Raw genomic sequence first — 48,204 nt, forward strand, 5'->3', positions numbered from 1 at the left:
GCCAAGTCCTGCCAGCCCTCTCCTATCGATCCGAACGGTGGAGGGCACGCGGCATGATCAAGTACAAGATCGACAACCGCACCCTGCAGTTGCTCAACGCCCAGGTCAACCTGACCGAAACCTTCAACCACGTCCTGCGAACAGCACCGAAACGTGAATGCCTGGCGTTTCGCCTCAAGGCTGAGCGCGGCACAGTGGAAAGCACTTTTGTCGTCGAACTGGGCAGCGAACGCCACACGCTGACCCTGCAGAACGACAAGAAGATGCACCTCAAACTCGCCGACTTCATCGAAGAGATTGCCAACGGTCCGTTCGACGCGAGCAACTCCAGCGACCTGGTGCATCGCCCGCATGCCGATCGTCAATACGGCCGTTTTGATGTCCAGGACAAGCAGCGCGTGTTCGAACTGGTGCACACCGGCGGCGTGCTGAGCCTCGACATGGGTTTTGAACTTCCTCTTCATGTGGCACTGCATCGCACCCAATCACGCCGGGGCGTCACCGCCATCTTGAGCATCGGCAACAAGAGCCCGCATACGCGTTGCTTCACCCTGTACGACCCCGATGCCGAGATCTACGCAAAGCTCATTGAGTCCATCAACCACCTTACTGCAGCGGCCACTCCTGCTGCGCATGCTGCTTGAGGAACCGTTTATGGAACGCACCCTAGCCCAAGCAGCCACTCAACTCGGCCTCACTCGCCCCAAACTGATCGCTCTCATGCGGGAGAAAGGTTTGCTCAAGGGAAACCTGCCGGCAGATCTAAAGCGCGACAAGGTGTACCTGCGGGTCAAGGACAGCCCCTGGTATGACGAGAAACACGGAATGCAGTACAGCCAGTCGACTCGGGTGAAGCAGGCCGGTATCCGTTGGCTGGCCGAGCAGTTGGACATCGATCTTCCTGCCATCCCGGCAGATCGCCGTGACGTGGCCTAGGGAGTACGCCCGCCAGATCATTGCCATGCGCACACGTGAGGAGCGCAACGCCGCGCTCCTCGAAGTGCCCGAACATCTGCGCGAGCTGACCAGACGCCACTGCCTGAACGCTTGGAACCACCCGGCACGACAACAACGCAAGGAGGCTCGACAAAGCCATGAGTAACGCTGCACAGAACCCGCTCCGCCTGCATCCGGCGCCCGAATCGGCCACCGTCGAACTTCTCTATCGAATCTTCGGTGACGTCCTGATCCCGCTGGAAAAAGTCCGCGAGCAGTACTTTCGCAATCTCAACGAGCAGTCGTTTGTGACGGAGATCAACAGCGGCCGGATCCAGCTTCCGATCACCACGCTGGACACCAGCCGCAAGGCGCTGAAGTACGCGCACATCCGCCACGTCGCCTCGCTGATCGACATCCGCGCCTACAAAGCGGATGAAGAAATGCAGCGACAGCACGACGGCCAACGCACTGTTGCCCCCGCACAACTGACGGCTGTCACCACCAGCCAACGACAATCCCAGGAGCACACCACATGATGACCCCAATACAAATCGGTGCACTCGTCACCCTGATAGTTCTGGCCGCCCTGCTGCTCTGGGGCGGTTACATCATGGGCCGCAGCGATGGCCTGGAGACAGGCCTGCACGAGGGTGAAGACATCCAGCGCGCCGCAAGCGCCAAAACCATCCGCGAACTCCAGGCCTCCCTGCAGTTCATCCGGGCCGATCACACGCGCTTGGTACACACCTGCAAACGATTTGAAGCAGGTCCGCTCTTCGGCCCGGCCGAGCACCAGACGCTGGTCGATATCGGCGAGCTGCTGCGGATCGCCGCCGAGACCTTCAGCGCCTTTCGTACCGGCAAGAAGCTCGAGCGTGATGCCCGATCGCTGCGCGAACAGGCGCTTGCAATGGCTGCGCAGCTGTACCCAGGAACCCAAGGCGGCAAGGCCGCAATGCAAGCGCATTCGAAGCGCTCTGCATTTCCTAGCAAGGAGCCAGCATGAGTATTCAATTTCTTAGCCATGAGCAAGTCTGCGAACTGACCGGAGCTAAAACTAAAGCCGGTCAGATTATGGTGCTGAAGCGCAATGGCATTCGCCATACCATCAAGCGCAACGGCTGGCCTTGCGTGATTGCGTCCGCATTGACAGGAGCAACTACCAACGCGGCAGAAACTCCAACGTGGCAGCCGCGCCTGGTGGGATGAATGGGACGAAGACCAACAAAGCCGGGGAGCATTCCTCGCCTGCGCGAGAGAAAACGCGGCAACACAACCTATTACCTTTACGACACTGGCGGGAAACCACGCAAGGAAATCCCGCTAGGTACGGATTACGGCCTGGCCATCTTAGAGTACGCAAAGCTCGAAAAAAGCCGCGTCTCTCAAGCCCTGACACAAACCGTACTTACCTTTGCTTACGTAGCCGAGCTTTATATGAATGAGGTGGTTCCCACAAAAGCCCACGCCACCCAAAAAGACAACGCGCGCGAACTCAAAAACCTTCTTCTTTTCTTCAACGACCCGCCCGCCCCTCTAGAAGCTATCGAACCGAAACATGTCAGCCAGTACCTTCGTCATCGTGGCAAGACAGCACCTATTCGCGCGAATCGGGAGAAGGCATTACTCAGCTCCATCTGGAACTTTGCTCGCGAGAATGGCTATACATCCTTGGCAAATCCTTGCTCAGGCGTGAAAGGCAATAAAGAAACCGGTCGCGACATATATGTTGAAGACGACGTACTTGCGAGAGCCTACCGACATGCCGATCAGCCATTGAGGGACGCTTTGGACCTGTTCTACCTAACAGGCCAGAGGATCGCAGACACATTGAAGATGGATGAGCGAGACATAAAAGACGGAAAGCTCTCCGTTCAGCAAGGCAAGACCGGGGCTAAACGAAGGATCGAGATCATTGGTGAGCTCAAAGTCGTAATCGATCGAATCATGACACGAAAGGCTGGACACAAAATCAGATCAACACGTCTGGTAGTAATCGACTCTGGGCAGCCAATGACGACCAGCATGCTCAGAAAGCGGTTTGATGACGCCAGGGAAGCAGCCGGAATTCCAAAAGCAGAATTTCAGATGCGCGACCTAAGAGCAAAAGCGGCGACGGATAAGGAGGAGTCAACAGGGAGCATCCGAGAAGCTAGGGACCAGCTAGGACATACAACCGTTGGGATGACAGAACAGTACATCCGAATGCGCAAGGGTATGAAGGTTACCCCTACGAAGTGACTGACGGTCACGAATTGCGGAAAAGATTTTTTGATTGCGGAAAAAAGAACTAAGGGCTTGCATGAGGTATGTCATGCAAGCCCTTGATATTCATGGTGCCCGAAGCCGGAATCGAACCGGCACGCCCTTACGAGCGGGGGATTTTAAGTCCCATGCGTCTACCAGTTTCGCCATTCGGGCGGTAGCGCGGTGTAGTGCTCAAAGCAGTCGATCAGCAAACCTGACAGCGTTAAGCCTTGTTAAGCAGAGCGGGAAATATATACATCACGTCCCGGTGAAGCAAGTTCACAGTGGTTGATTTCAAGACTAAATCTTGCAGCGCACTGGAAATAAAAAAGCTCCGTAAATCATGGATCTACGGAGCTTGTTTATAGTGGAGGCCGAGGTCGGAATCGAACCGGCGTAGGCGGATTTGCAATCCGCTGCATAACCATTTTGCTACTCGGCCTCAAACGATCGCTGTTTAGTAGCACCACAACAACCGCGTACAAACTTGGAGCGGGAAACGAGACTCGAACTCGCGACCCCGACCTTGGCAAGGTCGTGCTCTACCAACTGAGCTATTCCCGCTTGGTGTGGCGCATTCTATAGATTTCAGAAGCCCCGTCAACCCTTTGATTCAAAAAAGTTTTATTTCTTTTCAACGTCGGTTTTCAGATGCGGCCAGGCGGCCCGCAAGTATTGAACCATCGACCACAACGTCAGGCCTGCCGAGATCATCAACAAGGCATAACCCAGCAAGACCCAGAAACTGAAGTCTCTTGGATTGGCCAGCAGGATCACCAGCGCCAGCATCTGCGCTGCAGTTTTCCACTTGCCGAGATTGGACACCGCTACATGAGCGCGGGCACCGAGTTCTGCCATCCACTCACGCAAGGCCGAGACGACAATCTCACGGCCAATGATGACGGCTGCGGGAAGTGTCAGCCACAAATTGCCGTGTTCCTGAACCAGCAATACCAAAGCGACAGCCACCATCAGCTTGTCGGCAACCGGATCGAGAAAGGCTCCGAACGGCGTGCTTTGTTCCAGGCGACGAGCCAGATAGCCGTCGAGCCAGTCAGTGGCCGCCGCAAAGGCGAACACCGAGGCAGAGGCCATGTAGCTCCACTGATAAGGCAGGTAAAACAGCAAAATGAAGATCGGGATGAGCAGGACGCGTAGAACGGTAATCAGATTCGGGATATTCATCGGCACAACTGGCTACGAGGTGAGTTGGCATTCTACTCGCTATGCAGGTTTGCATAAATCGACTCTGCGAGCTTTTTACTGATCCCCGGTGCTTTGGCGATCTCTTCGATGCTTGCACGAGACAGCTCCTGCAATCCACCAAAATGTTTCAACAAGTCACGACGCCGGGTCGGCCCTACGCCTGCAACGCCTTCCAGCGTCGACGTGCGGCGGGTTTTGCCGCGTCGCGCACGGTGGCCGGTGATCGCGAAGCGGTGTGCCTCGTCACGAATCTGCTGGATCAGGTGCAGCGCGGGTGAGTCGCCACGCAAAGTGAACTCATGGGCGGCATCATTAAGATACAAAGTTTCGAACCCTGCCTTGCGGGTTGCGCCCTTGGCCACACCCAGCAGGATCAGATCCGGTACTGCCAATTCGTTGAGCACGTCGCGGGCCATCGACAATTGTCCCTTGCCGCCGTCCACCAGCAAAATATCCGGCAGCTTGCCCTCCCCGTCTTTCAGTTTGCTGAAGCGCCGGGTCAGGGCCTGGTGCATGGCCGCATAGTCATCGCCCGCTGTGACGCCCTCGATGTTGTAACGACGATAGTCGGATTTGATCGCACCTTCCGGACCGAACACGACACAAGAGGCGACAGTCGCCTCGCCACTGGAGTGGCTGATGTCATAGCATTCAAGGCGCTGCGGTGGTTCATCCAGGTTCAGTACTTCTGCCAGCGCGTCGAAGCGCGCAGCCGTATGTTGACGGTTGGCCAGGCGTGCGCCCAGCGCTTGCTCGGCATTGGTGACCGCCAACTGCTGCCAGCGCGCCCGCGTGCCACGCACCCGGTGGCTGATGCTCAGCTCGCGACCGCGCAACTCATGGATGGCGTCGATCAGGGCCGTGGCGTCTTCGGGCACCACGTTGACGATCAGTTCGCTCGGCAGGTCGCGCTCCGGGCTGCTGATATAGTACTGGCCGAGAAACGCCGCCATGACTTCGGCGACCTCCTCTTCAATACCCACCTGTGGAAAGAAGTTTTTGCTGCCCAGCACTCGCCCGCCACGCACGCTGATCAAATGAACGCACGCGCCGCCCGGGTTGACGAAGGCTGCGATGACATCGATGTCACCCGTACCGCCTTCCATGCTTTGCTGATCCTGGACCCGACGCAGCAAGGCAATCTGGTCACGCAACTCGGCGGCGCGTTCGAACTCGAGATTGATCGCCGCCTCTTCCATCGCCGTTGACAGCTCATTGGTCAGCGCGTGACTGCGCCCTTCAAGAAACATCACCGAGTGACGCACATCCTCGGCATAAACTTCCGGTTCAACCAGGCCGACACAAGGTGCCTTGCAGCGTTTGATCTGATATTGAAGACAAGGGCGCGTACGGTTCTTGTAGTAACTGTCCTCACACTGCCGGACGAAAAAGGTCTTTTGCAGCAGGCTGAGGCTTTCGCGAATGGCCCCGGCGCTCGGATATGGGCCGAAATACTTGCCCTTCGCCTTCTTCGCGCCACGATGGATGCTCAGCCGTGGGAACTGGCCGTCAGACAGAAATACATAGGGATAAGACTTATCGTCGCGCAACAGAATGTTGTACGGCGGCCGCCACTCCTTGATCAGCGTCTGTTCAAGCAGCAACGCCTCGGTTTCATTGGCGGTAATGGTCGTTTCGACCTGTGCGATGCGCCCCACCAGAGCAGCGGTCTTCGGCGCCAGCCCGGTCTTGCGGAAATAGCTGGCAAGTCGCTTCTTGAGGTTCTTGGCCTTGCCGACATACAGCAGGCGTGCCTCGCTGTCGAACATGCGATAGACGCCGGGACGCCCACTGACAGTCGCCAGGAAGGCGCCGGAATCGAATATTTCACTCATGATCAGGCGCTGGCATCAACCATGCCGTGGCGCACGGCCAACAACGTCAACTCGACATCGCTGCTGATCGACAGTTTTTCGAAGATCCGGTAGCGATAGGTATTAACGGTTTTCGGCGACAGACAGAGCTTGTCGGAGATGATCTGCACCTTCTGGCAGCCGACAATCATCAACGCGATCTGGATTTCCCGTTCGGACAAGGCATCGAACGGTGAGTCATTGGTCGGCTGGAACGATTTGATCGCCAGTTGCTGGGCAATCTGCGGACTGATGTAACGCTGGCCGGCAAACACCAGGCGGATGGCCTGAACCATCTCCGGCAGACCCGCGCCCTTGGTCAGGTAGCCGGCGGCACCGGCCTGCAACAGACGTGTAGGGAATGGATCCTCCTCACACACCGTGACAGCGACAACCTTGATGTCCGGATGACTGCGCAACAGCTTGCGCGTGGCCTCGAGACCACCGATACCGGGCATCTTGACGTCCATCAGGACCACATCGGGTTTCAACTCACGGGCCTTGATCAGGGATTCTTCCCCGGACTCGGCCTGTCCAACCACCTGCAAGCCATCGATATCGGCCAGCATCCGTGTAATGCCTGTACGAACGAGATCATGGTCATCGACCACTAGCACCCTAATCAAGCAGACACCTCGCGATATGGTCTTATTGGGATGCCGGACACCTTAGCAAAAAGTGCCAGACAGACCTAGCGGCAAGCGTCATTTAAAAAGTTTCAATTCATCATCGAAGGCTTGCTGGCCGTGGGTTTCAGAGCACAGGTGTACCGAAATCGAGCTGCATCCTCAGGAAACACTCGTCCTCGCCACACACATGCAAGCCTTTTCTCTTATACAGGCTTTGCGCAGGATTATTTTTGAATACGGTCAGACGCAGCGCCGGCAGTCCGTCAGCGCGGGCCATGGCGATAACCTGATCAATCGCCCAGGATCCAGCACCCTGCCTGCGAAACGCCTCGCCTATTTGCAGCTCGCGGAGATACAACGCCCGGCGATCCCGACTGAGGCTGAAAAATCCCACAGGAACTTCGCCAAGCATCATCAGCCAATTGTCCCGTCCATCCCAGGCAACCTCGAACGCTTGGTCCTGCCACAGCAGATCGTGGCCAATGTAATAGCGCAGCATGTTCTGGCACGTCAGCTCTCGGGCAAATACCCGATCAGCCAGTTCGGCGCGACGCAAATGGTAGGTCATTGCCCCGCCACCACCGGAACTACCCGCCCCTGCCATGCGCCGGCATCACGTCGCGCAACGACCAACAGTTCACCAGGCCCTGGCGCGGCGGCAACCAGCGTGCCGTCTTCAGACCAGACGGCACTGCGACCCGCCGATTGCCATCCACCCGTGAGCCCGGCGTGATTGGCCATCAGAACCGCCATCGAGTGCTTTTGTGCATAGCCCTGCAATATCGCGCTATCCACGCCATAACCTTTTTCGCCAATCAGCACGCCTGCTGCGTACAGGTCGGCGCCAGCAACGGCAGCCGCTGCCGCGTGGCTGGCGTGGGTAAAATCAGCGCAGACCGCCAGCGCGACGGTATCGCCGCCTATGCGCAAGGACGAACCACCAGCACCTGTGGCATAGAAAAGCTCTTCGCCACTGTGCAGATGTTGTTTGCTGTAAACCTCAAGAGAACCATCCCTGCCTAACGTCAGCGCGCCGATCAATACCTTCGAACTGTCCTTATGGCGAATCGGCATCCCGACCACCGCAATGAGACCCAGCTCGCGCGCGCAATCACGCAAGGGTTGCAGCACCGAATCCTGCGGATCGATTGCCATGTCTGCAGCCATCTGGCCTTCATAACCAGTCAGCGACAGCTCCGGAAACACCAGCAGTTCGACGCCCTGCTCCGCCGCCACGGCCATGAAGCGCAAATGACGGGCGATGTTCGCCGCCAGATCACCGGCAACGGAGAACGATTGAGCTGCAGCGATGGTGAACGTTGACATTATTCATCCTTGGGATTTTGCCAAATACGCAGTGTGTCACAACGCCTGCGGCACTCAAGCAATAGGAAATGTCATGTAAGCGCGATAGCAATTTCTGATTGCTCAGGCGCATGGGCCTCTAGTAAGCTCGGCGCACTTATTGGAGACAAACCATGTTCAACGCCCTCTCACAGCTTCGTTCCGCCAGCGCCTTGCGCTCGGTTGCGGCTGCCCGGGCGAATGACGCTTGTGCTCCTGCCAGCTTTTATTTTGGGTATTGGTTTAGCCACTGGCGCGCCTGATACCCAAACGGCGCCCATGAAAACGGGTCGCCTACCAGAGAATTCTCACCCCCGGTCGGCCTCCCGACCGGGGGTTTTGTTTTTTCAGGCCCCAACTTTTTCAGCAACACACCAGACACTTTGAGGAATCACGACATGAACTACGCCACTTATTACCGTTACGACACTTTTAGCGCCTGGCGATTTAGCAGCCTCCGCTCGGGACAGCCTGCCGCCTCCGATCGGTCACCCACAGGTGGCAAGCACACACACGCAGCCAATACGGCCAATTGTCGAACACCCCAGTAGGGCCGAGTGAGCGGGAAGCACCCGCCACCAGCCCAGGAATCCTGAATATGAACTCGTCTGTTTCTGCTCTGCCACTGTCCACCCTCGATTCTGCCAACGAAGCGCTGACCCTGCGTCTGCCCAGCTCGTTGCAACTCAAACAGCAATTGCCCCTGAGCAATGCCCTCGCCCAGCAAGTCGCAGCCCACCGCCAGGCGGTCCGCGCGATTCTCAATGGCGAAGACCATCGCCTGCTGGTCGTCGTCGGCCCTTGCTCGATTCATGACCCGCGCTCCGCACTCGAATACGCCGAAAAGCTTTCCCGCCTCGCACATCAAGTCAGCGACGAGATGCTGCTGGTGATGCGCGCCTACGTCGAAAAACCACGCACCACCGTCGGCTGGAAAGGTCTGGCCTACGACCCGCACCTGGATGGCAGCGACGACATGGCTGCCGGCCTGACCCTGTCGCGCGAATTGATGATCGAGATGATCCGCCTGGGCTTGCCTGTCGCTACCGAACTCCTGCAGCCCATGGCTGCCGGTTACTTCGACGACCTGCTCAGTTGGGTTGCCATCGGTGCACGCACCACCGAATCGCAGATCCACCGGGAAATGGCCAGTGGTCTGAACATGCCCGTCGGCTTCAAGAACGGCACTGACGGCGGCGTCTCTGTAGCCGTCGATGCCATGCGCTCAGCAGCCCACCCGCATCGACACTTTGGTGTCGACAGCCAGGGGCACCCGGCGATCATTCAGACCCCGGGCAATCCCGACACGCATATGGTGCTGCGTGGTGGCCATCACGGCCCGAACTACGATCACGAAAGCATTGCCCGGGGCCGTGCCGACTTGAAACGCCTGAAGATTCCGGCGCGGATCATGGTTGACTGCAGTCACGCCAACAGCGGCAAGGATCCTCTGCGCCAGCCCGAGGTGTTCAATGCGGTGCTCGAACAACGACTGCTGGGGGATCGTTCCTTGATCGGGATGATGATTGAGTCCCACCTGTTCGAAGGCTGCCAGCCTTTAGGCCCTGCCCTGCGTTACGGCGTGTCGGTGACCGATGGTTGCCTTGGGTTCAATGCGACAGAGCTGTTGCTGTCGAGCGCAGCCGAACGTCTTCGAGCCTGTTGATCGGAACAGCCTTTGCGGAATTGTCAAAATCCCGCAAAGGCTGGATCGTCGTTCAGCTTTCACCACAGGTTATGCCCGCACCCGAATACGGGTCACCTCAGAGGCCTGGCTGACATCATCCAGCCGCTCCACCGAATACGACACCTGCACCACAGTTTCCCGATGCTCTCGCCAGAAACGGTGAGGCACAATGAATACCACGGGCTGACCTGCGGTTTCCCGGGTGATATCCCGATCATCGCGATGACTGAAATACTCACCATCACATTTCAAGTAAACCAGCTCCCCCTCCTCAGCCTGGGCATTGTCGATCACTACGGTAATGCCATCCTCGGCATCCACTACCTCCAGCTCGCCATCTTGCGCCTCCAATACCTGCGGAGCTGCGAGATCACCTCGCATCAATGGTGCGATCAGAACGCGCAGGTTTGCAGACTGCCTTACCTGAGCCGAGCCTGACTCCACCCGGTAGCTGACGCTGACCTCGTGCATGCGATGTGGGGCGATGCAATGCGCGGGTATCCAGAAAGACAGCGCTTCGCCCACAGCAAACTGTTCCACGTGCAATACATCATTGATGACCGGCAGTCCGTCATCACCTTGCCAGGACAGGATGACCCGGTCCCCGACAGCCATCCGGGCGTAAGGTCGCACGATCACGCCAGTCCCTTGCGGAACACGGTCCGGATCAAGCGTCCCACCCACCGTCTCTTCAAGGATTGGCGCCAGCAGATCGGGTTCCGGATCGCCCACATCCAGCTGCAAGCGCCTGGATGACAGCGGCTCCGGCAGCGCGACGCTGTACAGCGTCCAGAAAACCTCCAGTGAGCCACGCTCCAGCGTAGCTATGTGCAATCCCTTCACGACAAAGACAAGTTCCTGCCCCACCTGGCCTTCACTGACCGTGCGAGTGATTTCGTGGATGTAGGACAAACCTTCGTCATCCAGCCCTTGCCAGTGCAGCACAAGTTTGTCGCCGCACACCATGTTCGGGTAAGGCGCAACCCTGACGAATGCCTGGTTCAGTGAGGGATCAAGCATTCCGCCCTCCATAACCTCAAGCATCGGTGCAGGCAGCGACGAGACTGGAGCGGGTACCGGTGCAGACGCAGGTCGATAGCAGAACTCGAAGTTCTCGCCGTCCACCTTCAAACTCAGAAAACCGCGTCCACCGGAGTCATCCGCTACAGGAGACGTAACTGACGCGGTCGCCACAGAGGTGTCGCCATTGACTTCGTATATAGACATTCAGTAGCTCCATTCCTTGGATAAAACGCCGCCATGAAGACAACGTCGAACGAACTCCATTGAACACCATCCAGCCATCGCCAGAAGTCAGCACAATGCCTTCCATCGGCGGGGTAAGTGCACCGCATGACGTAGGCATACGAAGCAGAATCAAGCGATACCGCTCAAAAGATTGCCAGATGTTCCGACTACCCCCTCAAGCAGAAGCGAATATTCGTACCGCTTTTATTCCAGTTTCCTTTCAGTACCGAGGAGCTTTCAGACATCGCCGACCCGCAGGCCTGTTTTACAGTGGCACGCACCAACCACTGACAAGCATCTGCAGAAAGAGGCAGAAACATGCAACGGAATGCGACAACCCGCTACCCCATCCTATTGGTCCATGGCCTGTTCGGGTTTGACCGTATCGGCCATTTCGAGCTTTTTCATGATGTCAAGCAAGCGCTGAGGGAAGCAGGCGGCCAAGTGTTTGTGCCGCAGCTGTCTGCGACCCATGACAACGAAGTACGCGGCCAGCAATTGATGTTTCAGATCGAAAGCGTTCTGCGAGGAACCGGAGCCGGCAAGGTCAACCTGATCGGGCATAGCCAGGGCGCGCTGGCGTGCCGTTACGCCGCTGCGCTGGCGCCAGAGAAAGTCGCCTCGGTCACGTCGGTAAGTGGCCCCAATCACGGTTCGGAACTGGCTGACGCCTTACGCCTGGCCCTGATACCGGGTGGCCTGCCGGAGCACGTGGCGGAGCACGCTGCAACACAGTTTGCCCGCCTCCTCTCGCTGCTCAGCGGGCAACCGGGACTGCCGCAGAACGCTGTCGCCGCACTCAGTGCCCTGACGACCGCAGGTGTTGGGCAATTCAACAGAAAGTACCCGCAAGGTCTGCCTTCCAGCTGGGGCGGCCAGGGTGCGGAGCGGGTCAATGACGTTCACTACTATTCCTGGAGCGGCACGCTGCAGGACAACTTATTGCAGGCACTTGATCCGGTGCATATCGTCTGCCGGGGATTATCAGAGCATTTTGTCGCAGAGACCGGACAAAATGATGGTTTCGTGGGACGCTTCAGTTCCCATCTGGGCCGGGTCATCCGTTCCGACTATCCTTTCAGCCACCTGGGCAGTCTGCGTCGCCCCGACGGAGTGAAAAAAACCGGCCAGGATCCCGTCGCTCTGTATGTCGAGCACGCTGCACGCTTGCGGGCTGCGCACCTGTAAACGTGCGCCAATGCGCCGAGCGGAACTTTGCCGAGAAATCGCTTACTGATTCCGGTAGGCTCCACACTTTACTGAAATAGATTGGAGATTTTCCCCATGGCTAAAGCCACTGCCCGCCACATCCTGGTTTCCAGCGAAGACAAGTGCAACGAACTCAAGGCCCAGATCGAAGGCGGTGCTGATTTCGCCGAAGTCGCCAAGGCCAACTCCACCTGCCCGTCCAGCCGTCAGGGCGGCGACCTGGGTTCGTTCGGTCCTGGCCAGATGGTCAAGGAATTCGACACCGTGGTCTTCAGCGCGCCGATCAACGTCGTGCAAGGCCCGGTGAAGACCCAGTTCGGTTATCACTTGCTCGAAGTCACCAGCCGCCAGGACTGATCCGTCGCCTGATTGCTGCCCCAACGGCCCGCCTTCTGGTGGGCCGTTGTGTTTTGGTTACAGGTTACGGCTGGCGACTGACGCGCCGCTCGCGTACAAATTGCGCTTATCGATCACCCGGCTTAAGGCTGACAATGCGACTGGCTTTCCCTTCTCTGCTGTTCACTGCCGTGGCCCTGCTGTTGGGCGCCGCCGGCGTGGACGCCACTCCGCAACACGCGTTGACCGTCTATGGCGAACCGGCCAAATACCCGGCCGGCTTCAGCCACTTCGACTACACCAACCCGCAGGCGCCCAAGGGCGGCACCATGCGCCGCTCGGCGATTGAGATCGGGCATTTCGATCACATCCTGCCTTATATCGATAAGGGCATCGGCGTCACCCAGATTGACGGCATGCTCTATTCGCCGCTGGCCCAGCGTTCGATGGACGAGCCTTACACCGTCTATGGCCTGGTGGCACAAAAAATGGAACGCGCGGAGGACGGCCTGTCCCTGCGTTTCTTCATCAACCCCCAGGCGCGTTTCGCCGACGGCAAGCCGATCACAGCCGAAGACGTGCGCTACACCTATGACTTGCTGATGACCCAGGGCAGCCTGCGCTATCGCACGCAGTTCGCCGATGTCAAAGGTGTCGAAGTGGAAGCGCCGCTGACCGTGCGCTTCGACTTCAAGAGCAACGAGAACCGCACCTTGCCGCTGGACATCGCCACCCTGCCGGTGTTTCCCGAGCATTGGTGGAAAACCCGCGACTTCGCCGGTGGCGGCGGCTATGAACCGCCGCTGGGCAGCGGCCCGTATCGGGTGGGCAAGGTCGACTCCGGGCGCAGCATCACATTCGAGCGCAACCCCGACTGGTGGGGCAAGGACCTGCCGGTCAGTCGCGGCCTGTACAACTTCGATCACTTCAGCATCGAGTATTTCGGCGACACCGATGTCGCACGTCAGGTGCTGCGCGGCGGCGCCTATGATTACAACCGCGAGTTTTCCGCCACCGGCTATTCGATCGGTTACGACAGCCCGGCGCTGAGTGACGGCCGCTTGCAGAAAGCCCACCTGGCCACCGAGGCCCCACAATCGGCGCAGGGCTTCGTGTTCAACCTGCAGAAACCGATGTTTCAGGATCGTCGGGTGCGTCAGGCACTGGCGATGCTCTGGGATTTCGAGTGGAGCAACCGGCAGATGATGCGCAACATGTACATCCGCCAGCAGAGCTATTTCTCCAACACCGCCCTGGCCGCCCGCGAGCTGCCGGATGCGGCGGAGCTGAAAATCCTTGAGCCGCTGCGCGGGCAGGTTCCCGACGAGGTATTCACCCAGGTCTTCGAGGCGCCGAAAACCGATGGCAGCGGGCTGATCCGCGACAAGCAACTGCAAGCCCTGGAACTGCTCGAACAGGCCGGCTGGAAACCCGAGGGCGACCAACTGGTCAACGCCGAAGGCGAACCGTTGAGTTTCACCTTTCTGGTCAGCCAGAACGGCATGGATCGCCTGCTCCTGCCTTACAAACGCACGCTGAAACAGATCGGCATCGATCTGAATATCCGCCGCATTGACTCCTCGCAATACGTCAATCGCCTGATGAGCCGCGACTACGACATGATCGTCACCGGCTACCCGGTCAGCACATCTCCTGGTGGCGAATTGCTCAACTACTTCGGCTCGATTTCGGCCAACGACCCCGGCGCCAACAACTACATGGTGCTGAAGAATCCCGCGGTCGACACCTTGATCAACGGCCTGATCCGCGCCTCGACCCAGAGTGACATGCTGCACTACGCCCACGCGCTGGATCGGGTGTTGCAATGGAACTACTACTGGATTCCCAACTATTACCCGCCGGGCACCTCCACCGTCTGGTGGAATCGGTTCGGCATGCCGGCGACACAAGCCAGCAATGACGAAGCCATCGAGAGCTGGTGGGAAATCAGCAGCACGCCGCTGACCAACCAGCAGATGACCGCCGAAAAAATCGGTCGTGGCAGACCCGGAGGACCGCACTGATGTGGGCTTACATTCTGCGGCGCCTGCTGCTGATCATTCCGACCTTGGTGATCATCCTGCTGGTGAATTTCGTGATCATCCAGGCGGCCCCCGGCGGCCCGGTCGAACAGGCCATCGCCCATCTGCAAGGCATCGGCGGAGCGAGTGTCGGTGGCAGTTCCAGCGAAACCATGAGCAGCACTTCGCGTGCCAGCCGTGGCCTCGACCCGCAGCTGATCAAGGACATCGAAAAACAGTACGGTTTCGACAAGCCGGCGCATGAACGCCTGTGGCTGATGCTGAAGAACTACGCGCAGCTGGACTTCGGCAAAAGCTTTTTCCGCGGCGCCACCGTCACCGATCTGATTCTGGAAAAAATGCCGGTGACCATTTCCCTCGGCCTGTGGGCGACGCTGATCACCTATCTGGTGTCGATCCCGCTGGGCATTCGCAAGGCCGTGCATCACGGCAGCCACTTCGATATCTGGAGCAGCACCGCGATCATCATCGGCTATGCGATGCCGGCGTTTCTGTTTGCGATGTTTCTGATCGTGGTGTTTGCCGGCGGCACCTCGCTGAACTGGTTTCCGGTGCGCGGGCTGGTTTCGGACAACTTCGAATCGCTGTCGACCCTGGGCAAGATCGCCGATTACTTCTGGCATCTGGTGTTGCCGGTGACGGCACTGGTGATTGGCGGCTTCGCCACGCTGACGATTCTCACCAAGAACTCGTTCCTCAATGAAATCACCCGCCAGTACGTGGTCACCGCCCGCGCCAAAGGCCTGAGCGAGCGCCGCGTGCTCTACGGTCACGTGTTTCGCAACGCGATGCTGCTGGTGGTCTCGGGGATCCCCCAGGCATTCATCAGTGTGTTCTTTGCCGGCTCGCTGCTGATCGAAGTGATCTTCTCCCTCGACGGCCTCGGCCGCATGAGTTACGAAGCGGCGGTTTCCCGGGACTACCCGGTCGTATTCGGTTCGCTGTTCATCTTCACCCTGTTCGGACTCTTGATAAAACTGATCGGAGACCTGTGCTACACCTTGGTCGATCCGCGTATCGACTTCGCCGCGAGGAACGCCTGATGTTCAAGCTCTCGCCCCTGGGCCAACGCCGTTTCGCACGCTTCAAGAAAAACCGCCGAGGCTGGTGGTCGCTGTGGCTGTTCATCGGACTGTTCGTGGTAACGCTGGGCGGTGAACTGATCGCCAACGACAAACCGTTGGTGGTCAGCTATCAGGGCCAGCTCTACTTCCCGGTGTTCAAGCGTTACACCGAGCAGGAATTTGGCGGCCAGCTGCCGTTCCAGGCCGATTATCGCAGTGATTACGTGCAGAACCTGATCCGCAAGGACGGTGGCTGGCTGCTGTTTCCGCCGATTCCGTTCAGCGACGACACGCCCAATTACGACCTCAACCAACCGGCACCGAGCCCACCCTCGAAGGTCAACTGGCTGGGCACTGACGATCAAGCGCGCGATGTGTTGGCGCGGGTGATTTTCGGTGCCCGGGTGTCGATCCTGTTTGCCTTGATGCTGACCGCCATCAGTGCACTGATCGGGATTGCCGCCGGCGCCCTGCAAGGCTATTACGGCGGCTGGGTCGATTTGCTCGGGCAACGCCTGCTGGAAGTCTGGACCGGGTTACCGGTGTTGTACCTGCTGATTATCCTGTCGGGTTTCGTCGAGCCGAATTTCTGGTGGCTGCTGGGGATCATGGCGCTGTTTTCCTGGCTGGCGCTGGTGGATGTGGTGCGCGCCGAGTTCCTGCGCGGGCGCAACCTGGAATACGTCAAAGCCGCTCGTGCCCTGGGCCTGAGCGACCGCAAGGTGATTGTCCGGCACATCCTGCCCAATGCGATGAACGCAACGCTGAGTTACCTGCCGTTCATTCTGACCGGAGCGATTTCCACCCTCACCGCCCTCGACTTCCTCGGTTTCGGCATGCCCGCCGGCAGCGCTTCGCTGGGCGAACTGATCGGTCAGGGCAAACAGAACCTGCAAGCACCGTGGCTCGGGCTGACGGCGTTTTTCACCCTGGCGCTGATTCTTTCTTTACTGGTGTTCATCGGCGAAGCGTTACGCGACGCGTTCGACCCTCGATCCTGAAGTGTGACCATGACTGATAACCTGATCGAAATCCGTGACCTCAATGTCGCCTTCCATGGCCAGCCGGCGGTGCGCAACCTGTGCCTGGACATCCGTCCCGGTGAATGTCTGGCGCTGGTCGGGGAGTCGGGTTCGGGCAAGTCGGTGACCGCACATTCGATTCTGCAATTGCTCCCCGAAAGTGATGCGCAAACCACTGGCAGCATTCGCTATCGCGGCCAGGAACTGCTCGGTGCCGATCCGAAGGTGTTGCGCGAACTGCGTGGCAACCGGATCGCGATGATCTTCCAGGAGCCGATGACCTCGCTAAATCCGCTGCACACCATCGAAAAGCAGATCGGCGAGACGCTGCTGGTGCATCGCGGCCTGGGCGGTAAAGCGGCGCAACAACGCATTTTGGAACTGCTGGAACTGGTCGGCATTCAGAAGCCCAAAGAGCGCCTCAAAGCCTATCCGCATCAGCTGTCCGGTGGTCAGCGGCAACGGGTGATGATCGCCATGGCGCTGGCTTGCGAGCCGGAACTGCTGATCGCTGACGAGCCGACCACCGCGCTGGATGTGACGGTGCAGCGCAAGATCCTGCTGCTGCTCAAATCCTTGCAACAACGCTTGGGCATGTCGCTGCTGCTGATCAGTCACGACCTCAATCTGGTGCGCAGCATTGCGCAACGGGTGTGCGTGATGAAGGCGGGTGAAATCGTCGAGCAGGCACCGTGCGAAACCCTGTTTACCGAGCCAAAGCATCCTTACAGCTGTGTGTTGCTCAACGCCGAGCCGGAAGGCGAGGCCCTGCCCCGGGACGAGCGCGAGAACGTGCTGGAAGTCGATGATCTGCGGGTTGAGTTCATCGTCGGTGGCGGGCTGTTCCAGCGTAAGCAATACCTGCGTGCAGTGGACGGCATCAGCCTGAATATCCAGCGCGGCAAGACCCTGGGCATTGTCGGCGAATCCGGGTCAGGGAAATCGACCCTGGGCCAGGCGATTCTGCGGCTGCTCGACTCCGAGGGTAGCATTCGCTTTCAGGGCACCGCCCTTGATGGGCTCGATCAGAAGCAGTTGCGGCCGTGGCGTCGGCAGATGCAGGTGGTGTTTCAGGACCCGTTCGGCAGCCTAAGTCCACGGATGTCGGTGGCGCAAATCATCAGCGAAGGGCTGGAGGTGCATTGCCAGTCCAGCGCTGAAGAGTGCGATGCCCAGGTGATCCGCGTGCTCAAGGAAGTTGGCCTCGACCCGGAAAGCCGTCACCGCTACCCGCACGAGTTTTCCGGCGGTCAGCGCCAGCGCATCGCCATCGCCCGGGCGCTGGTGCTGAAACCGGCGCTGATCCTGCTCGACGAGCCGACCTCGGCACTGGATCGCACCGTACAGAAGCAGGTGGTCGCCCTGCTCCGCGACCTTCAGGAAAAACACGGCCTGACCTACCTGTTCATCAGCCACGACCTGGCGGTGGTGCGGGCGCTGGCGCATGACATGATCGTGATCAAGGACGGCAAAGTGGTTGAGCGCGGTGCCAGCCATGACGTGTTCGACTCACCGCAGCATCCTTACACCAAAGAGCTGTTGGCAGCGGCGCATCCGGGGTAGGCATAATCGGCGTTTGCCCTGATACCGGGTCGCAACATTCGCGAGCAGGCTCGCTCCCACAGAGGACCGCATTCCAAATGTGGGAGCGAGCTTGCTCGCGAAGAGGCTCGAACAGACAACCCAAACTCCGGATCAACTCACGCATGAACACCACCGAAAGCCTCAAGGACTACCAACGCGTGCGCACGCTGGCGATCCGCTCGCTGTTCGAGATCATCGAGCAGTCCAGCGAGGGCACGGTGATTGTCGATCGCGATGCCAACATCGTCTGGATGAACGAGCGCTATGCCCGGCGTTTTGGGCTGGAGTCGGCCAAAAAAGCTATCGGCAAACCCTGCGAAAGCGTGATCCCCGGCAGCCTGCTGCGTGAAGTGGTGCGTACCGGCCGCCCCATTCTGCTGGACATGCAGGACACGCCAAAAGAGCCGTTGGTGGTCATGCGCCTGCCGATCCACGACGATGCCGGGGCGGTGATCGGCGCCATCGGTTTTGCTCTGTTCGACGAATTGCGCAGCCTGTCACCAATGCTCAAGCGCTACCTGAGCATGCAGGAAGAACTGGCTTCGACCCGCTCGCTGCTGCGGGCGCGGCAGACCAAATACAACTTCGCCCATTTCATCGGTACCAGCAGCGCCAGCCTCGACGTCAAACGCCGCGCCCGCCGCAGTGCCAGCACCGAATCTCCCGTGTTGCTGCTCGGCGAAACCGGCACCGGCAAGGAGTTGCTGGCTCAAGCGATTCACAGCGCTTCGCCCCGGGCGCACAAGGCGTTCGTCAGCATCAACAGCGCGGCGATTCCCGAAGCGCTACTGGAAGCCGAGTTCTTCGGCACTGCGCCTGGCGCGTTTACCGGCGCTGATCGCAAGGGGCGTACCGGCAAGTTGCAGATTGCTCAGGGCGGGACGCTGTTTCTCGACGAGATTGGCGACATGCCGTTGCCGCTGCAAAGCAAACTGCTGCGGGTGTTGCAGGAAAAGGAATTCGAACCGGTTGGCTCCAACGACGTGATCCAGAGCGATGTGCGGGTGATCGCGGCGACGTCGACCGATCTGCAAGCGGCGATCAAGCGCGGTGAGTTCCGCGCCGACCTGTATTACCGCCTTAACGTGCTGCCGATCCAGGTTCCGCCGCTGCGCGAGCGTCTCGACGATCTGCCGGCGCTCAGCGAAGCGATCCTTGAAGAGTTGCGCAGCCAGCACGAGCTAAGCCGTACAGCGCTGGATCTGCTCGGGCAACATGCGTGGCCGGGCAACATCCGCGAGTTGCGCAACGTGCTGGAGCGCGCAGCGCTGCTCAGCGATGACCTGATCCTCACCGAGGAGGATATTCGCGCGGCCGTTGGCGCCTTTACTCCGGTTGAGCGCCCATCGGTGCCGACGCTGGAGCCGTTGGCGGAAGAGACTTTTGCCCAGGCGCGGCAGCGGTTTGAGCGGCAGTTGATCCAGTCTGCCCTTGCACAATGTGCCGGCAAGGTGCCGGAGGCAGCTGCTCGGCTGGGGTTGGGGCGGTCGACGTTGTACAAGAAGATGCTGGCCTTGGGCATCGCCGAGTCTCAATAAAGAGATTTAGTCTCGCTAGCGAGATATTCACTTCAAGATCAAAAGATCGCAGCCTTCGGCAGCTCCTACACGGAATTTCCGTATTAACCCCGTAGAAGCTGCCGAAGGCTGCGATCTTTTCGCCTCTAAAAAGTCTCACTATCGAGATATTGCCTCGAACAGCTGATCGCAAAACCCGATAAAACCCTTATATTTCAACAGGTTGAATATCTGGCACAGATCTCGCTAAAGCCTCTCCCGCACCCGCAACACCCACAAAAATAACAATCCCTGGAGACACTCCATGAGTGTGATCATTGCCTTGGCAGCCCTTGCGCTGCTGATGCTTGCCGCCTACCGTGGCTACAGCGTCATCCTCTTCGCCCCGATTGCCGCCCTCGGCGCTGTCCTGCTCACCGATCCTTCCGCCGTCGCCCCTGCCTTCACCGGGGTGTTCATGGAGAAAATGGTCGGTTTCATCAAACTGTATTTCCCGGTGTTCCTGCTCGGCGCCGTGTTCGGCAAGTTGATCGAATTGTCGGGGTTCTCCCGTTCGATCGTGGCCGCAGCGATTCGCTTGCTCGGCACCCGTCAGGCGATGCTGGTGATCGTGCTGGTCTGCGCCCTGCTCACCTACGGCGGCGTGTCGTTGTTCGTGGTGGTGTTTGCGGTGTATCCGTTTGCCGCGGAAATGTTCCGCCAGAGCAACATCCCCAAGCGCCTGATCCCGGCGACTATCGCCCTTGGCGCGTTCTCGTTCACCATGGACGCCCTGCCCGGTACGCCGCAGATTCAGAACATCATTCCCAGCACGTTCTTCAACACCACCGCATGGGCCGCGCCGTGGTTGGGCGTGATCGGCACGATTTTCGTGTTCTGCGCGGGAATGCTGTTCCTGCAGCGCCAACGCAACAAGGCCCAGCGCGCCGGTGAAGGCTATGGCACCGAACTGCGTAACGAACCGGAAACCGCCGAAGACCTGAAACTGCCGAACCCTTGGATCGCCCTCTCACCGCTGCTGGCGGTGGGCATCATGAACCTGCTGTTCACCCAGTGGATTCCGCAGTGGTACGGCAAGACCCACAGCCTCGCGCTGCCCGGCATGGCCACGCCGGTAACCACGGAAATCGCCAAGCTCACCGCGATCTGGGCGGTGCAGGCGGCATTGCTGATCGGCATCCTGATGGTGCTGGTGTTCGGCTTCAAGGCGATCCGCAGCAAACTCGCCGAAGGCAGCAAAAGTGCGGTCAGCGGCGCATTGCTGGCGGCGATGAATACCGCCTCGGAATACGGTTTCGGTGCGGTAATCGCCTCGTTGCCGGGGTTCCTGGTGCTGGCCGACTGGCTCAAGCAAATCCCCAATCCACTGGTCAACGAAGCCATCACCGTGACCCTGTTGGCGGGCATCACCGGGTCGGCGTCGGGTGGCATGAGCATTGCGCTGGCGGCGATGTCCGAGCAGTTCATCGCCGCGGCGCACGCGGCGAACATTCCGCTGGACGTGCTGCACCGCGTGGCCGCGATGGCCAGCGGCGGCATGGACACCCTGCCGCACAACGGCGCGGTGATCACCTTGCTGGCGGTAACTGGCCTGACCCACCGCGAAGCCTACAAAGACATTTTCTGTATTACGCTGATCAAGACCCTGGCGGTCTTCGTAGTGATCGGTACTTTCTACGCCACTGGCATTGTGTGAGGTATTCATGACGACTCTTTCGGGCAAGACTGCACTGGTTACCGGTTCCACCAGCGGCATCGGTCTGGGCATCGCCCTGAGCCTGGCCAAGGCCGGCGCCAACCTGATTCTCAACGGTTTCGGTGATGCGTCGAGCGTGATCGCCGAGGTCGGCCAGTTCGGCGGCAAGGTCGGTCACCACCCGGCGGACGTCAGCGATCCGGCGCAGATTGCCGACATGATCGCTTACGCCGAACGCGAATTCGGCGGCGTCGACATTCTGGTCAACAACGCCGGGATTCAGCACGTGGCGGCCGTGGAGGAGTTTCCGGTGGAGCGCTGGGATTCAATCATCGCGATCAACTTGTCCTCGGTGTTTCACAGCACCCGCCTCAGCCTGCCGGGCATGCGCACCAAGGGTTGGGGGCGGATCGTCAACATTGCCTCGGTACACGGTCAGGTCGGCTCGACCGGCAAGGCTGCGTATGTGGCGGCCAAGCATGGGGTGATTGGTTTGACCAAAGTGGTTGGCCTCGAGACAGCCACCAGCAACGTCACCTGCAACGCGATCTGCCCCGGCTGGGTGTTGACGCCGCTGGTGCAGAAGCAGATCGATGATCGCGCTGCCAAAGGGGTCGATCCGCAGCAGGCGCAGCATGATTTGCTGGCGGAGAAACAGCCGTCGCTGGAGTTCGTCACACCGCAGCATCTGGGGGAACTGGTGTTGTTTCTGTGCAGCGAGGCTGGCAGCCAGGTGCGGGGAGCTGCGTGGAATATTGATGGGGGGTGGTTGGCGCAGTAAACGACGCAAGCCGCCTGTGGCGAGGGAGCTTGCTCCCGCTGGGTGGCGAAGCCGCCCCCGAGAATTTACGACTGCTGCGCAGCCGATCGGGAGCAAGCTCCCTCGCCACAGAATTAAGTGCTGCACGCTGACCTGTGTGCTTGAACAACAAAACAAGAGGCAAACCAATGTCCGACCTCCTCTGGCAACCCGATGCCGAGCGTATCGCCCAATCGCGCATGGATCAGTTCCGCCGCGATATCAATCAGCGTCATGGCCTGGCACTGAGCAGCTACACCGACCTGCACCGCTGGAGCGTGGATCAGCGCGAAGCGTTCTGGCAGGCGATCGTCGACTTCTTCGATATCCGCTTTCACACCCAACCCGACGCTATCCTGCGTGAAGGCCCGCAGATGCCCAGTGCCGAATGGTTTCCCGGCGCGACCCTGAACTTTGCCGAACACCTGTTGCGCCGTCGTGACGATGCGGTCGCGGTGATCGCCGTGGCGGAAAACGGTCAGCGCGAGCAATTGACCTGGGCCGAACTGGCCGAACACGTCGCCGGTTTTCAGGCCAGCCTGCAAGCCGCCGGTGTTGGCCTCGGCGACCGGGTGGCCGCGTGCATGCCCAACACCTGGCAGACCCTGGTAGCGATGCTCGCGACCACCAGCCTCGGGGCGATCTGGTCGTGCTCGTCGCCAGACTTCGGCACCCACGGCGTGATCGACCGTTTCGGCCAGATCGAACCCAAAGTGTTGATCACATGCGCAGGCTACCGTTACGCCGGCAAAAACATTGATCAAACCACCAAGGTCAACGAAATCCTCGCGCAACTGCCATCGCTGCAGCAATTGATCATCGTGCCCTACGCTCGCGCGCAGGCCCGTGCCGAGGATTTCCACACCCGTGCCAACGTGACGTTGTGGAACGATTTCTACCAACCCGGCGGCGACCCGCGGTTTGTCCCGGTGCCGTTCAATCATCCGTTGTACGTGCTGTATTCCAGCGGCACCACCGGCGTCCCCAAATGCATCGTGCACAGCACCGGCGGCGTGCTGCTGCAACATGCCAAGGAGCATGGGCTGCACGTCGATCTCGGCCCCGGTGACCGCTTGTTCTACTACACCACTTGCGGCTGGATGATGTGGAACTGGCTGGTCTCGGCCCTCGCGGTCGGCAGCGCGGTGGTGCTGTATGACGGCTCGCCGTTTCACCCCGGCCATGAGCGACTGCTGGATCTGATCGACGACGAGCGCATCAGCGTGTTCGGCACCAGCCCCAAGTTTCTCGCGACACTGGAAAGCAGCGGCATCAAGCCTGCACACAGCCATGATCTGAGCAGTCTCAAAACGCTGCTCTGCACCGGCTCCGCGCTGTCGCCGCAGAGCTACGATTTCGTCTACCGCGACTTCAAGCGCGACGTGTGCCTGGCATCGATGTCCGGCGGCACCGATGTGGTCTCGTGTTTCGTCAACGGAAATCCGCTGTCGCCCGTGCGCCGCGGCGAAATCATGGGCAAGAGCCTGGGCATGGCGGTTGAAGTGTGGAACGACGCCGGCGTTGCAGTGGTCGGCGAAAAAGGTGAACTGGTCTGCACCCGGCACTTCCCGGCCATGCCCGTCGGTCTGTGGCACGACCCTGACGGCGAAAAGCTGCGCAAATCCTATTTCAGCCTGTTCCCCGGCGTCTGGGCCCAGGGCGATTACGCCGAACAATTGCCCCACGGCGGGATGCTGATCCATGGCCGCTCCGACGCCGTGCTCAACCCCGGCGGCGTGCGCATCGGTACGGCGGAAATCTATCGTCAGGTCGAGAAAGTCCCGCAGGTGCTGGACAGCGTGGCGATCGGGCAGCAATGGCAGGACGATGTGCGCGTGGTGCTGTTTGTGCGTGTGCAGGATGGCGTGACGCTGGATGACGCCCTGCAACAGCAGATCCGCCAGGTGATCCGCGCCAACACCACACCGCGCCATGTGCCGGCGAAGATCGTTGCTGTGAGCGATATTCCGCGCACCATCAGTGGCAAAGTGGTCGAACTTGCCGTGCGCAATGTGGTGCATGGCGAACCGGTGAAGAATACTGATGCGCTGGCCAATCCTGAAGCGCTGGAGCAGTTTCGCAATCGCCCGGAGCTGTCGGACTAAACGCTCCCACAGGGGTGAGGTGTTAATCCATCAAGCCCCAATCGCCTGATGATGAAGGCGCGGGCGCCGGGCCCGCTTCGGCATGCAGTTTCAAACGCAGGCGCAGATTATTTTGCGAATCGGCATGCTTGAGCGCTTCGTCTTCACTGATCACGCCCTCCACCACCAGCGCATACAGCGCCCCGTCGAAGGTCTGCATGCCGACCTCGCCGGACTTCTCCATGATGCCTTTGAGTTCGCCCAATTCGTTGCGGCGGATCAGGTCGGCAATGGTCGGCGTGCCGAGCATCACCTCGACCGCCGCGCGGCGCTGACCGTCCAACGTGCGCACCAGCCGTTGCGAGACGAACGCCTTGAGATTGTTGCCCAGCGCATGCAGCAACTGCGGGCGGCGCTCTTCGGGGAACAGATTGACGATGCGGTCCAGCGCCTGATTGGCGTTGTGCGCATGCAGCGTCGACAGCACCAGATGCCCGGTATCGGCGAACGTCAGCGCATGTTCCATGGTTTCGCGGTCACGGATTTCACCGATCAGCACCACGTCCGGGGCCTGGCGCAGGGTGTTTTTCAGCGCCGCATGGAAACTGCGGGTATCGACGCCGACTTCGCGTTGATTGATGATCGAGCGCTTGTGTCGATGGATATACTCCACCGGGTCTTCAATGGTGATGATGTGCCCGCTGCTGTGGCGATTGCGATGGTCGATCAGTGCGGCCAGCGTGGTCGACTTGCCGGAGTCGGTGGCGCCAACGAACAGGATCAGCCCTTGTTTGAGCATCACCGTATCCAGCAGCACCGGCGGCAGTTTGAGGTCTTCGAAGCGCGGGATATCGAGTTTGACGTTGCGGATCACGATTGACACATCGTTGCGTTGCTTGAAGATGTTCAGGCGAAAACGTCCGACACCGGTGCGGGAAATTGCCAGGTTCATTTCCAGTTCCCGATCGAACTCACGCCGCTGCTCGGCGTCCATCAGGGAGTTGGCGATGGCCTCGACCTCACCGGGTTTGAATGGCCGCTCGCTGAACGGCGTCAGCACGCCATCGATGCGCGCACTGGGTGGCGCTCCCGTGGACAGGAACAGGTCAGAGCCGTGCTGGCTCGACAGACGGAGCAACAGTGCATCGATTTCCATGGCAATAAGCACCCGCGAAGCATTCAATGAACAGAAATGACCCGCTGTCGTGACGTAACGGGTCATACAGCGTCTACCGCAAGTGCAAGAATAGTAGATGCCAACGCACTGACCGACGCTCAGGATAGATGTGATGAACGCAGCACCCACCCCCGATGACGCCCAAGCCCTGATCGCCCGTATCGACTGGGCCCGCACTCCGCTGGGCGCCGCCGGCACCTGGCCGCAAAGCCTGCGCACCGCGGTGGATATAGTGATTCACTCGCCGATGCCGATGCTGCTGTTGTGGGGGCCGCAGCTCACGCAGATCTACAACAACGGCTTCGCGATGCTCGCCGGCAGCAAGCATCCGCACGCTTTCGGACAGCCAGCGCACCTGATATGGCCAGAACTTCAGGACTTTACTGACCCGATTTATCGAGCCGTCCTACAAGGCCAGGTGCGCACCTACAGCGAACGGCGATTTACCCTGCAACGCGAAGGCAAGGAGTCCGACTTCTGGCTGGACCTGACTTACAGCCCCATCCGCGATGAAGATGCGCAAGTGGCCGGAATTCTGGTCACAGCCATCGAAACCAACGAGCGCCGGCGCATCGCCCTTGAACTGCAACGTCGTTCCGAAGAAAGCCTCAAGGCCCAGCGCGACACCGAGGAGCGCCTGCAACTGGCGCTGGCCGCTACCGATGCAGTCGGCACCTGGGACTGGGACATCGGTGAAGACCGCTTCATCGCCGATGCCCACTTCGCCCAACTGCACGGCATCGATCCGGCGCTGGCCAGTCAGCTGCCGATCAGCGATTACCTGCAAGGGGTGCACCCCGAAGACCGCGCGTTGATCGCCCGCAGCATCAAGCATTGCATCACCCACGGTACCGAATACGCCGAGGAATACAGGCTGCTCAAAGCCGACGGCGAACTGCGCTGGGTGTTTGCCCGTGGCCGCTGTTACAAGGACCACCACGGGCGACCCGTGCGTTTCCTCGGCGCCGCGCTGGACCTGACCGAGCGCAAGCACACCGAGCAGGCGCTGCGTCAGAGCCAGACCGAATTGCAGCTGATCATCAACGCGATGCCGATCCTCATCAGTTACGTCGACCACGAAGAGCGCTTCCGCTTGAACAACGCCGCGTATCTGGACTGGTACGGCCTCACGCCTCAGGAATTGTATGGCCGCACCATTCGCGAAGTGATCGGCGAAGAAGCCTACTTCCTGCGCGCGCCGTACATCGCCGAGGCGCTGGCCGGGCGTCCCTGCTCGTTCAGCCTGTACACCCCGCACCGTGACGGCAGCAGCCGTCATGCGCTGATGAACTACCTGCCGCGCCACGGCGCCGATGGCTCAGTCAACGGTTTCTATATTTTCGTGATCGACGAGAGTGAACGGAAAAAGACCGAAGAAGCGCTGCGCAACCTCAATGAAACCCTTGAGGAACGGGTCAGCGCCCGTACCGAACAACTGGCCCAGGCCAATCAGCGCCTGCAGAACGAGATGTTCGAACGCGAGCGCGCCGAAGATGCGTTGCGCCATGCGCAGAAAATGGAAGCGGTCGGCCAGCTCACCGGCGGTATCGCCCACGACTTCAATAACATGCTCACCGGGATCATCGGCAGCCTCGACCTGATGCAACGCTACATCGCCGACGGTCGCGCCGAGGAAATCGGGCGTTTCACCGAAGCGGCGGTGTCGTCGGCCAACCGTGCAGCGGCGCTGACTCATCGCCTGCTGGCGTTCTCCCGTCGGCAGTCGCTGGACCGCAAGACCCTCAACGTCAACGAACTGATTCATTCGCTGGAAGATTTGATCCGCCGCACCAAGGGCGACCCGATCGAACTCACGCTGCGCCTGGCCGACGATGTGTGGCCGATCAGCACCGACGTCAGCCAACTGGAAAACGCCCTGCTCAACCTGGTGATCAACGCCCGCGACGCCATGCCCGACGGTGGCGAACTGCTGATCGAAACCGCCAACGTCTATCTCGACGGCAACGACATCACCACCCTCGAACCGGTCAAGGCCGGCGACTACCTGATGCTGGCGGTCAGCGACAACGGCACCGGCATGACGCCATCAGTGCGCGCCAAGGCCTTCGATCCGTTCTTCACCACCAAACCGATTGGTCAGGGCACGGGTCTCGGGCTGTCGATGATTTATGGCTTCGCCCAGCAATCGGGTGGCCATGTCAGCCTCGACAGCCTGCCGAACCAGGGCACCTGTGTGCGCCTGTACTTGCCGCGCCTGAACCTGCTGGAGCCCGAACGGCCAGTCGTGGAAACCCTCAGTGCAGCGCCGACGGCCACTTGCGGCGAAACCGTGGTCGTGGTCGAAGATGACCCGGCGGTGCGCATGCTGGTGCTCGACCTGCTCAAGGAGCTGGGTTACCTCGCCCACGAAGCGGCCGACGCCAGCGCCGCCCTGCCGCTACTGGAATCGGAGCTACGTGTGGATCTGCTGGTGACCGACGTCGGCCTGCCGGGGATGAACGGCCGGCAACTGGCGGAAATCGCCCGCCAGCACCGCCCGGGACTGAAGGTGCTGTTCATGACCGGTTATGCGCAGAAAGCCGCCGAGCGTCAGGGCTTTCTGGAGGATGGCATGGACATGGTGGCCAAGCCGTTTTCGATTGAAGTGCTGGCGAACAAGATACGCGAGATGATCAACCAAACGCCGTCACTTGAGGCATAATCCCGCGCCCCGCCGTCACCCCGTTACAGGTATCGCACGATGAAAGCCCAAGCCCGCCACATTCTGGTGAAAACCGCCGAAGAGGCCGAACAGCTCAAACAACGCATTGCCAAGGGCGAAGCGTTCGATGTGCTGGCGAAGAAATACTCGACCTGCCCGTCCGGCAAGCGCGGCGGCGATCTGGGTGAAGTGCGGCCGGGCCAGATGGTCGGCGCAATTGATGCAGTGATCTTCAAGAAACCGTTGCGCACGGTGCATGGGCCGATCAAGAGCAAGTTTGGCTATCACCTGGTGCAGGTGTTTTTCCGCGATTGACCTGATCGACCTGATTGCCCTGTTTCCCTGTAGGAGCTGCCGAAGGCTGCGATCTTTTGATCTTAAAAAAGCAAANCAGCTCCTACAGGGATAGTTGTCAGTCCTTAGAGATTAACGCTCCCGGGAACTGGATGACCCGACTCGCCAGTAAATGCCCAGCCTGCGCCGCTTCCACCGGACTGCCACCCGACAACCGCCTGGCCAGATACGCCGCACTGAACGAATCCCCCGCCGCCGTCGTGTCCACCACCTTCTCGACCTTCTGCGCCGGCACTTCAAACGCCTCGCCATCACAACGAATCAGGCACGCCTCGGCACCCCGCTTGAGCACCACTTCCGGCGTACCGATCTGCGCGTACGCCTCGAACACCGCATCGCAATCGGCAAAATGGAACAGTGCCTGCTCGTCATCGACGGTCAGCAATGCCAGATCGACATGCGGCAACACACTGCGATAGGCCGCCCGCGCCTCTTCCTGTGACGCCCACAAACGTGGCCGATAGTTGTTGTCGAAGACGATCCGCGCATCGCGCTGCCGGGCTTCGATCAGGGTCTGGATCAAACGCTCACGGCCCTTGGCGCCAAGCACCGCGAGGGTGATACCGCTGAAATACAGCACGTCGTAATCCGGCAGCGCTGCAAGAATCGGCTCCGCCGCCGGAGTGGTAAAGCAATCGCGCACCGCCGCTTCATTGCGCCAGTAGAGGAAACGTCGCTCGCCGTTGGCGTCGGTCTGAATGCAGTACAGGCCCGGCAAACGACCGGGCAGACGCTGCACCATGTCGAGGCCAATGCCTTCATCGGCCCAGCTCTGGCACATGGCATCGCTGAAGCTGTCATCGCCCAGCGCAGTGACGTAATCGACCTGAGCGTTGTCGCCGAGGGCGCGGGACAGGTACACCGCCGTGTTCAAGGTATCGCCGCCGAAGCTTTGCTGCAGGCTGCCGTCGGCGCGGTGCTGGAGTTCAATCATGCATTCGCCGATCAGGGCGATGCGCGGGGTGTTCGGGCCCAGGGGGCTGAGGCTGGTCATTTTGTGCTGTCTCTGGATTCGCGGATGTCTGGACTGGCGCCTTCGCGAGCAGGCTCGCTCCCACAATTTGGAATGCGTTCCCCTGTGGGAGCGAGCCTGCTCGCGAATGGCGCGACTCGGTCTCAAGCCTTAGAAACAAGTCTCCATGTTCTCGACCACCGCCAACTGCTCATCCACCAGCAACCCCACCCGCCACTTGTCGAAGGTCAGACACGGGTGCGAGGTGCCGAAGGAAATGATATCGCCGACCCGCAACTCAACCCCCGGCGCCACGCTCATGAACGCATGCTGGTCCATCACCGCCGTCACCTTGCACGCGCCGACATCGTCGCCGACCGCCGGCACAACGCCGGCCTTGTAACGCAGCAACGGCACCGGCAAACCGGCATCGAATGCCACGTCGCGCTTGCCGAGGGCGATCACCGCGAAACCCGGTTCCGGCAGCGATTGCACGTGGGCCCAGACTTCCAGCGCCGGACGCAGGCCTTCGTGCAGATCGCTGCGACGATCCAGCACGCAGCATTGCGCTTCCTTGTAGATACCGTGGTCATGCGCCACGTAACTGCCCGGGCGCAGCACGCTGAGGAAGCGGCCGCCCGCATTCTGCGCTTCGAACGACTCGGCGATCAGGTCGTACCACGCCGAACCCGAGGCGGTGATGATCGGCTTGGCAATGGCAAACGCGCCGCTGTCCTGCAACTGCACCGCCAGGCGCACCAGTGACGCAGCAAATTCGCGAATGCCGCTGACCGCGTGATCGCCGTGGATCACCCCTTCGTAACCTTCGATGCCGGTCAGGGCCAGCGCCGGTTGCGCGTTGATCGCCCGGGCCAGTTCGATGACTTCCTGTTCGCTGCGGCAACCGCAGCGGCCACCGACCACGCCGTACTCGATCATCACGTTCAACTTCACGCCGCGCGAAGCGAAGTAGGCGCCCAGATCGGCGACGTTGTCCGGGTGATCGACCATGCAGTAGAAATCGAAATCCGGGTCTGCCAGCAGATCGGCAATCAGCGCCATGTTCGGCGTGCCGACCAGTTGGTTGGCCATCAACACCCGCCGCACGCCGTGGGCATACGCCGCGCGGGTCTGGGTGGCGCTGGCGAGGGTGATGCCCCACGCGCCGGCGTCGAGCTGACGCTGGAACAGCGCCGGGGTCATGCTGGTTTTACCGTGGGGCGCGAGTTCGGCGCCGCTGTCGCTGACGAACGTCTGCATCCAGCGAATGTTGTGCTCCAGCGCCTCGCGGTGCAGCACCAGCGCCGGCAGGCTGACGTCACGCACAAGGTGCGCGCCAATGGCAGCGGCGCCCTTTTCCACAGCGGTATTGATGGCAGTCGTCATGGTCAAACTCCTCGCATTCAGTCGCGGCCGCAGGCAGCCGCGGTTATTCGTTGATACGCCGGGCGAGGCTGTTGGCGCTCTCGATCAGCACCCGGCGATAGTCGTCGTAATTGTTTTTCGCATCGGCCCGTGGGGCGACGATGCACAGGGTGCAGATGGCCACACCATTGGGGTCTTTGACCGGCGCGGCGAAGCAATGGGTGAAGGTGTCGGCCACGCTGTCGAAGGAGAAGAAACCGTCGATCCCGGCCTGCCGAATTTCCGCCAGAAAGCGCTCCAGCGGCAGGCGTTCGCCGTCGGGCAGGATGTAGTCGTCCTCGTCGATCAGGTCGATGATCTGCTGGTCGCTCAAATGCGCCAGCAGCAGGCGTCCGGATGCAGTCCACGGGATCGGCGCGTTTTCGCCGATGTCGGACGAAATGCGGAAATGCCGCTCGCCCTCCTTCATCAATGCCACCGTGTATTTGCGCCCGTTGAGCAGGCACATCTGCGCGGTTTCCCGGGTCTGGCTGACGATGTCCTGCAAGGCATGATCGGCCTCGCGGCTGAGGTCGAAATGGCGCAGATGCGCCTGCCCGAGGAAGTACAACTGGCGACCGAGATAGACGTGACCGTCCTTGCCCACCGGCTCCAGAATCCGTCGCTCCAGCAGCGACGCGACCAGTTCGTAGACCGTGGATTTCGGGCTGCCGATACCGTTGGCGATGTCATTCGGACGCAGCGGCTGGCCGATCTCCTTGAGGAAATCGAGGATATCGAACGCCCGGTCCAGACCACGGGCCCGGCGTTTGATGGTGTCTTCGGTCATGTCAGTACTCACTCAAAATGCCTCTGTAGGAGCTGCCGCAGGCTGCGATCTTTTGATCTTGCCTTCGTGGTGCATCCAAAATTGCCAAAAGATCGCAGCCTTCGGCAGCTCCTACAAGAGCCGACGACAATCAGGCCTTTTTCTTGTACGCGATGCAATCGATCTCGACCTTGCAATCGACCATCATGCTCGCCTGCACACAGGCCCGCGCCGGGGCGTGTTCAGGTTTGAAGTACTCGCCGAAAACCTTGTTGAAACTGCTGAAGTCCCGGGGATCGTCCAGCCACACTCCGGCCCGCACCACATCCTCCAGGCCATAACCGGCCTCTTCGAGAATCGCGATCAGGTTCTTCATGGTCTGGTGGGTCTGCTCGACGATGCCGCCAACGATGATCTCGCCATCCACTGCCGGCACCTGGCCGGACACGTGCAGCCAGCCGTCCGCTTCAACGGCGCGCGCGAAGGGACGTGGCTGACCGCCAGCGGCCGTGCTGCCGGTGCCGTATCGAGTAATGCTCATGGGTACTTCTCCTGATTACAAAGCAAAATTAGAACCGCGTGCTCTTGAGAAACTCAGCCAGACGCGGTGATTGCGGGCGTTCGAACAGCTCCTTGGGAGGCCCCTGCTCTTCGATCCGCCCCTGATTCATGAAAACAATCTTGTCCGAGACCTCGAAGGCGAAACGCATTTCGTGGGTCACCAGCAGCATGGTCATGCCGTCTTCGGCCAGCCCCTTGATCACGTTCAGCACTTCACCGACCAGCTCCGGGTCAAGGGCCGAGGTGACTTCGTCGAACAGCATCAGGCTCGGGTTCATCGCAATCGCCCGGGCAATCGCCACGCGCTGTTGCTGACCGCCGGACAACTGCCCGGGAAAGTGATTGCGCCGCTCCAGCAGGCCGACCCGCTCCAGCCATTTCTCGGCCAGCGCGACGGCTTGGTCCTTGTGCATCTTCTTCACCTTGAGCAGACCGAGGGTAACGTTCTGCAAGGCTGTCAGATGCGGGAACAGATTGAATTGCTGAAAGGCCATGCCGGTCATCGCACGATGGCGGGCGATGACTTTTTCCGCGTGACGCACACGTTTACCGCCGACCTCGTCATAGCCGATGGACTCGCCGTCGAGCAGGATCTGCCCACCCTGGAACTCTTCGAGCATGTTCACGCAGCGCAGCAAGGTGGTCTTGCCCGAACCGCTGGAGCCGATCAGCGTCACGACGTTGCCGCGCTGCATGCTCAAGTCGACGCCTTTGAGCACTTCGACCGCACCGTACTGCTTGTGCAGGCCACGGATGTCCAGCAGCGGCTGGCCATTTGAAACGTTGGAAACTTGAGCTTGAGTCATGGCAGGGCCACCCGCTTTTCAATGTGCCGGCCGAGTAATTCGATGCCGTAGTTGATGACGAAGAACAGAAAACCGGCGAACAGGTAGAACTCCAGAGTCATGAAGGTCCGGGCGATGATCTGTTGGGTGCTGAGCAGCAATTCGGCGACGCCGATCACCGAGAGCAAGGTCGAAGCCTTGACGATTTCGGTGGACGAGTTGACCCAGGTCGGCAGGATCTGCCGCAGCGCTTGTGGCAGCAACACATAACCGAGGGACTGATAGAACGTCAGGCCAATCGCTTTGCTCGCTTCCATCTGCCCACGCGGCAAGGCCTGCAAGGCACCGCGCACGATCTCGGCAACGTGCGAGCCGCAAAACAGCGTGAGGCCCAGCGCACCGGCCTGAAACGCGCTGATCTGCCAACCGAGCGCCGGCGCCATGTAGAAGCAGGCCAGCACCAACACAAACACCGGCGTGCCGCGAATCAGGTCAACGTAAAAACGGAACGGCGCGCGCATCCAGAACTTGCCGTAAGTCAGCACCAGACCGGCGACGACGCCGAGCAGCGTGCCAAACAGAATCGCCAGCGCCGACACCTGCACACTGGTCAGAAACCCTTGCAACAAGGTCTCGCGAGCGACCCACAACTCATGCAACCAACTGGGGGATTCGTACATCGCAGCCTCCTATCGGCGGATTGCCAGACGCTGCTCGAGGTAACGCAGCAGCATGGCAATGAGGTAACAGGCCGCGACATACAACGCCGTGGTCACCAGCCAGGTTTCGATCACCCGGTAGCTTTCGACGTTGATCTTGCGCGCGTAATAGGTCAGCTCCGGCACTGCAATCGCGGCGGCCAGCGAGGTGTCCTTGAACAGCGAAATGAAGTTGTTCGACAGCGCCGGCAACACGTTGCGCAGCATGACCGGCACGGTCACGTAAGCCTTGACCTGCCACTCACCGAGACCGATTGCCAGCCCCGCTTCGCGCTGGCCTTTGGGGATGCTCAGCAAACCGCCACGGAACACCTCGGTCAGATAGGCACCGGCATACAGCGACAACGTGATGATGAACGACGGGATCTTGTCCAGACGGATCCCCAGGCTCGGCAAGGCAAAGTAGATCAACAGAATCAACACCAGGATCGGCGTATTCCGCACCACCGTGACGTACACCGAGGCCAGCACCCGCAAGGCGCGATGCTTCGAGAGCAAGGCAAACGCCATCAGCAGGCCGATCACGCAGCCGATGGCGATCGACACCAACGCCAGTTCAAGACCCAGACCGAGCCCCGCCAGCAAGGTGTCGAAATCGCGCCACACGGCAGCAAAGTTCAACTGATAGTTCATGGTCAGCAGTACCTTGAGCGGGGCGATTTGTATCGCCCCACTCTCACGGGATCATTTGAATTCGACAGGGAAACCGATCGCCGGCGACGGCAGGTCGACACCGAACCATTGCTTGAAGGATGCCGCGTAAGTCGGGAACTCAACGCCGGTCATGGCTTCATGCAGAGTGGTGTTGACGAAGTTCAGCCAATCCTGATCGCCGCGTTTGACTGCGCAGGCGTAGGTCTGCGGGCTCCACGCGTAGGTCGGGCTGCGGTAGCGGCCAGGGTTCTGCACCATCAGGTATTTGACCGACGACTGATCGGTAGCCGCGGCATCGGCGCGGCCGGAGTTCACCGCCTGATACATCAGATCAACGCTGTCGTACTGATCGACCTTGGCCTTGGGCAGCGCCTGGTGCACCAGTTCTTCGGCGTAGACGTTTTGCAGCACGGCCACCGTGACGCTGTCACCGGCCGCCTGCAGGTCCTCGATTTCCTTGTATTTGCTGTTGGCCGGCAGCAGCAGGCCGACACCTTCGCGGTAGTACGGCAGGGTGAACGCCACTTGCTGCGCACGGCTGGCGGTGACGGTGATGAACTGGCAGCTCATGTCGACCTTGTCGGTCAGCAGATTGGGAATCCGCGCATCGGACGACTGCACGACGAACTCGACTTTGCTTGGGTCATTGAACAACCCCTTGGCCACCATCCTGGCGATGTCGATATCAAAGCCCTGCAACTTGCCGTCCGCACCCTGAAAGTGCCACGGCGCATTGGTGCTGCCGGTGCCGACAATCAGCTTGCCCCGGGCCAGAACACTGTCGAGTTTGCTGTCGGCTGCCTGGGCCATGCCCATGACAGCGGACGAAGCCGCAAGAACAAAAACACACGCTTTAAACAACGAAGGACGGCGATGCATGGCAAGCACTCCAGGATGATGTTTATTCCGCTATACCGGAACACGGTTTGTTACTACGGAATAGACAGCAGAAAGTGTGCCATAGGAATGGCGGGGAATCTTTATAGGATTGAAATGTTTTTGAAATCAAAGAGATGCGGGAAACGCGAAAAATGGAGCCGAGTGCGGGTACTGATGGGCTGCGCTACCTTAGGCTACAAATAGCGAGTAGCCGGTTCCCAGATGGATCACGGATGAGCAGATTCGGTGCAATGCGATTGAAGTTCGGATTTGTCTCATAGGTCATCTAGCGAGACTTTAAAAAAGGGATCATTTTCTCGCTCCTCACACAACGCGATCAGCTTCTGATCCTCTAGTTTGTCCATTATCGCTTCATACTCCTTTTCAGACGCGCAATTGAAAACGGGCTCGATCCGATGAAGGACTACGACAGTTTTACTGTCACTAGCGGCGACGGTGGCAATGGGATTTCGTTTCAATTCAGAAATTCTCGCTACGACATAAAGAACGATATAAGTCCCACCTCCGTTTTCGGATGAGTGAAAAAGGTATCACTTCCCGTCACTCCACATTTCCGGGCTTCGTGTCAGGACGGTCCTCCATAAAAGTGGGAAAAATCTCGCGACTCCACGGGCCACCTGTAATTTCTGACAGTAGACCGGTTCTGCACCCTCCTTTAACGTCATTGAACCTTCGAGGTCGTTGAAAAAGGAGTTTTCAATGAGTTCTGCCAATACCATTTCCAATCTGGCTCCGGTCTACCGCAAAGCCCTGAAAACCTGGCGCCCGGTGATCCTTTACTTCGCCAATGAACACTGTCCTGCCTGCGAGTTCGCCGGGCCGATTTTTCGTCAGATTGCCGAGCCGTACCGGCATCGCGCCAATATCTACATGCTTAACACCCGTGAGTCGCCGCGCCATCCGTTGGTGACCGGCACGCCGACGGTGCTGTTCTACAAGAACGGCAAGTTGCTGAAGAAGCTCAAGGGCATCGGCACAGAGGAAACACTGGCGGCGGACTTTGCCCGGCATATTGGCAGGACCAGGGCACCGGTGGTGCAGCAGAAACCACGACATGACCTGCCGTGGTTGCGCCGCACATTGAGCAGGCTCTGCACAATCACGCGTGCGCATCGGCGGGTGATTTGAGGCAGTGCATTTCCCGTAATCGTTACGGCGTCTGACACATCGCTTTCGCGGGCAAGCCCGCTCCCACAGGGGTCAACGCTGTTCACACATTTCGTGTACGACGCGTGCACTGTGGGAGCGGGCTTGCCCGCGCAGGGACCGGCACCGTCAGCGCAAGGCTGCTGCCTTACGCAGAATCGCGCACCAGCAACACCTGCGTCACCCGTCGTTCCTCAACGGCTTTGACGGTCATTTGCCAGCCTGCGTACTGCAGCCGATCGCCGATCATCGGCAAGCGATCCAGCAGGCTCATCACCAGCCCGGCCAAGGTCTGATAGTCCTCGGTCGGTTCGGCGCCAAACCCGGTGCGCTGGCGAACGCGAGTCAAGTTCAACGCGCCGCTGACGACAAAACCGCCCTGCTCCTCGATCACGTCCGGGCCTTCTATTTCGCTGGCATCGGGCAGTTCGCCGGCAATCGATTCGAGGATGTCGGTCATGGTCAACACGCCGACGAAGTCGCCAAACTCGTTGACCACAAAAGCAATGTGGGTCGACGCTGCGCGCATCTGCTCCAGCGCATTGAGGATCGAATAGCTGTCGAGCAAGTTGATGGTCTTGCGCGCCAGATGTTCCAGGTTCGGCTCAATGCCGCTCAGGTACTCCTTGAGCAATTCCTTCTTGTGCACGAAGCCCAACGGTTCATCCACAGCACCGTTGCGAATCAGCGGCAGACGTGAATACGACGAGTGCATCAATTTTGTGCGAATCGTCTCGGCGTCGTCAGCCAGATCGATGGTGTCGACGTCCGCGCGTACGGTCATCAGATTACGAATCGGGCGTTCGGCCAGTTGCAGCACACCACTGATCATCACCCGCTCGCGACGGTCGAACAGTTCTGCACTCGGGGCTTCGCCGTCATCCAGCAGGTCGGAGATTTCCTCGCCGACCTCCTCCACTTCCAGCTTGCGCCCGCCCAGCAAGCGCATCACAGCATGGGCCGTGCGCTCACGTAGGGGGCGCAGGCCTTGCATCGAGCGTTTGCGGCGGGCCCGGGCGATCTGGTTGAACACCTCGATCAGGATCGAGAAGCCAATGGCCGCGTACAGATAGCCTTTCGGGATGTGGAAGCCCAGGCCTTCGGCCGTAAGGGCGAAACCGATCATCATCAGAAAGCCCAGACACAGCATGATCACCGTCGGGTGCGCATTGACGAAGCGGGTCAGCGGCTTGCTCGCAACGATCATCAAACCGATGGAAATGATCACCGCGATCATCATCACCGCCAGTTCATCAACCATGCCGACGGCGGTAATGACCGCGTCCAGCGAGAACACCGCATCGAGCACCACGATCTGCGCCACGATCGGCCAGAACAATGCGTAAGCCGCGTTGGTCGAGCGCTGGCCGACGTGGCCTTCAAGCCGTTCGTGCAGCTCCATGGTGGCTTTGAACAGCAGGAACACACCACCGAACAGCATGATCAGGTCACGGCCGGAAAAGCTCTTGCCGAACACTTCGAACAACGGCTGCGTGAGGGTGACCAGCCAGGAAATGCTCGCCAACAGGCCCAGACGCATGATCAGCGCCAACGACAGGCCGATGATCCGCGCACGATCGCGCTGATGCGGCGGCAGTTTGTCCGCCAGGATCGCGATAAACACCAGGTTGTCGATACCCAGCACCAGCTCCAGCACGATCAAAGTCAACAAGCCTAACCAGGCCGTGGGATCCGCTAACCATTCCATAAAATGTCTCGATCTCTCTTCAGTGAATTCAGGCTGCCGGGCACGGCAAAGTGCAACGCGAAGGCTCTGAGGCCGCGTTGTCAACGATAGTCGGGAGGCGGAAAACCGGATGCTGCGAGTGCGTCAAGACCGCGCCATGGCGCGAGGAGAAGGTACGACTGGGAGGCTCCAAGAGGGTGTTCATGCAAATCCTGAATGAAAAATGGCCTTGGAGCGTACAGGCTCTGACGACAATTCCTACAGAGCGAAATCATTTCAAAATCTGTATCAACGACCACTGCCCCCCCTGTAGGAGCTGCCGCAGGCTGCGATCTTTTGATCTTGACCTTAAAAAACAAAGTCAAAAGATCGCAGCCTTCGGCAGCTCCTACAGTGGCTGTCATCGTCCGGCAAAGCGCAACCGCGACAATTGCCGCAAATCCCCCGCCACGTAGTAATCGTTGGTCCAGCTGTCATCCAGCGCCAACGGACTCACCTGCTTCAGCTCGAGTTTTTTCGCGAAATAGCGGAAGCGGTAATGCTCATAAAACCGCAGCAATTCCAGACCATAGCGATCAGCCAGATCGGTGTCGCCGCGAATGATCAGGTAGTTTTCATCATTGCCGTTACTGGCCGAAGTGCTGAGGTTGTGGCTGCCGCTGATAATCGTCGGCCTGTCGCTGGTGAAGTCGACGACCACCGCTTTGGTGTGCACCAGCAGGTTGCCCTTCTGACCTTTCATGTTTTCCTTGAGCCAGCCTTCCAGACCGGTGTTAAGCAACGCTGTGGCGGCGAATTCGGCGGTGCGATCGGCGTGAAACCCGGTAATGCGGCTGGCGGTGTTCTGCAGACCGTAACGCAGAATGTCGTCATGGGGCTGACCAAGCAGCGCGTTGAGAATCGCGTCCGGCAAGGTGAATGCCGTGACAAACAGCACATCCTTTTTCGCCGCTTCGATGATCTCGACGAACTCGCGTAAGTCGGCACCACCGCTGCGTGGTGAGAACCCGGCGAACAGCGTTTGCGCAGGATCCATCGGGTTGTGTTCGGTGATCCAGTTGCGTGTGGCTGCGACATCAGCAGGGTTGGCCCAGACCTCATCGAACGTTTGCAGATAGGCAGTGGCAATCGTCACATCGTCGAGCGTATGCACCACATTGGCCTGGCGATACACGCCATTGGCGGTGAAATTGGTGCTGCCGCACAGCACCGCCTGCGGTTGACGCTGACCGACGCCATCGACCCGGCTGAGGACGATGAATTTGTCGTGGAAAATGTTGTGAGTGACCCGGCCCCGCTTGTTCGCCGCTGGTAATTGGGCAAGGTTCGCTTCGTTCAGGGTCGTATCGGAATCATCAGGCTGGGCGTGGTACAGCACGCGCACTTGCACCCCCCGCGCGAACGCCGCGTTCACGGCATCGATGATCGCCTGCAACTGATACTCGTAGATCGCAATGTCCAACGCCCACTGCGCGTCCACAGCCCGCTCGATGAAGCCCAGCAATCGCTCCAGCAGTCCGTTCTCCAGCCACAGGCGCGCCGCGCCGGGCCAGGCTTCGATGGGCAGATTCTTGTTGGCGCTGATCTGTGCGTCGAGGTCGGGAAATTTGCGCTGAAACGCCTGACTGGCAGCCACGGCGCGATTGAAGATCACGCTCTGATTGGCCGGGTGGCCGTCGTCACTGGTGATGCTCAGCTCCAGCGATTCGCCCAGTAGCGGCGCGTCCGCCGTGCCGTAGGCCAGGTGCACGCGATAGTGCAGGGTCGTGCCCGGGTTGACGGCGTAATCGGCCCAGCGGAATTTTTGCAGCGGTGCCTTATCACTGGGCGTGGCGTGATATTGGGGAAAAGTGTGAGCCTTGCCGGGAAACGTCAAGCTGTTGAACAGGAACAACCACGGTTTGTCGCCCTGTTGCTTTTCGATGGCAAACCCGAGCAAGCCTTTGCGTCGCGGTTCAGCCAGGTCCATGGCGAGCAGCACGCCGTTGGTGCCGGCGTAGGCTTTGACGCGAAAATCGTCCTGAGGATTGGCGACCAGTACCCGCATGATTCACTCCTTGTGATTGGGCTGGGTGGAGCATAGAGCAGCGCTGCGATTTTTGGTGATCCCGCATGATCCGAGGCGATGCCTTCGCGAGCAGGCTCGCTCCCACAGAGCAAGCGGTGTTCACCAACCTTGCTCGCGAAGAGGCCCGCTCAGACTTCACACATCATCGATATGCCGATATTCCGCATTCAGCACCGCCGCCAATTCCCGCACCCGCGCCAGACGGATCGGCCCCCGCTCGATGTCGATCAGCAACCCCGGACACTCCAGCGGCAGCAGCGGTGGCAAGGTTTTCAAACGTCCGTCCGTGACCAGCAACAAGCGTTGCTGCTCGGCCGGAAAACGCTTTTGTCGCTGCATCAGCCATTGCTGCGCCTGCGTCAACGCCGCCACCAATGGCGTGCCGCCGCCCGCGCCCAGTGTCTCCAGCCAGGTGCGCAAGCCACTTGAAGCCTTCAATCCTTGCACCTGCCATTGCGGCGCGCTGCCACTGGCGGTCAGCAAGGCCAGTCGCGCCCTTTGTCGATACGCATCATCAAACAATTGCGCGAGCAAACCCTTGGCATCGCTCAGTGCCTGATGCCGACGCGTCGAAGCCGACGCATCGACGATCACCAGCCATAACTCATGGGGAGCACGAGTGCGCAGCTGGAACTGCAAGTCCTCACGGGTTTGCGGCCGGCCGTTGAGCAGCGTCCCCGGCCAGTTCACCAGACCGCTGCGCGCAGCGTGGCGCTTACCCTGGCGTCCGTGGTCGAGTCGTCCGGCGCGGGGTCTGGCATTCGCCCCCGCGTCGGATCGGGGACGAATGCCGGTTACTTTTTTGGCCAGCTCGGCACTTCGCGGCGTGCGCCAGTCGTCAGCGCCGGAGCAGGCATGTCGCCCCATTGCCCCTGCCCCTCGCTTGGTTCAGCCTGGGTGCTGGTCTGGTTCTGCGCAGGTGGTTGAAGGCTGGGCGAAGTGGACTCACGACGGCGATGACGCAGGGCAAATTCCGCCACGGCGTCGATGTCCTGCTCGGCAATCGCTGCAGCGCCGCGCCATGCTGCGTGCGCACGGGCCGCCCGCAGCCAGACCAGATCGGCACGCAAGCCATCGACGCCGGCGGCAAAGCAGCGCTCGGTGATGCTTGCCAAAGCATCGTCATCCAGCGCAATGCGCGCCAAGGCGCAGCGCGCCTGTTCGCAGCGTTCGCGCAGCGCTTGCTGCTCGGCTTCCCACTGCGCGCAGAACGCCTGCGGGTCGCTGTCGAAATCCAGTCGGCGGCGGATGATCTGCCCGCGTTCAGTCGGCGCGGTGTGACCGCTGAGGGCGACGTTCAGGCCAAAACGGTCCAACAGCTGCGGGCGCAACTCGCCCTCTTCCGGGTTCATTGTGCCGATCAACACAAACCGTGCCGAATGCCGATGCGAGATGCCATCACGCTCGACCAGGTTGGTGCCGCTGGCCGCCACATCCAGCAGCAGATCAACCAGATGATCGGGCAACAGATTCACTTCATCGACGTACAGCACACCGCCGTCGGCCTTGGCCAGCACGCCGGGAGAAAACTGCGCACGACCTTCACTCAGCGCGGCATCCAGATCGAGGGTGCCGACCAGACGTTCTTCGGTGGCGCCCAGTGGCAACGTGACGAACTGACCGCTGGCCAGCAGATCGGCGAGGCCACGGGCCAGAGTCGACTTGGCCATTCCGCGTGGGCCTTCGATCAGCACACCACCGATTTTCGGGTCGATGGCAGTGAGGTACAGCGCGAGTTTCAAGTCATCGGCGCCGACCACGGCGGAGAGCGGGAAATGCGGGATGTCGGTCATCTTCAATACTCGGTCATGGTCGGTGATCTTTCGAAAATCGTTGGGAGCCACGTTGATCCCTGTGGGAGCGAGCCTGCTCGCGAAAGCGGTGTGCCAGCTACAAAAATACTGTCTGACACGACGCCTTCGCGAGCAGGCTCGCTCCCACAGCGTGAGGCGGTATGTCAGGTGTCTTCTTCTATATCCAGCAGCAGGTTTTCCAGTGCTTCTTTATACACGCCGGGTTCCTGCCACATCCCACGTTGTTGCGCTTCCAGCATGCGTTCAGTCATGTCGCGCAGGGCATGCGGATTGTGTTCACGAACAAAATCGCGGGTTGCCGGGTCGAGCAAATAGGCGTCGGCCAGCAACGCATACTGATGATCGTCGATCAGTTGCGTGGTGGCGTCGAAGGCGAACAGGTTATCGACCGTCGCCGCCAGTTCAAACGCCCCTTTATAGCCGTGACGTTTGACCCCGTCGATCCACTTCGGATTGGCCGCCCGCGAGCGGATCACCCGATTGAGTTCTTCTTTCAGGGTGCGGACTTTCGGCAGATCCGGCTGGCTGTGATCGCCGTGATAACTCGCCGCCGCTTCCCCGCGCAGGGTTTCCACCGCCGCGAGCATGCCGCCCTGAAACTGGTAATAGTCGTTGGAATCGAGCAAGTCGTGCTCGCGATTGTCCTGGTTCTGCAACACCGCCTGCACCTGGCTCAGGCGCTGGACGAACTGTTCGCGCGCAGCGGTGCCCTCATCCGCCCCACCATAAGCGTAAGCGCCCCAGTTCAGGTAGACCTCGGCCAGATCCTCACGACTCTGCCACAAGCGACCGTCGATCGCGCCCTGTACGCCCGCACCATAGGCACCGGGTTTGGCGCCGAAGATCCGCCAGCCGGCCTGACGCCGCGCCGCGTCGGCATCCAGCCCCGATTGCAACAGCGCCTCGCGCTCGGCACGCACCTTCGCCGCCAGCGGGTTGAGGTCATCCGGTTCGTCCAGCGCCGCCACCGCTTGCACGGCAGCGTCGAACAGACGAATCAGGTTGGCAAAAGCATCGCGGAAAAAACCCGAGACCCGCAGCGTGACGTCGACCCGTGGCCGGTCGAGCAGGCTGAGCGGCAGAATCTCGAAATCATCGACGCGCTGACTGCCGGTGGCCCACACCGGGCGCACGCCCATCAGCGCCATGGCCTGGGCGATGTCGTCGCCGCCAGTGCGCATGGTCGCGGTGCCCCACACGGACAGGCCGAGCTGACGCAGGTGATCGCCGTGATCCTGCAAATGCCGCTCGAGAATCAACGTGGCGGACTGGAAGCCGATGCGCCACGCGGTGGTGGTCGGCAGGTTGCGCACGTCCACCGAGTAGAAGTTGCGCCCGGTGGGCAGCACGTCGAGACGGCCACGGCTGGGCGCGCCACTTGGGCCGGCGGGGACGAAGCGGCCGTTGAGGGCGTCGAGCAGACCGCGCATTTCGGCGGGGCCGCAGGCGTCGAGGCGTGGGGCGATGACTTCGCGCAGGTTTTCAATGATCGCGCTCACTTCAGCCCAACACGCCCCTTGTGGGAGCGAGCCTGCTCGCGAAGGCGGTGTATCAGTGAACGATGCGTTGGTTGACGCGCCGCCTTCGCGAGCAGGCTCGCTCCCACAGGGACTGCCCAGTGCTTGGGCGATCAGGTGGGTGGCGAACAGTTCGAGGCGTTCGCGGGTGTCACCGGCGGTGCGCCAGATTTCGTCGCTGACGCTTTGCAGCTCCGCCGGGCGCGGGCCGTTCCACGGGTCGGCAAGTGCGCAATCCAGCGGATCAAACCCCAGCTCGAAGGCCTTGGCCAACGCCCGCAGCAGACTCGACTGCGCGCCTTTGCCGTCACCACGCGGAATGCGCAGCAAAGCCAGCAAGGTATCGATGCGCAAACGTCCGGTCGGCGATTCGCCAAAGATGTGCAGGCCATCGCGAATCTGCGATTCCTTCAGATCACACAGGTAGGTGTCCAGCCGCGGCAGCCAGATCGCGGCGTCGGCGTCACTGTCCAGACCGGCGTCGAGTTGCAGTTCGCGATCGATCTGCGTCTCGCGCACCAGTTGCAGAATATCGCGTTGCAACTCTCGCGCACGACGCGGATCGAGCAGTTGTGCCTCGTAATATTCGTCGGCCAACAGTTCCAGATTGCGCAACGGGCCGTAGGTTTCGGCGCGGGTCAGCGGCGGCATCAGGTGGTCGATGATCACCGCTTGCGTGCGCCGTTTGGCTTGCGCGCCCTCGCCCGGGTCGTTGACGATAAACGGATAGATGTTCGGCAGCGGCCCGAGCAGCGCGTCCGGCCAGCAACTTTCCGAAAGGCCGACACCCTTGCCCGGCAGCCATTCGAGGTTGCCGTGCTTGCCGACGTGAATCACCGCGTGCGCACCGTAGGTGTTGCGCAGCCAGAAATAGAACGCCAGATAGCCGTGCGGCGGCACCAGATCCGGGTCGTGATACACCGCACTTGGATCGACCTGATAACCGCGCGCCGGCTGAATGCCGACGAAGGTCAGGCCAAAACGCAGCCCGGCGATCATCATTCGCCCGTCGCGGCACATCGGGTCGTTTTGCGGCGCGCCCCAGCGTTCCAGCACGGCCGCGCGATTGGCCTCGGGCAGCGCATTGAACATCGCCAGGTAGGCGTCCATCGCCAGACTTTGCTGACACGGACGCAGGTCGATGCTGTCGAGGTCGTTGCTGACTCCGCCGAGTAATTGCTGGATCAACGCGGTGCCGCTGTCCGGCAACTCAGCCGTCAACGGAAAGCCTTCGGTCTGCAACGCGCGCAGGATATTCAATGCCGCCGCCGGCGTGTCGAGACCGACGCCATTGCCAATCCGACCATCGCGGGTCGGGTAGTTGGCGAGGATCAGCGCAATACGTTTTTCCGCGTTCGGCAACCGCGCCAGATCGCTCCAGCGTCGGGCCAGTTCAGCGACAAAATCCATGCGCTCGGGTTGCGCCCGGTAGCAGACCACGTCGGACTGACTGCGCTCGCTGCGCCAGGCCAGATCCTTGAAGCTGATCGGCCGGCTGATGATGCGCCCGTCGAGTTCCGGCAAGGCAATGTGCATCGCCAGATCTCGTGGCCCCAGCCCCTGTTCGCTGTCACGCCAGCCCGGCTCGTTGTCCTGGGCGCAGATCGCCTGAATCACCGGAATATTGCGCCGGAACGGCCGCAGGTGCGGCGCTTCCGGGCTGGATTGCGCGAAGCCGGTGGTGTTGAGGATCACCGCAGCTTCGACCTCATCCAGCCAGTCCTCGACCACCGACAGGCAGCCGGGTTCTTTCAGGCTGGCGACGGCGATCGGCAACGGATTGAGCCCCGCCGCCTGCAAGCGTTGGCAGAACACGTCGATGAACGCGGTGTTCGCCGCTTGCAAATGCGAGCGATAAAACAACACCGCCGCCACTGGTTGACCGGGCAGCCAATCGGCTTGCCAGTCGCTCAGTGCGGCGGTGTTTTTCTGTGGGTGGTAAATCGCCGTACGCGGCAGCGCCTGCGGCTCGCCCCAGGCGTAGTCGCGCGACAGCCAGCGGTTGGCCAGGCAATGGAAGAAGCCCTGCGCATTGCCCATGCCGCCCTGACGCAAAAACTGCCAGAGACGGTCGCGATCTTCGGCGGGCACGGTGCTCAGGTCGCTGAGTTCCGGGTCGGGACGGTCATCCCCCGGTACCAGAATCACCTGCACGCCGCGCTCGGACAATTCCACCAGACGCTCGACACCGTAACGCCAATAGGCGATGCCGCCGTGCAACGAAATCAGAATGACCTTGGCGTGCCGTAGCACCTCATCGACATACAGATCGACCGAGGCGTGATTCTGCACCTGCATCGGATTGGCCAGGCGCAGGCTCGGGTAATCCTCAGGCAGTTGCTGCGCCGCTTCGGCGAGCAGCGCCAGGCTGGAATCGCCGCTGCACAGGATCACCAGCTCGGCGGGGGTTTGTCCAAGGTCGGCAATGTTGTCATCCGACACGAAACCGCCGGGCTGGGTCCTGAGCAGGTGCATGGCTTAAACGCTGAGCGCGGCGCGCAGTTGCGCTTCGAGTTGCGCGGCGTCGAGCTTCTGGCCGATCAGCACCAGACGAGTGACACGCGATTCATCAGCGCCCCACTGGCGGTCGAAGTGCTTGTCGAAACGCGTGCCCACGCCTTGAATCAACAGACGCATCGGCTTGTTCGGAATCGCCGCGAAGCCCTTCACACGCAGGATGCCGTGCTTGACCACCAATTGCGTCAGCGCGTCGAGCAACAGGCTTTCGTCGGCTTGCGGCAGTTCAATGGAGATCGAATCGAAGGCGTCGTGATCGTGGTCATCGTGATCGTCATCACCGTCGTGGTGGTGATCGTGATGGCTGTGGCGGCTGTCGATGTGTTCTTCGGAACCGGCACCGAGACCGATCAGCACGTCCAGCGGCAGGCGACCGTTGCTGGCTTCGATGATTTTCACCGCTGGCGGCAGTTCTTCAGCGACTTCAGCGCGAACGCGAGCCAGATCTTCGGCGCTGGTCTGATCGGCCTTGTTGAGGATCACCAGATCGGCGCTGGCCAGTTGGTCGGCGAACAGTTCGTGCAGCGGCGATTCGTGATCCAGATTCGGATCGAGTTTGCGCTGGGCATCGACCTGATCCGGGAACGCGGCGAAGGTACCGGCGGCCACGGCCGGGCTGTCGACCACGGTGATCACCGCGTCCACGGTGCAGGCGTTGCGGATTTCCGGCCACTGGAAGGCTTGCACCAATGGTTTTGGCAGAGCCAGACCGGACGTCTCGATCAGAATGTGATCGAGATCGCCGCGACGGGCGACCAGTTCGCGCATCACCGGGAAGAACTCTTCCTGCACTGTGCAGCACAGGCAGCCGTTGGCCAGTTCGTAGACGCGGCCGGTGGCTTCTTCTTCGGTGCAGCCGATGGTGCATTGTTTGAGGATCTCACCGTCGATTCCCAGCTCGCCGAACTCGTTGACGATCACCGCGATACGGCGGCCCTGAGCGTTGTCGAGCATATGGCGCAGCAAGGTGGTTTTGCCCGAGCCGAGGAAACCGGTGACGATGGTGACGGGGAGTTTGGCCAGTGTTTTCATCGGATGCCCTTTGGCAAGGTGGCGGGCATACGGGACGAGATCCGCTGCGAGCGTGCGCGCGGAAGAATTCGCCACCGGATCACCCCGCCCGGTTGTAGTGAGAAATCTGTCACGAGGCAGGTCTCCTGGCTGACGGTGTTCAGGCCTTGGGCCTGGCATTCGCTGCGCCTTCCCGCGGGCTCAGTGGATTGAGCTGGCAGTGGCGTGGCAACGAACTTCACCGTTCACAGTTGCGGGGGCAGCCGCGGCTTTGACCGCGTTCCCTTCTTAGCTTCAGCGTGGGCCGAAGAACCTCGAAGGTGCAAGGCTACGCATGGGTTGAGGATGGGTCAATGTTTGGATTGGGGGCATATCCGTTGCTGCGGGGGTTGCTGATTACGGTTTCGCCGTTGCGGCGGGTCACTTTTGCCAGACCTCGGGTTACGGGATCTGGTTTTTTTTGGATTGGGGGCATATCTGTTTCTGCGGGTGTCGCCGCTGGCGGTTTCGCTCTTACAGCGAGTCACCTTTTCCAGACGCCGAAAAGGTAACCCAAAAGGCTTTGCCCCGGCGTACGGCACTTCGCTGAGGCTCAGTGTTCCCTCCCTACGGTGTCCATCCGGGGGCATCGCCTACGGTTTGCTTCGCTGCACCTCCTCTCGATGTATGCGGCTTCGCCGCATGGCGCTGCGCGCCTACCCCCGGATGGACACCTTCGCTCGGCCTGCCGAAGGGGCTGAAGATCAAAAGCCAAAGCCAAAGCCAAAGCCAAAGCCAGATCAAAAGATCACAGCCTTCGGCAGTTCCTACAGGGATTGGGTGTATTCAGTTAGGAATTTGGTCGGCTGTCAGGCCGCCATCGCTGGCAAGCCAGCTCCCACAATTTAATTCGTGCACACCCCATGCGGCGAAGCCGCCCCACTCAACACGATGAGCGTTAGCTCGAGTAAAGCTTTTGATCTCAAGGCCCGTCGGCAGGCTGAGTGGAGGGATTTATCCGG

42 protein-coding genes, 3 tRNA genes and 1 riboswitch are annotated in these 48,204 nt (G+C 60.3%); of the genes, 21 read left to right on the forward strand and 24 right to left on the reverse strand.

Annotated elements, in window-relative coordinates; translation table 11 throughout:
• Positions 1 to 53: 53 nt before the first annotated feature.
• The 7 genes from ACTJKS_RS19190 to ACTJKS_RS19220 are packed head-to-tail and all read left to right on the forward strand — an operon-like array spanning position 54 to position 3,180.
• Positions 54 to 644 (forward strand): hypothetical protein, encoded by a 591-nt coding sequence (locus ACTJKS_RS19190; protein ID WP_440828972.1) that lies wholly within the window; start codon positions 54 to 56, stop codon positions 642 to 644.
• A gap of 10 nt (positions 645 to 654) precedes the next feature.
• Complete coding sequence (locus ACTJKS_RS19195) at positions 655 to 936, forward strand: phage antirepressor KilAC domain-containing protein (RefSeq protein ID WP_440828973.1); 282 nt, start codon at positions 655 to 657, stop codon at positions 934 to 936.
• 25 nt (positions 937 to 961) lie between these two features.
• Complete coding sequence (locus ACTJKS_RS19200) at positions 962 to 1,102, forward strand: hypothetical protein (RefSeq protein WP_440828974.1); 141 nt, start codon at positions 962 to 964, stop codon at positions 1,100 to 1,102.
• Positions 1,095 to 1,475: a pyocin activator PrtN family protein gene (locus ACTJKS_RS19205; protein ID WP_440828975.1), complete on the forward strand. Its 381-nt coding sequence runs from the start codon at positions 1,095 to 1,097 to the stop codon at positions 1,473 to 1,475. Before ACTJKS_RS19200 ends, ACTJKS_RS19205 begins: the two co-directional genes overlap by 8 nt.
• A complete protein-coding gene (locus ACTJKS_RS19210; protein WP_440828976.1) occupies positions 1,472 to 1,945 on the forward strand; it encodes a hypothetical protein in 474 nt (157 codons plus the stop codon). Before ACTJKS_RS19205 ends, ACTJKS_RS19210 begins: the two co-directional genes overlap by 4 nt.
• Positions 1,942 to 2,148: a DUF4224 domain-containing protein gene (locus tag ACTJKS_RS19215; protein ID WP_008080161.1), complete on the forward strand. Its 207-nt coding sequence runs from the start codon at positions 1,942 to 1,944 to the stop codon at positions 2,146 to 2,148. The genes ACTJKS_RS19210 and ACTJKS_RS19215 overlap by 4 nt, the downstream gene beginning before the upstream one ends.
• Positions 2,149 to 3,180, forward strand: a complete 1,032-nt coding sequence (locus ACTJKS_RS19220; protein ID WP_056785472.1) for a site-specific integrase — start codon at positions 2,149 to 2,151, stop codon at positions 3,178 to 3,180.
• Positions 3,181 to 3,273: 93 nt separating this feature from the next.
• Here the strand turns inward: ACTJKS_RS19220 and ACTJKS_RS19225 are convergent.
• From ACTJKS_RS19225 to ACTJKS_RS19260, 8 genes are all read right to left on the reverse strand, one after another.
• A tRNA-Leu gene (locus ACTJKS_RS19225) sits at positions 3,274 to 3,360 on the reverse strand.
• Positions 3,361 to 3,554: 194 nt separating this feature from the next.
• Positions 3,555 to 3,628 (reverse strand) — tRNA-Cys (locus tag ACTJKS_RS19230).
• A gap of 46 nt (positions 3,629 to 3,674) precedes the next feature.
• Positions 3,675 to 3,750: transfer RNA gene (locus ACTJKS_RS19235), tRNA-Gly, on the reverse strand.
• A 60-nt stretch (positions 3,751 to 3,810) separates the two neighbouring features.
• Complete coding sequence (gene pgsA / locus ACTJKS_RS19240; RefSeq protein ID WP_003225417.1) at positions 3,811 to 4,371, reverse strand: CDP-diacylglycerol--glycerol-3-phosphate 3-phosphatidyltransferase; 561 nt, start codon at positions 4,369 to 4,371, stop codon at positions 3,811 to 3,813.
• 32 nt (positions 4,372 to 4,403) lie between these two features.
• A complete protein-coding gene (gene uvrC, locus ACTJKS_RS19245; RefSeq protein ID WP_108182824.1) occupies positions 4,404 to 6,227 on the reverse strand; it encodes an excinuclease ABC subunit UvrC in 1,824 nt (607 codons plus the stop codon).
• A gap of 2 nt (positions 6,228 to 6,229) precedes the next feature.
• Positions 6,230 to 6,871: a response regulator transcription factor GacA gene (gacA, locus tag ACTJKS_RS19250; protein WP_024012761.1), complete on the reverse strand. Its 642-nt coding sequence runs from the start codon at positions 6,869 to 6,871 to the stop codon at positions 6,230 to 6,232.
• 127 nt (positions 6,872 to 6,998) lie between these two features.
• The gene (locus ACTJKS_RS19255; RefSeq protein WP_108182825.1) at positions 6,999 to 7,442 is read right to left on the reverse strand and encodes a GNAT family N-acetyltransferase; all 444 of its coding nucleotides are present in this window, start codon (positions 7,440 to 7,442) and stop codon (positions 6,999 to 7,001) included.
• Positions 7,439 to 8,200 carry a carbon-nitrogen hydrolase family protein gene (locus ACTJKS_RS19260; RefSeq protein WP_041064533.1) on the reverse strand — a complete coding sequence of 254 codons (762 nt, stop codon included), beginning with the start codon at positions 8,198 to 8,200 and terminating at the stop codon, positions 7,439 to 7,441. The genes ACTJKS_RS19255 and ACTJKS_RS19260 overlap by 4 nt, the downstream gene beginning before the upstream one ends.
• A 616-nt stretch (positions 8,201 to 8,816) precedes the next feature.
• Between ACTJKS_RS19260 and ACTJKS_RS19265 the strand changes: the two genes are divergently transcribed.
• Positions 8,817 to 9,884: a 3-deoxy-7-phosphoheptulonate synthase gene (locus ACTJKS_RS19265; protein ID WP_262947914.1), complete on the forward strand. Its 1,068-nt coding sequence runs from the start codon at positions 8,817 to 8,819 to the stop codon at positions 9,882 to 9,884.
• 69 nt (positions 9,885 to 9,953) lie between these two features.
• Here the strand turns inward: ACTJKS_RS19265 and ACTJKS_RS19270 are convergent, their stop codons facing one another.
• Positions 9,954 to 11,132 carry a hypothetical protein gene (locus ACTJKS_RS19270; protein WP_108182826.1) on the reverse strand — a complete coding sequence of 393 codons (1,179 nt, stop codon included), beginning with the start codon at positions 11,130 to 11,132 and terminating at the stop codon, positions 9,954 to 9,956.
• A gap of 339 nt (positions 11,133 to 11,471) precedes the next feature.
• On the opposite strand from ACTJKS_RS19270, the gene ACTJKS_RS19275 reads away from it, so the two are divergent.
• The 10 genes from ACTJKS_RS19275 (at position 11,472) to ACTJKS_RS19320 (ending at position 24,527) form a co-directional block, all read left to right on the forward strand.
• Positions 11,472 to 12,341 carry a lipase family alpha/beta hydrolase gene (locus tag ACTJKS_RS19275; protein WP_108182827.1) on the forward strand — a complete coding sequence of 290 codons (870 nt, stop codon included), beginning with the start codon at positions 11,472 to 11,474 and terminating at the stop codon, positions 12,339 to 12,341.
• 96 nt (positions 12,342 to 12,437) lie between these two features.
• Complete coding sequence (locus tag ACTJKS_RS19280) at positions 12,438 to 12,719, forward strand: peptidylprolyl isomerase (protein ID WP_007912303.1); 282 nt, start codon at positions 12,438 to 12,440, stop codon at positions 12,717 to 12,719.
• A 134-nt stretch (positions 12,720 to 12,853) separates the two neighbouring features.
• Positions 12,854 to 14,722 carry an extracellular solute-binding protein gene (locus tag ACTJKS_RS19285; RefSeq protein WP_108182828.1) on the forward strand — a complete coding sequence of 623 codons (1,869 nt, stop codon included), beginning with the start codon at positions 12,854 to 12,856 and terminating at the stop codon, positions 14,720 to 14,722.
• The gene (locus ACTJKS_RS19290; RefSeq protein WP_003225430.1) at positions 14,722 to 15,783 is read left to right on the forward strand and encodes a microcin C ABC transporter permease YejB; all 1,062 of its coding nucleotides are present in this window, start codon (positions 14,722 to 14,724) and stop codon (positions 15,781 to 15,783) included. Before ACTJKS_RS19285 ends, ACTJKS_RS19290 begins: the two co-directional genes overlap by 1 nt.
• Positions 15,783 to 16,805, forward strand: coding sequence for an ABC transporter permease (locus ACTJKS_RS19295; RefSeq protein WP_108182829.1), 1,023 nt, complete (start codon positions 15,783 to 15,785; stop codon positions 16,803 to 16,805). The genes ACTJKS_RS19290 and ACTJKS_RS19295 overlap by 1 nt, the downstream gene beginning before the upstream one ends.
• A 9-nt stretch (positions 16,806 to 16,814) precedes the next feature.
• Positions 16,815 to 18,389, forward strand: a complete 1,575-nt coding sequence (locus ACTJKS_RS19300; RefSeq protein WP_108182830.1) for an ABC transporter ATP-binding protein — start codon at positions 16,815 to 16,817, stop codon at positions 18,387 to 18,389.
• 143 nt (positions 18,390 to 18,532) lie between these two features.
• Positions 18,533 to 19,948, forward strand: a complete 1,416-nt coding sequence (locus ACTJKS_RS19305) for a sigma-54 interaction domain-containing protein (RefSeq protein WP_108182831.1) — start codon at positions 18,533 to 18,535, stop codon at positions 19,946 to 19,948.
• Positions 19,949 to 20,231: 283 nt separating this feature from the next.
• Positions 20,232 to 21,623 (forward strand): GntP family permease, encoded by a 1,392-nt coding sequence (locus ACTJKS_RS19310; RefSeq protein WP_108182832.1) that lies wholly within the window; start codon positions 20,232 to 20,234, stop codon positions 21,621 to 21,623.
• A 7-nt stretch (positions 21,624 to 21,630) separates the two neighbouring features.
• Positions 21,631 to 22,404, forward strand: coding sequence for a 3-hydroxybutyrate dehydrogenase (hbdH, locus tag ACTJKS_RS19315; protein WP_041064562.1), 774 nt, complete (start codon positions 21,631 to 21,633; stop codon positions 22,402 to 22,404).
• A gap of 167 nt (positions 22,405 to 22,571) precedes the next feature.
• A complete protein-coding gene (locus ACTJKS_RS19320; RefSeq protein ID WP_108182833.1) occupies positions 22,572 to 24,527 on the forward strand; it encodes an acetoacetate--CoA ligase in 1,956 nt (651 codons plus the stop codon).
• 22 nt (positions 24,528 to 24,549) lie between these two features.
• Here ACTJKS_RS19320 and ACTJKS_RS19325 read toward each other — a convergent pair whose 3' ends face one another.
• On the reverse strand, positions 24,550 to 25,662 hold the full coding sequence (locus ACTJKS_RS19325) for a PilT/PilU family type 4a pilus ATPase (RefSeq protein WP_108182834.1): 1,113 nt from the start codon (positions 25,660 to 25,662) through the stop codon (positions 24,550 to 24,552).
• 133 nt (positions 25,663 to 25,795) lie between these two features.
• Between ACTJKS_RS19325 and ACTJKS_RS19330 the strand changes: the two genes are divergently transcribed.
• Positions 25,796 to 28,345 (forward strand): PAS domain-containing hybrid sensor histidine kinase/response regulator, encoded by a 2,550-nt coding sequence (locus ACTJKS_RS19330; RefSeq protein ID WP_108182835.1) that lies wholly within the window; start codon positions 25,796 to 25,798, stop codon positions 28,343 to 28,345.
• A 39-nt stretch (positions 28,346 to 28,384) separates the two neighbouring features.
• Positions 28,385 to 28,660, forward strand: a complete 276-nt coding sequence (locus ACTJKS_RS19335; RefSeq protein WP_003225447.1) for a peptidylprolyl isomerase — start codon at positions 28,385 to 28,387, stop codon at positions 28,658 to 28,660.
• 97 nt (positions 28,661 to 28,757) lie between these two features.
• On the opposite strand, the gene ACTJKS_RS19340 is transcribed toward ACTJKS_RS19335, so the two are convergent.
• From ACTJKS_RS19340 to ACTJKS_RS19375, 8 genes are all read right to left on the reverse strand, one after another.
• Positions 28,758 to 29,693, reverse strand: coding sequence for a sugar kinase (locus ACTJKS_RS19340; RefSeq protein WP_262947915.1), 936 nt, complete (start codon positions 29,691 to 29,693; stop codon positions 28,758 to 28,760).
• A 129-nt stretch (positions 29,694 to 29,822) separates the two neighbouring features.
• Positions 29,823 to 31,037: an amino acid deaminase gene (locus tag ACTJKS_RS19345; RefSeq protein ID WP_198759274.1), complete on the reverse strand. Its 1,215-nt coding sequence runs from the start codon at positions 31,035 to 31,037 to the stop codon at positions 29,823 to 29,825.
• A gap of 43 nt (positions 31,038 to 31,080) precedes the next feature.
• Positions 31,081 to 31,845, reverse strand: a complete 765-nt coding sequence (locus ACTJKS_RS19350; RefSeq protein WP_041064579.1) for an IclR family transcriptional regulator — start codon at positions 31,843 to 31,845, stop codon at positions 31,081 to 31,083.
• A 130-nt stretch (positions 31,846 to 31,975) separates the two neighbouring features.
• Positions 31,976 to 32,365 (reverse strand): RidA family protein, encoded by a 390-nt coding sequence (locus ACTJKS_RS19355; RefSeq protein WP_007912330.1) that lies wholly within the window; start codon positions 32,363 to 32,365, stop codon positions 31,976 to 31,978.
• Between the two features lie 28 nt (positions 32,366 to 32,393).
• A complete protein-coding gene (locus ACTJKS_RS19360; RefSeq protein ID WP_041064592.1) occupies positions 32,394 to 33,191 on the reverse strand; it encodes an amino acid ABC transporter ATP-binding protein in 798 nt (265 codons plus the stop codon).
• Positions 33,188 to 33,850, reverse strand: a complete 663-nt coding sequence (locus ACTJKS_RS19365) for an amino acid ABC transporter permease (RefSeq protein WP_041064595.1) — start codon at positions 33,848 to 33,850, stop codon at positions 33,188 to 33,190. The genes ACTJKS_RS19360 and ACTJKS_RS19365 overlap by 4 nt, the downstream gene beginning before the upstream one ends.
• 9 nt (positions 33,851 to 33,859) lie before the next feature.
• Entirely contained in the window at positions 33,860 to 34,522 is a 663-nt protein-coding gene (locus ACTJKS_RS19370) for an amino acid ABC transporter permease (protein WP_003225455.1), read from the reverse strand.
• Positions 34,523 to 34,573: 51 nt separating this feature from the next.
• Positions 34,574 to 35,422, reverse strand: a complete 849-nt coding sequence (locus tag ACTJKS_RS19375) for a transporter substrate-binding domain-containing protein (RefSeq protein ID WP_098964184.1) — start codon at positions 35,420 to 35,422, stop codon at positions 34,574 to 34,576.
• Between the two features lie 720 nt (positions 35,423 to 36,142).
• On the opposite strand from ACTJKS_RS19375, the gene ACTJKS_RS19380 reads away from it, so the two are divergent.
• Entirely contained in the window at positions 36,143 to 36,571 is a 429-nt protein-coding gene (locus tag ACTJKS_RS19380; protein ID WP_262947918.1) for a thioredoxin family protein, read from the forward strand.
• Positions 36,572 to 36,737: 166 nt separating this feature from the next.
• Here ACTJKS_RS19380 and ACTJKS_RS19385 read toward each other — a convergent pair whose 3' ends face one another.
• From ACTJKS_RS19385 to cobW, 6 genes are all read right to left on the reverse strand, one after another.
• Complete coding sequence (locus ACTJKS_RS19385) at positions 36,738 to 38,297, reverse strand: TerC family protein (RefSeq protein ID WP_108182840.1); 1,560 nt, start codon at positions 38,295 to 38,297, stop codon at positions 36,738 to 36,740.
• Between the two features lie 379 nt (positions 38,298 to 38,676).
• The gene (locus ACTJKS_RS19390; RefSeq protein WP_108182841.1) at positions 38,677 to 40,323 is read right to left on the reverse strand and encodes a phospholipase D-like domain-containing protein; all 1,647 of its coding nucleotides are present in this window, start codon (positions 40,321 to 40,323) and stop codon (positions 38,677 to 38,679) included.
• A gap of 156 nt (positions 40,324 to 40,479) precedes the next feature.
• On the reverse strand, positions 40,480 to 41,211 hold the full coding sequence (locus ACTJKS_RS19395; protein WP_262947920.1) for a vWA domain-containing protein: 732 nt from the start codon (positions 41,209 to 41,211) through the stop codon (positions 40,480 to 40,482).
• Positions 41,139 to 42,137: an ATP-binding protein gene (locus ACTJKS_RS19400; RefSeq protein ID WP_108182843.1), complete on the reverse strand. Its 999-nt coding sequence runs from the start codon at positions 42,135 to 42,137 to the stop codon at positions 41,139 to 41,141. The genes ACTJKS_RS19395 and ACTJKS_RS19400 overlap by 73 nt, the downstream gene beginning before the upstream one ends.
• A gap of 164 nt (positions 42,138 to 42,301) precedes the next feature.
• Entirely contained in the window at positions 42,302 to 46,150 is a 3,849-nt protein-coding gene (cobN, locus tag ACTJKS_RS19405; RefSeq protein WP_262947921.1) for a cobaltochelatase subunit CobN, read from the reverse strand.
• A 3-nt stretch (positions 46,151 to 46,153) separates the two neighbouring features.
• Positions 46,154 to 47,224, reverse strand: coding sequence for a cobalamin biosynthesis protein CobW (cobW, locus tag ACTJKS_RS19410; protein WP_108182845.1), 1,071 nt, complete (start codon positions 47,222 to 47,224; stop codon positions 46,154 to 46,156).
• A gap of 98 nt (positions 47,225 to 47,322) precedes the next feature.
• Positions 47,323 to 47,535: riboswitch (cobalamin riboswitch) on the reverse strand.
• Positions 47,536 to 48,204 lie beyond the last annotated feature (669 nt).

Source organism: Pseudomonas sp. 22189 (genome assembly GCF_052045635.1).
GTDB lineage: Bacteria > Pseudomonadota > Gammaproteobacteria > Pseudomonadales > Pseudomonadaceae > Aquipseudomonas > Aquipseudomonas parakoreensis.

What these genes read in the sequence shown, in the direction of transcription:
- ACTJKS_RS19190 (WP_440828972.1), top strand. Translation starts at nt 54, where the DNA reads ATGATCAAGTACAAGATCGACAACCGCACCCTGCAGTTGCTCAACGCC.
- ACTJKS_RS19195 (WP_440828973.1), top strand. Translation starts at nt 655, where the DNA reads ATGGAACGCACCCTAGCCCAAGCAGCCACTCAACTCGGCCTCACTCGC.
- ACTJKS_RS19200 (WP_440828974.1), top strand. Translation starts at nt 962, where the DNA reads ATGCGCACACGTGAGGAGCGCAACGCCGCGCTCCTCGAAGTGCCCGAA.
- ACTJKS_RS19205 (WP_440828975.1), top strand. Translation starts at nt 1,095, where the DNA reads ATGAGTAACGCTGCACAGAACCCGCTCCGCCTGCATCCGGCGCCCGAA.
- ACTJKS_RS19210 (WP_440828976.1), top strand. Translation starts at nt 1,472, where the DNA reads ATGATGACCCCAATACAAATCGGTGCACTCGTCACCCTGATAGTTCTG.
- ACTJKS_RS19215 (WP_008080161.1), top strand. Translation starts at nt 1,942, where the DNA reads ATGAGTATTCAATTTCTTAGCCATGAGCAAGTCTGCGAACTGACCGGA.
- ACTJKS_RS19220 (WP_056785472.1), top strand. Translation starts at nt 2,149, where the DNA reads ATGGGACGAAGACCAACAAAGCCGGGGAGCATTCCTCGCCTGCGCGAG.
- pgsA (WP_003225417.1), bottom strand. Translation starts at nt 4,371, where the DNA reads ATGAATATCCCGAATCTGATTACCGTTCTACGCGTCCTGCTCATCCCG.
- uvrC (WP_108182824.1), bottom strand. Translation starts at nt 6,227, where the DNA reads ATGAGTGAAATATTCGATTCCGGCGCCTTCCTGGCGACTGTCAGTGGG.
- ACTJKS_RS19255 (WP_108182825.1), bottom strand. Translation starts at nt 7,442, where the DNA reads ATGACCTACCATTTGCGTCGCGCCGAACTGGCTGATCGGGTATTTGCC.
- ACTJKS_RS19260 (WP_041064533.1), bottom strand. Translation starts at nt 8,200, where the DNA reads ATGTCAACGTTCACCATCGCTGCAGCTCAATCGTTCTCCGTTGCCGGT.
- ACTJKS_RS19265 (WP_262947914.1), top strand. Translation starts at nt 8,817, where the DNA reads ATGAACTCGTCTGTTTCTGCTCTGCCACTGTCCACCCTCGATTCTGCC.
- ACTJKS_RS19270 (WP_108182826.1), bottom strand. Translation starts at nt 11,132, where the DNA reads ATGTCTATATACGAAGTCAATGGCGACACCTCTGTGGCGACCGCGTCA.
- ACTJKS_RS19275 (WP_108182827.1), top strand. Translation starts at nt 11,472, where the DNA reads ATGCAACGGAATGCGACAACCCGCTACCCCATCCTATTGGTCCATGGC.
- ACTJKS_RS19280 (WP_007912303.1), top strand. Translation starts at nt 12,438, where the DNA reads ATGGCTAAAGCCACTGCCCGCCACATCCTGGTTTCCAGCGAAGACAAG.
- ACTJKS_RS19285 (WP_108182828.1), top strand. Translation starts at nt 12,854, where the DNA reads ATGCGACTGGCTTTCCCTTCTCTGCTGTTCACTGCCGTGGCCCTGCTG.
- ACTJKS_RS19290 (WP_003225430.1), top strand. Translation starts at nt 14,722, where the DNA reads ATGTGGGCTTACATTCTGCGGCGCCTGCTGCTGATCATTCCGACCTTG.
- ACTJKS_RS19295 (WP_108182829.1), top strand. Translation starts at nt 15,783, where the DNA reads ATGTTCAAGCTCTCGCCCCTGGGCCAACGCCGTTTCGCACGCTTCAAG.
- ACTJKS_RS19300 (WP_108182830.1), top strand. Translation starts at nt 16,815, where the DNA reads ATGACTGATAACCTGATCGAAATCCGTGACCTCAATGTCGCCTTCCAT.
- ACTJKS_RS19305 (WP_108182831.1), top strand. Translation starts at nt 18,533, where the DNA reads ATGAACACCACCGAAAGCCTCAAGGACTACCAACGCGTGCGCACGCTG.
- ACTJKS_RS19310 (WP_108182832.1), top strand. Translation starts at nt 20,232, where the DNA reads ATGAGTGTGATCATTGCCTTGGCAGCCCTTGCGCTGCTGATGCTTGCC.
- hbdH (WP_041064562.1), top strand. Translation starts at nt 21,631, where the DNA reads ATGACGACTCTTTCGGGCAAGACTGCACTGGTTACCGGTTCCACCAGC.
- ACTJKS_RS19320 (WP_108182833.1), top strand. Translation starts at nt 22,572, where the DNA reads ATGTCCGACCTCCTCTGGCAACCCGATGCCGAGCGTATCGCCCAATCG.
- ACTJKS_RS19325 (WP_108182834.1), bottom strand. Translation starts at nt 25,662, where the DNA reads ATGGAAATCGATGCACTGTTGCTCCGTCTGTCGAGCCAGCACGGCTCT.
- ACTJKS_RS19330 (WP_108182835.1), top strand. Translation starts at nt 25,796, where the DNA reads ATGAACGCAGCACCCACCCCCGATGACGCCCAAGCCCTGATCGCCCGT.
- ACTJKS_RS19335 (WP_003225447.1), top strand. Translation starts at nt 28,385, where the DNA reads ATGAAAGCCCAAGCCCGCCACATTCTGGTGAAAACCGCCGAAGAGGCC.
- ACTJKS_RS19340 (WP_262947915.1), bottom strand. Translation starts at nt 29,693, where the DNA reads ATGACCAGCCTCAGCCCCCTGGGCCCGAACACCCCGCGCATCGCCCTG.
- ACTJKS_RS19345 (WP_198759274.1), bottom strand. Translation starts at nt 31,037, where the DNA reads ATGACGACTGCCATCAATACCGCTGTGGAAAAGGGCGCCGCTGCCATT.
- ACTJKS_RS19350 (WP_041064579.1), bottom strand. Translation starts at nt 31,845, where the DNA reads ATGACCGAAGACACCATCAAACGCCGGGCCCGTGGTCTGGACCGGGCG.
- ACTJKS_RS19355 (WP_007912330.1), bottom strand. Translation starts at nt 32,365, where the DNA reads ATGAGCATTACTCGATACGGCACCGGCAGCACGGCCGCTGGCGGTCAG.
- ACTJKS_RS19360 (WP_041064592.1), bottom strand. Translation starts at nt 33,191, where the DNA reads ATGACTCAAGCTCAAGTTTCCAACGTTTCAAATGGCCAGCCGCTGCTG.
- ACTJKS_RS19365 (WP_041064595.1), bottom strand. Translation starts at nt 33,850, where the DNA reads ATGTACGAATCCCCCAGTTGGTTGCATGAGTTGTGGGTCGCTCGCGAG.
- ACTJKS_RS19370 (WP_003225455.1), bottom strand. Translation starts at nt 34,522, where the DNA reads ATGAACTATCAGTTGAACTTTGCTGCCGTGTGGCGCGATTTCGACACC.
- ACTJKS_RS19375 (WP_098964184.1), bottom strand. Translation starts at nt 35,422, where the DNA reads ATGCATCGCCGTCCTTCGTTGTTTAAAGCGTGTGTTTTTGTTCTTGCG.
- ACTJKS_RS19380 (WP_262947918.1), top strand. Translation starts at nt 36,143, where the DNA reads ATGAGTTCTGCCAATACCATTTCCAATCTGGCTCCGGTCTACCGCAAA.
- ACTJKS_RS19385 (WP_108182840.1), bottom strand. Translation starts at nt 38,297, where the DNA reads ATGGAATGGTTAGCGGATCCCACGGCCTGGTTAGGCTTGTTGACTTTG.
- ACTJKS_RS19390 (WP_108182841.1), bottom strand. Translation starts at nt 40,323, where the DNA reads ATGCGGGTACTGGTCGCCAATCCTCAGGACGATTTTCGCGTCAAAGCC.
- ACTJKS_RS19395 (WP_262947920.1), bottom strand. Translation starts at nt 41,211, where the DNA reads ATGGGGCGACATGCCTGCTCCGGCGCTGACGACTGGCGCACGCCGCGA.
- ACTJKS_RS19400 (WP_108182843.1), bottom strand. Translation starts at nt 42,137, where the DNA reads ATGACCGACATCCCGCATTTCCCGCTCTCCGCCGTGGTCGGCGCCGAT.
- cobN (WP_262947921.1), bottom strand. Translation starts at nt 46,150, where the DNA reads ATGCACCTGCTCAGGACCCAGCCCGGCGGTTTCGTGTCGGATGACAAC.
- cobW (WP_108182845.1), bottom strand. Translation starts at nt 47,224, where the DNA reads ATGAAAACACTGGCCAAACTCCCCGTCACCATCGTCACCGGTTTCCTC.